The 55,522-nt window shown below is 61.4% G+C and carries 55 protein-coding genes (2 of these 55 running past the window's edge); 25 read left to right on the forward strand and 30 right to left on the reverse strand.

What is annotated here, in order from left to right; all coding sequences use genetic code 11:
• The 4 genes from GFU70_RS12525 to GFU70_RS12540 form a co-directional block, all read right to left on the reverse strand.
• Window positions 1-234: the 5' portion of an SDR family NAD(P)-dependent oxidoreductase gene (locus tag GFU70_RS12525; RefSeq protein WP_058544433.1), read on the reverse strand. 522 nt of this gene lie to the left of the window's left edge; only the first 234 of its 756 coding nucleotides appear in the window; it begins with the start codon at window positions 232-234; its stop codon lies beyond the left edge, outside the window.
• Entirely contained in the window at window positions 231-653 is a 423-nt protein-coding gene (locus GFU70_RS12530) for a nuclear transport factor 2 family protein (protein WP_153388132.1), read from the reverse strand. Before GFU70_RS12530 ends, GFU70_RS12525 begins: the two co-directional genes overlap by 4 nt.
• A 147-nt stretch (window positions 654-800) precedes the next feature.
• Window positions 801-1,877, reverse strand: coding sequence for an alkene reductase (locus GFU70_RS12535; RefSeq protein ID WP_153388133.1), 1,077 nt, complete (start codon window positions 1,875-1,877; stop codon window positions 801-803).
• 49 nt (window positions 1,878-1,926) lie between these two features.
• Window positions 1,927-2,766 (reverse strand): pirin family protein, encoded by an 840-nt coding sequence (locus GFU70_RS12540; protein ID WP_153388134.1) that lies wholly within the window; start codon window positions 2,764-2,766, stop codon window positions 1,927-1,929.
• 122 nt (window positions 2,767-2,888) lie between these two features.
• Between GFU70_RS12540 and GFU70_RS12545 the strand changes: the two genes are divergently transcribed.
• From GFU70_RS12545 to GFU70_RS12570, 6 genes are all read left to right on the forward strand, one after another.
• Complete coding sequence (locus GFU70_RS12545; protein ID WP_153388135.1) at window positions 2,889-3,803, forward strand: LysR family transcriptional regulator; 915 nt, start codon at window positions 2,889-2,891, stop codon at window positions 3,801-3,803.
• A gap of 283 nt (window positions 3,804-4,086) precedes the next feature.
• Complete coding sequence (locus GFU70_RS12550; protein WP_153388136.1) at window positions 4,087-5,412, forward strand: flavin-containing monooxygenase; 1,326 nt, start codon at window positions 4,087-4,089, stop codon at window positions 5,410-5,412.
• Window positions 5,412-5,822, forward strand: a complete 411-nt coding sequence (locus GFU70_RS12555; RefSeq protein WP_003201555.1) for a RidA family protein — start codon at window positions 5,412-5,414, stop codon at window positions 5,820-5,822. Before GFU70_RS12550 ends, GFU70_RS12555 begins: the two co-directional genes overlap by 1 nt.
• A 10-nt stretch (window positions 5,823-5,832) precedes the next feature.
• A complete protein-coding gene (locus tag GFU70_RS12560) occupies window positions 5,833-6,507 on the forward strand; it encodes a DUF1028 domain-containing protein (protein ID WP_116642351.1) in 675 nt (224 codons plus the stop codon).
• Window positions 6,500-7,669 carry an acetylornithine deacetylase gene (gene argE / locus GFU70_RS12565; RefSeq protein WP_153388137.1) on the forward strand — a complete coding sequence of 390 codons (1,170 nt, stop codon included), beginning with the start codon at window positions 6,500-6,502 and terminating at the stop codon, window positions 7,667-7,669. Before GFU70_RS12560 ends, argE begins: the two co-directional genes overlap by 8 nt.
• A gap of 244 nt (window positions 7,670-7,913) precedes the next feature.
• Window positions 7,914-8,894 carry an ABC transporter substrate-binding protein gene (locus tag GFU70_RS12570; protein WP_413468856.1) on the forward strand — a complete coding sequence of 327 codons (981 nt, stop codon included), beginning with the start codon at window positions 7,914-7,916 and terminating at the stop codon, window positions 8,892-8,894.
• Here the strand turns inward: GFU70_RS12570 and GFU70_RS12575 are convergent.
• The 6 genes from GFU70_RS12575 to GFU70_RS12600 form a co-directional block, all read right to left on the reverse strand.
• On the reverse strand, window positions 8,872-9,141 hold the full coding sequence (locus GFU70_RS12575) for a hypothetical protein (RefSeq protein ID WP_193034291.1): 270 nt from the start codon (window positions 9,139-9,141) through the stop codon (window positions 8,872-8,874). The two genes, GFU70_RS12570 and GFU70_RS12575, sit on opposite strands and share 23 nt — an antisense overlap.
• Before the next feature lie 165 nt (window positions 9,142-9,306).
• Window positions 9,307-10,218 (reverse strand): LysR substrate-binding domain-containing protein, encoded by a 912-nt coding sequence (locus tag GFU70_RS12580; protein WP_003201562.1) that lies wholly within the window; start codon window positions 10,216-10,218, stop codon window positions 9,307-9,309.
• Between the two features lie 214 nt (window positions 10,219-10,432).
• Window positions 10,433-11,635, reverse strand: coding sequence for an NAD(P)/FAD-dependent oxidoreductase (locus GFU70_RS12585; RefSeq protein WP_116642348.1), 1,203 nt, complete (start codon window positions 11,633-11,635; stop codon window positions 10,433-10,435).
• Window positions 11,636-11,871: 236 nt separating this feature from the next.
• Window positions 11,872-12,246 (reverse strand): response regulator transcription factor, encoded by a 375-nt coding sequence (locus tag GFU70_RS12590; protein ID WP_153388139.1) that lies wholly within the window; start codon window positions 12,244-12,246, stop codon window positions 11,872-11,874.
• Window positions 12,247-12,348: 102 nt separating this feature from the next.
• Entirely contained in the window at window positions 12,349-12,999 is a 651-nt protein-coding gene (locus GFU70_RS12595) for a response regulator transcription factor (RefSeq protein ID WP_153388140.1), read from the reverse strand.
• A complete protein-coding gene (locus GFU70_RS12600; RefSeq protein WP_153389165.1) occupies window positions 12,996-14,447 on the reverse strand; it encodes a sensor histidine kinase in 1,452 nt (483 codons plus the stop codon). The genes GFU70_RS12595 and GFU70_RS12600 overlap by 4 nt, the downstream gene beginning before the upstream one ends.
• 415 nt (window positions 14,448-14,862) lie before the next feature.
• Between GFU70_RS12600 and GFU70_RS12605 the strand changes: the two genes are divergently transcribed.
• Window positions 14,863-15,804 (forward strand): LysR family transcriptional regulator, encoded by a 942-nt coding sequence (locus tag GFU70_RS12605; RefSeq protein ID WP_058544424.1) that lies wholly within the window; start codon window positions 14,863-14,865, stop codon window positions 15,802-15,804.
• 27 nt (window positions 15,805-15,831) lie between these two features.
• On the opposite strand, the gene GFU70_RS12610 is transcribed toward GFU70_RS12605, so the two are convergent.
• Complete coding sequence (locus GFU70_RS12610; RefSeq protein ID WP_116642347.1) at window positions 15,832-16,842, reverse strand: GlxA family transcriptional regulator; 1,011 nt, start codon at window positions 16,840-16,842, stop codon at window positions 15,832-15,834.
• A 148-nt stretch (window positions 16,843-16,990) separates the two neighbouring features.
• On the opposite strand from GFU70_RS12610, the gene GFU70_RS12615 reads away from it, so the two are divergent.
• From GFU70_RS12615 to GFU70_RS12630, 4 genes are all read left to right on the forward strand, one after another.
• Window positions 16,991-17,983, forward strand: a complete 993-nt coding sequence (locus tag GFU70_RS12615) for a helix-turn-helix domain-containing protein (protein ID WP_058544422.1) — start codon at window positions 16,991-16,993, stop codon at window positions 17,981-17,983.
• A gap of 69 nt (window positions 17,984-18,052) precedes the next feature.
• A complete protein-coding gene (locus GFU70_RS12620) occupies window positions 18,053-18,985 on the forward strand; it encodes a transporter (protein WP_058544421.1) in 933 nt (310 codons plus the stop codon).
• Window positions 18,986-18,997: 12 nt separating this feature from the next.
• Complete coding sequence (locus GFU70_RS12625) at window positions 18,998-20,254, forward strand: MFS transporter (protein ID WP_153388141.1); 1,257 nt, start codon at window positions 18,998-19,000, stop codon at window positions 20,252-20,254.
• A gap of 17 nt (window positions 20,255-20,271) precedes the next feature.
• On the forward strand, window positions 20,272-21,729 hold the full coding sequence (locus GFU70_RS12630) for an amidase (RefSeq protein WP_153388142.1): 1,458 nt from the start codon (window positions 20,272-20,274) through the stop codon (window positions 21,727-21,729).
• A gap of 106 nt (window positions 21,730-21,835) precedes the next feature.
• On the opposite strand, the gene mhpT is transcribed toward GFU70_RS12630, so the two are convergent.
• Window positions 21,836-23,062 (reverse strand): 3-(3-hydroxy-phenyl)propionate transporter MhpT, encoded by a 1,227-nt coding sequence (gene mhpT, locus GFU70_RS12635; protein ID WP_116642344.1) that lies wholly within the window; start codon window positions 23,060-23,062, stop codon window positions 21,836-21,838.
• Window positions 23,063-23,374: 312 nt separating this feature from the next.
• Between mhpT and GFU70_RS12640 the strand changes: the two genes are divergently transcribed.
• Window positions 23,375-24,682: an OprD family porin gene (locus GFU70_RS12640; protein WP_058544418.1), complete on the forward strand. Its 1,308-nt coding sequence runs from the start codon at window positions 23,375-23,377 to the stop codon at window positions 24,680-24,682.
• Window positions 24,683-24,806: 124 nt separating this feature from the next.
• Here the strand turns inward: GFU70_RS12640 and GFU70_RS12645 are convergent, their stop codons facing one another.
• Window positions 24,807-25,292, reverse strand: a complete 486-nt coding sequence (locus GFU70_RS12645; RefSeq protein ID WP_058544417.1) for a MarR family winged helix-turn-helix transcriptional regulator — start codon at window positions 25,290-25,292, stop codon at window positions 24,807-24,809.
• A gap of 213 nt (window positions 25,293-25,505) precedes the next feature.
• On the opposite strand from GFU70_RS12645, the gene GFU70_RS12650 reads away from it, so the two are divergent.
• The 3 genes from GFU70_RS12650 (at window position 25,506) to GFU70_RS12660 (ending at window position 29,912) form a co-directional block, all read left to right on the forward strand.
• Window positions 25,506-26,336 (forward strand): p-hydroxycinnamoyl CoA hydratase/lyase, encoded by an 831-nt coding sequence (locus GFU70_RS12650; protein ID WP_003202420.1) that lies wholly within the window; start codon window positions 25,506-25,508, stop codon window positions 26,334-26,336.
• A 108-nt stretch (window positions 26,337-26,444) separates the two neighbouring features.
• Window positions 26,445-27,893, forward strand: coding sequence for an aldehyde dehydrogenase (locus GFU70_RS12655; protein WP_116642342.1), 1,449 nt, complete (start codon window positions 26,445-26,447; stop codon window positions 27,891-27,893).
• Window positions 27,894-28,034: 141 nt separating this feature from the next.
• Entirely contained in the window at window positions 28,035-29,912 is a 1,878-nt protein-coding gene (locus GFU70_RS12660; protein ID WP_058544456.1) for a feruloyl-CoA synthase, read from the forward strand.
• Between the two features lie 127 nt (window positions 29,913-30,039).
• On the opposite strand, the gene GFU70_RS12665 is transcribed toward GFU70_RS12660, so the two are convergent.
• Entirely contained in the window at window positions 30,040-30,357 is a 318-nt protein-coding gene (locus GFU70_RS12665) for a DUF883 family protein (protein ID WP_014338130.1), read from the reverse strand.
• A 160-nt stretch (window positions 30,358-30,517) separates the two neighbouring features.
• Here GFU70_RS12665 and GFU70_RS12670 point away from each other — a divergent pair, with 160 nt between their 5' ends.
• Window positions 30,518-30,772, forward strand: a complete 255-nt coding sequence (locus GFU70_RS12670; RefSeq protein WP_003181187.1) for a hypothetical protein — start codon at window positions 30,518-30,520, stop codon at window positions 30,770-30,772.
• A gap of 3 nt (window positions 30,773-30,775) precedes the next feature.
• Here GFU70_RS12670 and GFU70_RS12675 read toward each other — a convergent pair whose 3' ends face one another.
• A complete protein-coding gene (locus GFU70_RS12675) occupies window positions 30,776-31,684 on the reverse strand; it encodes a LysR substrate-binding domain-containing protein (protein WP_116642341.1) in 909 nt (302 codons plus the stop codon).
• Window positions 31,685-31,769: 85 nt separating this feature from the next.
• Between GFU70_RS12675 and GFU70_RS12680 the strand changes: the two genes are divergently transcribed.
• Entirely contained in the window at window positions 31,770-32,693 is a 924-nt protein-coding gene (locus tag GFU70_RS12680; protein ID WP_116643771.1) for a carbon-nitrogen hydrolase family protein, read from the forward strand.
• On the opposite strand, the gene GFU70_RS12685 is transcribed toward GFU70_RS12680, so the two are convergent.
• The gene (locus GFU70_RS12685) at window positions 32,694-33,164 is read right to left on the reverse strand and encodes an LEA type 2 family protein (RefSeq protein WP_058544414.1); all 471 of its coding nucleotides are present in this window, start codon (window positions 33,162-33,164) and stop codon (window positions 32,694-32,696) included.
• Window positions 33,165-33,450: 286 nt separating this feature from the next.
• Between GFU70_RS12685 and GFU70_RS12690 the strand changes: the two genes are divergently transcribed.
• The 4 genes from GFU70_RS12690 (at window position 33,451) to GFU70_RS12705 (ending at window position 36,585) form a co-directional block, all read left to right on the forward strand.
• Window positions 33,451-34,167: a helix-turn-helix transcriptional regulator gene (locus GFU70_RS12690; RefSeq protein ID WP_058544413.1), complete on the forward strand. Its 717-nt coding sequence runs from the start codon at window positions 33,451-33,453 to the stop codon at window positions 34,165-34,167.
• Between the two features lie 51 nt (window positions 34,168-34,218).
• Entirely contained in the window at window positions 34,219-34,560 is a 342-nt protein-coding gene (locus tag GFU70_RS12695) for a nuclear transport factor 2 family protein (protein WP_058544412.1), read from the forward strand.
• 351 nt (window positions 34,561-34,911) lie between these two features.
• Complete coding sequence (gene zapE / locus GFU70_RS12700) at window positions 34,912-36,027, forward strand: cell division protein ZapE (RefSeq protein WP_116642340.1); 1,116 nt, start codon at window positions 34,912-34,914, stop codon at window positions 36,025-36,027.
• 63 nt (window positions 36,028-36,090) lie between these two features.
• Entirely contained in the window at window positions 36,091-36,585 is a 495-nt protein-coding gene (locus tag GFU70_RS12705) for a GNAT family N-acetyltransferase (protein WP_116642339.1), read from the forward strand.
• A 22-nt stretch (window positions 36,586-36,607) separates the two neighbouring features.
• On the opposite strand, the gene GFU70_RS12710 is transcribed toward GFU70_RS12705, so the two are convergent.
• Both GFU70_RS12710 and GFU70_RS12715 read right to left on the reverse strand, forming a co-directional pair.
• Window positions 36,608-38,347 carry a phosphoethanolamine transferase CptA gene (locus GFU70_RS12710; RefSeq protein WP_058544409.1) on the reverse strand — a complete coding sequence of 580 codons (1,740 nt, stop codon included), beginning with the start codon at window positions 38,345-38,347 and terminating at the stop codon, window positions 36,608-36,610.
• 366 nt (window positions 38,348-38,713) lie between these two features.
• Window positions 38,714-38,887, reverse strand: a complete 174-nt coding sequence (locus tag GFU70_RS12715; protein WP_165826028.1) for a DUF6026 family protein — start codon at window positions 38,885-38,887, stop codon at window positions 38,714-38,716.
• A 251-nt stretch (window positions 38,888-39,138) separates the two neighbouring features.
• Here GFU70_RS12715 and gnd point away from each other — a divergent pair, with 251 nt between their 5' ends.
• The 3 genes from gnd to GFU70_RS12730 are packed head-to-tail and all read left to right on the forward strand — an operon-like array spanning window position 39,139 to window position 42,478.
• Window positions 39,139-40,143 (forward strand): phosphogluconate dehydrogenase (NAD(+)-dependent, decarboxylating), encoded by a 1,005-nt coding sequence (gnd, locus tag GFU70_RS12720; RefSeq protein ID WP_226921166.1) that lies wholly within the window; start codon window positions 39,139-39,141, stop codon window positions 40,141-40,143.
• Complete coding sequence (gene zwf, locus GFU70_RS12725; protein ID WP_058544407.1) at window positions 40,140-41,660, forward strand: glucose-6-phosphate dehydrogenase; 1,521 nt, start codon at window positions 40,140-40,142, stop codon at window positions 41,658-41,660. Before gnd ends, zwf begins: the two co-directional genes overlap by 4 nt.
• Window positions 41,657-42,478: an HAD family hydrolase gene (locus GFU70_RS12730; RefSeq protein WP_116642337.1), complete on the forward strand. Its 822-nt coding sequence runs from the start codon at window positions 41,657-41,659 to the stop codon at window positions 42,476-42,478. The genes zwf and GFU70_RS12730 overlap by 4 nt, the downstream gene beginning before the upstream one ends.
• Window positions 42,479-42,695: 217 nt before the next feature.
• Here GFU70_RS12730 and nhaB read toward each other — a convergent pair whose 3' ends face one another.
• From nhaB to GFU70_RS12745, 3 genes are all read right to left on the reverse strand, one after another.
• Window positions 42,696-44,198, reverse strand: a complete 1,503-nt coding sequence (nhaB, locus tag GFU70_RS12735) for a sodium/proton antiporter NhaB (protein ID WP_058544405.1) — start codon at window positions 44,196-44,198, stop codon at window positions 42,696-42,698.
• A gap of 95 nt (window positions 44,199-44,293) precedes the next feature.
• Window positions 44,294-45,583: a hypothetical protein gene (locus GFU70_RS12740; protein ID WP_058544404.1), complete on the reverse strand. Its 1,290-nt coding sequence runs from the start codon at window positions 45,581-45,583 to the stop codon at window positions 44,294-44,296.
• 183 nt (window positions 45,584-45,766) lie between these two features.
• On the reverse strand, window positions 45,767-46,033 hold the full coding sequence (locus GFU70_RS12745; RefSeq protein WP_058544403.1) for a hypothetical protein: 267 nt from the start codon (window positions 46,031-46,033) through the stop codon (window positions 45,767-45,769).
• 341 nt (window positions 46,034-46,374) lie between these two features.
• On the opposite strand from GFU70_RS12745, the gene GFU70_RS12750 reads away from it, so the two are divergent.
• The gene (locus GFU70_RS12750) at window positions 46,375-47,700 is read left to right on the forward strand and encodes a sigma-54 dependent transcriptional regulator (RefSeq protein WP_058544402.1); all 1,326 of its coding nucleotides are present in this window, start codon (window positions 46,375-46,377) and stop codon (window positions 47,698-47,700) included.
• 145 nt (window positions 47,701-47,845) lie between these two features.
• Here the strand turns inward: GFU70_RS12750 and GFU70_RS12755 are convergent, their stop codons facing one another.
• The 9 genes from GFU70_RS12755 to GFU70_RS12795 all read right to left on the reverse strand — a co-directional run.
• Window positions 47,846-49,129, reverse strand: coding sequence for a transporter (locus tag GFU70_RS12755; RefSeq protein WP_058544401.1), 1,284 nt, complete (start codon window positions 49,127-49,129; stop codon window positions 47,846-47,848).
• Between the two features lie 46 nt (window positions 49,130-49,175).
• Entirely contained in the window at window positions 49,176-49,922 is a 747-nt protein-coding gene (locus GFU70_RS12760; protein WP_153388143.1) for a hypothetical protein, read from the reverse strand.
• A gap of 58 nt (window positions 49,923-49,980) precedes the next feature.
• The gene (locus GFU70_RS12765) at window positions 49,981-50,661 is read right to left on the reverse strand and encodes a C39 family peptidase (protein WP_116642334.1); all 681 of its coding nucleotides are present in this window, start codon (window positions 50,659-50,661) and stop codon (window positions 49,981-49,983) included.
• A 172-nt stretch (window positions 50,662-50,833) separates the two neighbouring features.
• Window positions 50,834-51,805 carry a hypothetical protein gene (locus tag GFU70_RS12770; RefSeq protein ID WP_058544398.1) on the reverse strand — a complete coding sequence of 324 codons (972 nt, stop codon included), beginning with the start codon at window positions 51,803-51,805 and terminating at the stop codon, window positions 50,834-50,836.
• Window positions 51,806-51,864: 59 nt separating this feature from the next.
• The gene (locus tag GFU70_RS12775) at window positions 51,865-52,458 is read right to left on the reverse strand and encodes a hypothetical protein (RefSeq protein ID WP_058544397.1); all 594 of its coding nucleotides are present in this window, start codon (window positions 52,456-52,458) and stop codon (window positions 51,865-51,867) included.
• A gap of 1 nt (window position 52,459) precedes the next feature.
• Window positions 52,460-52,906, reverse strand: a complete 447-nt coding sequence (locus tag GFU70_RS12780) for a hypothetical protein (protein WP_058544396.1) — start codon at window positions 52,904-52,906, stop codon at window positions 52,460-52,462.
• 310 nt (window positions 52,907-53,216) lie between these two features.
• Entirely contained in the window at window positions 53,217-53,753 is a 537-nt protein-coding gene (locus GFU70_RS12785) for an AAA family ATPase (protein ID WP_116643770.1), read from the reverse strand.
• A complete protein-coding gene (pnuC, locus tag GFU70_RS12790) occupies window positions 53,750-54,313 on the reverse strand; it encodes a nicotinamide riboside transporter PnuC (RefSeq protein WP_058544395.1) in 564 nt (187 codons plus the stop codon). The genes GFU70_RS12785 and pnuC overlap by 4 nt, the downstream gene beginning before the upstream one ends.
• 200 nt (window positions 54,314-54,513) lie before the next feature.
• Window positions 54,514-55,522 carry the 3' portion of a methyl-accepting chemotaxis protein gene (locus GFU70_RS12795; protein ID WP_153388144.1) on the reverse strand. Its footprint extends 626 nt past the window's final position, so 1,009 of the gene's 1,635 nt are visible here — the last part of the coding sequence; the start codon falls outside the window, past its right edge; its stop codon occupies window positions 54,514-54,516.

Raw genomic sequence — 55,522 nt, forward strand, 5'->3', positions numbered from 1 at the left:
CAGGTCGAGTGCCCCCCAATGAAGGTCAATCTGTTGGCAGATCGTGGCGACCTGATGCGGGTCGGTCAGGTCGCCCGGTAGCACCAATATCTGGTCTGGATAGCGCGTGGCCAATGTCTCCAGGGGTTGGCTGCGGCGCGCACTCACAGCCAGGCGATGCCCTTGTTCCAGAAGGACTGCCGCCAATGCTGCGCCAATGCCACTGCTGGCGCCGGTCAGCCAGACACGGCTCATGCCAACCTCCGCTTGAGCCAGCGAATCACCGATCCAAACAGCGGCAGATGTTCGTAGAGCAGGGCGCCGGCGTCGAAAAAATCTTGATGCAGGTAGATTCGATCATTCCAACGCAGATAACTGCAGCCTTGCAGCGCGATGGGCGCTCCTTGCGCCAGGCGAGGATGGCTGAAATGCAGGGTCCAGCGCAGGTAGCCCTCTCCGGGGCCGACCTCATCGAAGGCGTGGAAGTCATAGCGCAGGTTGCTGACGTTGGCGTACAACTGCGCAAAGTAAGTGCGCAGGGCCGGCAGGCCTTCGATCCGGTGCAAAGGGTCTTGGAACTGTATGTCGGCGCTGTAGAGCTCATCGAGCTCAGCCAGGCGACTGGCGTCCAGCTCGGCGAAAGCCTGGGCGAAACGCTGGAGGTAGACGGACATGCATAGGCTCCGATTGTTGTACAGGAAATGATTCCTGTACAAGTTTTCAGAAGCCTACTGCACGCCTTGTACAATTTAAAGAGTTTTGTACAAGTAATTTCACTATTTTGTACGACCCCAAGCGAAGCACGCGCTGGACACTGGGCGTCAAGCCCCGGCCAAGGTCGGATAATCCGTATAACCGCGCTCGTCGCCCTGGTAGAACGTCGATGCGTCAGGGGTGTTCAGCGCCTGGCCTCGTTTGAAACGCTCCACCAGGTCCGGGTTTGCCAAAAACGGCGTGCCGAATGCCACCAGGTCTGCTTCTCCACGGCTGATGGCAATGGCGGCGCGTTCGGCGCCGTAGCCGCCATTGGCAATGTACGTTCCGCCGAAGCGACGCTTGAGTTCCAGGAAGTCGAACGGGCCTTCGCCCAATTCCACGATGTGCAGGTAAGCCAAGCCATAGCGGCTGAGCATTCTGGCCGTGTAGTCGAATGTTGCTTGCGAGTTGCTGTCGCTCATCGAGAAGTAGCTGAAGATCGGCGACAGGCGAACGCCGACACGGCTGGCGCCGAAGACTTCGATCACTGACTCGACCACTTCCTTGAGCAAACGTGCACGGTTCTCGATCGAGCCGCCGTAGGCATCGGTACGTTGGTTGGTGCCGTCACGCAGGAACTGGTCGATCAAGTAGCCGTTGGCGCCATGAATCTCCACGCCGTCGAAGCCGGCCAGCTTCGCGTTGGCCGCGGCCTGGCGGAAGTCGGCCACCACACCGGGGATTTCATCGAGCTCCAGGGCCCGTGGCAGTTCATAGGGCTTGAGGCCTTCGGGGGTGTAGATCTCGCCATCGGCCTTGATTGCCGAGGGGGCTACGGGTTGGGCGCCGTTGACCTGCACCAAAGGATGGGAAAGACGGCCTACGTGCCAGAGCTGCAAGAATATCTGCCCGCCCTCGGCATGGACCGCGTCGGTCACCTGTTTCCAGCCGGTGATCTGCTCAGGGGTAAAGATCCCTGGCGTTCTCAGGTAACCCTTGCCCTGGGCCGACACCTGGGAGCCTTCGCTGATGATCAGGCCGGCGCTGGCGCGTTGGCTGTAGTACTCGGCCATCAAGGGCGTGGCGGCATCGCCAGCGCCTGCGCGGCTGCGGGTCATGGGCGCCATGATCATGCGGTTGTTCAGGGACAGCTTGCCGACCTGAGCATGGGACAGCAGAAGATCGAGACCAATGTCGGTCATGATTCACCTCTATGGGATTGGGTATGGATGGGATTGAGTCGAGGGTCGGCTAAGCCAACCGGCCCTCTTGTTGCAACAGGGCGCCGATGCGCTGGATTTCTTTCTCGCCTTTTTCCAGGGCGGCCTTGCTGGTGTGCACCGAGTAGTAGCCCATCACCAGGTCATGGGGATGCTTGATCGCCGAGCCGAGCACGAAGGAGGTCGCGTCCCGGGCAACGATGTCGATGGCCTCGCCGGACGCTTCGAATACCACCATTTCTCCGGCACTGACGTTGCCGCCGGCATCGAGGCTACCGTCGTTGACCGCCAGCCAGGCAACCGTGTGCCCGGCCGGTGGCGTGTAGCGCCAGTGCTCGTTGTCCTGCAACTGCACGGCGAGATAATTCATGCCCGCCGGGGAGGCGACGCTGCTGCGGGCTGCGCCGTATTGGCCGAGCAACACCAGCGCCGGACCTTCACGGGGGATTTCGGAGGGCGCCAGGTAGAGGCTGTGGGCCGGGGCATTTTCTTCTGCCGCCGGCAGTGCAACCCAGAGCTGGAAGCCTTGGATCGGCGAACCTGCGACCGGTCGGGCGGTGTGCCATACGCCGTTACCGGCTTGCATCCACTCCATGCCGCCGCTGGGCAGCGTGCCTGACTGGCCCGTGGTGTCTTCGTAGATCACCTGGCCCTCGATCATGTAGGTCAGCGTGGCGATCCCGGAATGCGGGTGCATACCGAAACCTCTTTGCATGCCATCGGCGTTGAAGGCGAAGTGATCGAGAAACACGAATGGCTTGCAGAGCTGGCCCAGGTCACCGGGGCTCATGAGCCGCGCAATCGGCCCATGACTGCTGCCCCAGGTGCGATGGACGATGGCGCGCGGCGGTGCTGCGACGATGCTGTTCATGGGGTTGCCTCCAAGTCTTGGGCGTTGAGCCTCGATGCGAGAAGGATAGGTGCCTGCCAATAGATTGATTAGCCGATACAATCGGATTGAACTCATCCATAAAACGAAGGAATGTCGGCGCCATGCTCGATCTCAACGATGTTGCGCTGTTTGTCCAGGTGGTCCGTAGCGGCAGCTTCGCCGAAGCCGCCAGGCGCTTGGGCATGCCTTCCAACACTGTCAGCCGACGGGTTCAGCAGTTGGAGGCGCAACTGGAATCGCGACTTTTGCAGCGCTCGACCCGCAAACTCACGCTGACCCATGCGGGCCAGGGGTTTTATGAGCGCTGCGTGGATGCAGTGGACGGCCTGATGGACGCCGGACAGGAACTGATGATGGGCAGCGAGGAGCCCAGCGGCCTGGTGCGCATCGCGGCGATGGCGGACTTTTTCGATTTCTTCCCGATGGAATGGGTGGCCGACTTTTTAGCCGCGCATCCGCGAGTGCAACTTGATTTCGTGCTCAGCGATGCCCGGGTCGATCTGATTGCCGACCGCATTGACGTTGCCTTTCGCGGCGGTCCCCTGCAGGACTCGGGGTATGTCGGTCGCCAACTGCTCAAGAACGACGGTGACGGCATGGTTGCCAGCCCCGCGTACATTGCCGCGCGCGGCGCACCGCTTTCGTTGCAGGATCTGGCCCACCACGACGGCGTGAGTTTCGCTCATCCCGGCGGCATGACCCATTGGCGATTCGTCGGCCCGGACGGCATCGAGGAACAGGTGCAGATCGCCAGCCGATTCCACGCCAACACCGCCCAGGCGTTGCGCAGGGCGACTGTCGCCGGCTTGGGCATCGCCGTGTTGCCGGGGGCGCTGAGCAGCCTCGATCTGGAAGCCGGGAGGCTGGTGCGCGTGCTGCCGCAATACCAACGCACCGGCTTTGGCCTGAATGTGCTCTATCCGAGCCGGCGGCAGTTGCCTCTGGCGGTTTCGGTGTTCATCGGGTTGGTGATGGAGAAGCTGGAACTCAAGGCGTTTCCGGCGCGGATGCAGTGAGTGATCCATTCAGGCCGGTGTCGTGGCGGGATAAGCATTGTGTGCCGCACTTCCCTTTGTGGCGAGAGGATGTGCCTTGCTCCCGTGATCATCACATCCGCGCAGTAGCCCATTTTTTTCCTTCCCTGCAACGATAAAAACCCTCGTTTCGCAAATCTCCCCCCGCCAACACAATCGCCTCGACACCTGATCTCGATAGCTGCAAGCGCCGAACAACAAAAAACCGAACCCGAGGCGGCGCCATGTCCGCCTGAACCAAACCTACTGCCGGAAGTGCACAGACATGCCCGTTGAAACCCTACGCATCGATACGCTTGTTATAGGCGCCGGCCAGGCCGGCGTGGCCATGAGTGAGCACTTGAGCAGGCAAGGCGTGCCGCATCTGGTGGTGGAGCGAAGCCGCATCGCCGAAGCCTGGCGCACCTCACGTTGGGATTCGCTGGTGGCCAACGGGCCGGCCTGGCATGACCGTTTTCCGGGGCTGGAATTCGAAGGGCTCGACCCGGATGCCTTCGCGACAAAGGACCAGGTGGCCGATTATTTCGAAGCCTACGCCAGCAAGTTCAACGCACCGATCCGTACCGGCGTGGACGTCAGGCGCGTCGAGCGCAATGTCGGCCGTCCGGGTTTCACCGTGGACACCTCTGAAGGCCTGATCGAGGCGATCCATGTCGTCGTCGCCACCGGGCCTTTCCAGCGGCCGGTGATTCCACCGATTGCGCCGCAGAGGGCGACGGTCACCCAGCTGCACTCGGCCCAGTACCGCAATCCCCCGCAATTGCCCGAGGGGGCGGTGCTGGTGGTGGGCGCCGGGTCGTCGGGGGTGCAGATCGCCGATGAACTGCGGCGCGCCGGCAAGCAGGTCTATCTCTCGGTGGGGGCCCACGATCGTCCGCCACGGGCCTATCGCAACCGCGATTTCTGCTGGTGGCTGGGCGTGCTGGGCGAGTGGGATGCGGAGGCGGTCCAGCCTGGCAAGGAGCACGTCACCATCGCGGTGAGCGGTGCCCGTGGCGGCCATACCGTGGATTTCCGCAGGCTCGCCCACGAGGGCATCACCCTGGTGGGGCTGACGAAATCGTTCAACGGCGGCGTGGTGACCTTTGAACCGAATCTTGCCGAAAACATCGCCCGTGGCGACGAGAACTACCTGGCGCTGCTGGATGCCGCCGATGCCTACATTGCCCGCAATGGCCTGGACCTGCCGCTCGAACCTCAAGCCCGCGACCTGCTGCCCGACCCGCAATGCCTGACCCAGCCGATCCTGGAGCTGGACCTGGTCGCCGCCGGTGTGACCAGCGTCATCTGGGCCACCGGCTATTCGGTGGATTACAGCTGGCTGAAGGTCGACGCCCTCGGTGCCAACGGCAAGCCTCGGCATCAGCGTGGCGTATCGAGCGAACCGGGCCTGTACTTCGTCGGCTTGCCCTGGTTGTCGCGACGAGGCTCGGCGTTCATCTGGGGCGTGTGGCATGACGCCCGGCATATTGCCGACCACATCGTGAAGCAACGCATTTACCTCGCCTACCAAGATGCCGACCAGCGCCAGGCCCTTGCACTCGACAGCGATTCGTATCGTTCGAAAACCAGTCTCACGGGAGTCCGTTGATGCCTACTCACACACGTATTCGCATGTTCAACACCAAGGACACCTACCCGAACCAGACCCTGGACAACGATCTGTGCCAGGCCGTGCGCGCCGGCAACACGGTCTATGTGCGCGGCCAGGTCGGCACTGATTTCAACGGTCAACTGGTGGGCCTGGGCGATCCTCGCGCCCAGGCCGAGCAGGCCATGCGCAACGTCAAGCAACTGCTGGAAGAGGCCGGCAGCGACCTGAGCCATATCGTCAAGACCACGACTTACTTGATCGACCCGCGTTACCGCGAGCCGGTGTACCAGGAGGTCGGCAAGTGGCTCAAGGGTGTGTTTCCGATCTCCACCGGGTTGGTGGTCAGTGCCCTGGGCCAGCCGCAGTGGCTGATGGAAATCGACGTGATCGCGGTGATCCCTGAATAAGGAGCAGAGCATGACTTTTTCCATCGTTGGGCGCTGCGCCGAAACCGGCCAGTTGGGCATCGCCATCAGTTCCTCGAGCATTGCCGTCGGCGCCCGTTGCCCCTGGTTGCGCGCGGGTGTCGGCGCGGTGTCGAGCCAGAACATTACCCTGCCGGCCCTGGGGCCGCAGATTCTTGATGAACTGGCCGGCGGCCTGGCGGCGCAAGCGGCGCTGGAGCGGACCCTGGCGCGCAATGGCTACAGCCAGTATCGCCAGGTGGCGGTGATCGATGCCGAGGGGCGCACGGCGATTTTCAGTGGCGAGCATACCCTGGGCACCCACAACGCCGTGGCCGGTGAGCAATGTGTGGCGGCCGGCAATCTGTTGGCCGACCGTGCGGTGATCGAGGCGATGGTCGCGGCCTTCGAGCATAGCGGCGGTTGCCTTGCAGCCCGCTTGATGAGCGCGTTGCAGGCCGGGCAGGCGGCAGGCGGGGAGGCCGGCGCGGTGCACTCGGCGGCGCTGTCGGTGGTCGATGACCTGACCTGGCCCATCGTCGATTTGCGGGTGGACTGGGCTGAGGAAAACCCCATCGGCGAACTGGACAAGCTTTGGCTCGCCTATCAGCCGCAATTGCAGGATTACCTGACCCGCGCGCTCAACCCGACCCTGGCGCCCAGTTATGGAGTGCCGGGCGATGAGTGAGCCGCGCAGCCGCGCCCTGCTTGAGCGGTTGGTGGGCTTTGCCACGGTCAGTCGCGAGTCGAACCTGGCCCTGATCGAGTTCGTGCGCGATTACTTGCAAGGGTTGGGCGTGGATAGCGAGCTGATCTACAACGCCGAGCGAACCAAGGCCAACCTGCTGGCGAGCATGGGCCCATCGGTGCCCGGTGGCGTGGTGTTGTCCGGGCACACCGATGTGGTGCCGGTGGATGGGCAGGCCTGGACGGTCGAGCCGTTCTGCCTGACCGAGAGGGACGGCAAATGGTTCGGGCGTGGTACGGCGGACATGAAGGGGTATCTGGCATCGGTGTTGGCAGCGGTGCCGACGTTCCTCGCCAGCGGGCTTTGTCGACCGCTGCACCTGGCGTTTTCCTATGACGAAGAGGTGGGCTGCCTGGGCGTTCACAGCCTGTTGGACGTGATGGTTCGGCGAATTCCCCAACCAGCCCTGTGCCTGATTGGCGAACCCACCCAACTCCAACCGGTGCTGGGACACAAAGGCAAGCTGGCGATGCGTTGTCATGTGCGAGGGGCGGCCTGTCATTCGGCCTATGCACCTTACGGGGTCAACGCCATCGAGCAGGCGGCGCGCCTGATGGGGCGCTTGGGCGAGATCGGTGCACAGCTGGCCGAACCATCGCGGCATGACTCGCGCTTCGATCCGCCGTTTTCCACGGTACAGGTCGGGCTGATCCACGGCGGCACGGCGCTGAACATTGTCCCGGCCGATTGCCATTTCGATTTCGAAGTACGCGCCTTGCCGGATTTCAATCCCCAGGGGGTGGCCGAGCAATTGCAGGACTTTGCCGAACAGGCACTGCTGCCGGCGATGCAGGCGGTGGCGGGGGATACGGCGATCCGTTTTGAACCACTGTCCGCCTACCCGGGCCTGGCCACTTCGCCCGACAGCGCTGCTGCACAACTGGTTGCGCACCTGTGCGGCAGTGACGCGTTCAGCACCGTCGCTTTCGGCACCGAAGGCGGCCTGTTTCACCAGGCCGGCGTGCCAACGGTGGTCTGTGGCCCAGGCAGCATGGACCAGGGGCACAAGCCCGACGAATACGTGAGCGTTGAACAAATGGCCGCCTGCGATCGCTTGATGGATCGGTTGGCGAGCTATCTCGCTGAACCCACTGGCCTGTGACCACGAGGTGTCCAAGGTGAACGATTTCAATATCAGGAAAATCCTGGCGGCCAGTCATGCCGACATCAACGAATGGGCCGACAAGAGCCTTATTGCTGTAGACCACACCGCCCGCGCTTACGGCCACCCTTGAGTCCCGTCGCCGGCTCGTGCGGGCGAGCCGGCATTTTCGAGGAACCGCTTCATGTCCAGATCCTTGCGTTGCAATATTGCGTGTGCGTTGGCGTTGTTGAGTTCCAGCGTCATGGCCGCGCCCCAGAGCTTGACCGTGATTTCCTTTGGCGGCGCCACCAAACAGGCCCAGGACAAGGCCTACTTTCAACCCTTCAACGCCAGCGGTGCAGGAAGCATCGTGGCCGGCGAATACAACGGGGAACTGTCGAAGATCAAGGCCATGGTCGCGGCCGGTCACACCAGTTGGGACGTGGTCGAAGTGGAAAGCCCCGAGTTGCTGCGAGGCTGTGAGGAAGGCTTGTTCGAAAAGCTTGACCTGGCAGGCCTTGGCGACCCGGCCAACTACGTGCCCGGCGCATTCAATGAGTGTGGCGTCGCCACTTACGTCTGGTCGATGGTCCTGGCCTATGACCAGAGCAAACTCGCCAAGGCGCCCAGCTCCTGGGCGGACTTCTGGAACGTTGCCCAGTACCCGGGCAAGCGCGGGCTGCGCAAAGGGGCCAAGTACACCTTGGAAATTGCCTTGCTGGCCGATGGGGTCAAGTCGCAGGACTTGTACAAGGTGTTGAATACACCGGAGGGCGTGTCCCGGGCCTTCGCCAAACTGGATCAGATCAAGCCGAATATCCAATGGTGGGAAGCCGGCGCCCAACCGGCGCAATGGCTGGTGGCGGGGGATGTGGCGATGAGTGCCGCCTATAACGGGCGCATCGCGTCGGCGCAAAAAGAAGGCATGAAGCTGAGCATTGTCTGGCCGCAGAGCCTGTACGACCCGGAGTACTGGGCCGTGGTCAAGGGCACGCCGAACAAGGCCCTGGCCGAGCAGTTCATTGCATTCGCCAGCCAGCCGCAGACCCAGAAGGTGTTTTCAGAAAACATCCCCTATGGGCCGGTGCACCGCAAGGCACTCGCCTTGTTGCCGACGGCGGTACAGGAACAATTGCCCACCGCCGAGGCCAACCTGGCTGAAGCGCAAGCCGTGGATGCGGAGTTCTGGGTTGACCATGGCGAGGAACTGGAGCAACGCTTCAACGCCTGGGCGGCTCGCTAGCCACCGAACCGCTCTTGTGGCGCGGGAGCCCGCTCGCGCCGGGGGCGCAGAAGCTGTGTAGCTGTGTAGGAGCTGGCGAAGCCTGCGATCTTTTGATCTTGATCTTGATCTTGATCTTGATCTTGATCTTGATCTTGATCTTGATCTTGATCTTGATCTTGATCTTGATCTTGATCTTGATCTTGATCTTGATCTTGATCTTGATCTTGATCTTGATCTTGATCTTGATCTTTCGCTTGGGATTCAAGTGTTAGGGGAAAGATCGCAGCCTCGTTGCACTCGACAGCTCCTACACGGCTCCTACACAGCTCCTACACAGCTTCACATAGTTCCTACATAGCTCCTACATAGCTCCTACAGGGCGCGGCGCGAGCTGGCTCCTTCGCCGCAGGGTTTGGTGTTTGAGTGGGCGTCAGGCCAGCCATTGCCTGAACTGCTCCTTGCAGTAATCCACGAACAACTGGGCCGGTTTGGTCAGGTGCGTGCGTTTGAGCCAACCCGCCACGAGGGCCGAACCGGTCACGTCCTCGGCGATGTCGACGCACACCAGGTGTTGCCCATCGTAGGTGCAGGTGGAGTGCGGTCGGGTTACCAGCACGGCAAAACCGAAAGACTGGCCGACCATGCCACGGACCATCTCGATGGACGGCGAGCTGAAGACAATGTTGGGCGTCAGGCCCAGCTCCTCGAAGATGCTCACGAAATAGGTGCGGCTGGGCTGCACGTCCAGCAGGATCATCGGTTCCAGCGCCAGGTCGCGCAGCGACACCTGGGCTTGATCGGCGAAGCGATGCCCCGCCGGCAATAACGCATAGGGCCGTTGTGGCGCCGTCAGCGCCTCGGTCTCGATGGTGCTGTCGAGGTCGTGCTCATAGAAAATCGCCAGGTCGAAACGCCCCCCCGTCAAACCTTGCACCAGCTCTTGTTGCTCGCCATCCTGCACGCGGATCTCCACCCCCGGGAAGCGTTGGCGAAAGCCCGCGATCAGGCGTGGCAGGTAGAGCGGGGCGACGGTTTCGAAGCAACCGATGTCGATCTGTCCGCTCACCACATCGTTATCGGCCAGGGCGTTCTGCTCGAACTCCCGGGCCATGCGCAACAGCTCCTGGGCCTTGCGATAGAAGCGCGCGCCGCCGGGCGTCAACGATACGCCCTGGGCATGATGACGGATGAGCAATTGCACGCCGAAGCTGTCCTCCAGCCCTTTGATGGCGGTGGCAATCGATGGCTGGGCGATGTACAGCTTGCGGGATGCCTCGGCGACGCTGCCACATTCGACGGTGGTGACGAAGTATTTCAGCTGACGCAGGGAATAGGACGCCACGGCACACCTCGATCCGGATGGTTTCTACCTACCATACCTTGTGCACGTGGAGGCAGGGGGCGGGTATTGATACGGATTTTGCTGGGCAGTGACGATATTCAGACTGGCTTGGGTGGACGCCTGGGCAAAAAAGACGCCCGCCCAAGGAACACTGGCAGGCGTCTGGGAAAACCGGCGCAGAAAGGAGGGGGCTGGCCGGGGTAGGGAACGGGAGTCAGGCCACCGGAATCAACGGGTCGGCTGCGGCGAGGGCGGTCGCGCGATCAGCGACCGGCGGGTAGATCCACACCGTGTTGATCTGGGTCTTGAGTTCCTTGGCTTCTTGCCCGACCAGCTTGAGCTGGCGATCCCACCCTTCGGTATACACCGCGCCCCAGGCGCCCAGGTCCAGGCAGGTCACGTACTTGGGTTGGCTGTAGGGCATCGGCGCCACGCCCAGCAAGTCGGCCGCGACGTTGTTGCCGGCATAGCGACCCAGGGCGATGGCGTGTTGGCAGGACATCGCTGCGTAATTGCCCAAGGTATCGGTGGCGGCATAGGCCACGTCGCCGGCGGCGAATATGTCGTTTTGTCCCAACACTTTCAAATGACCGTCGACGTGCAGGCGACCCTGGCGATCACGCGTGCCCGGCACATGCTGGGTCAACGGGCTGGCACAGAAGCCCACGGTCCAGATCACGGTATGGGACTCGATACGCTGGCCGCCCGACAGGGTGACGCCACCGGCATCGACCGATTCGACCGAGGCGTTGAGGATCCACTCGATACCCAGGTGCTCGGACGCTTCGACAATGGAGGGACGAATGCCGTCGCCCAACGCTGCGCCGATCTGTGGCCCGCGATCCACGACGATGACCCGGATGTTCGCGTCATCGCCGAGGACAGCGCGCAGGCGTGCGGGCATCTCGGTAGCGGTTTCGATCCCGGTAAAGCCTCCACCGGCCACCACCACGGTGTTGCGGGCCGGGCTGTCCGGCAGCTTCTCCAGGGACCTGATATGGGCTTCGAGGCGGGCTGCCTGTTCGATTTCATCAACGTCGAAGGCATGCTCGATCATGCCTTCAAGGTCGGGGCGAACCAGTTGGCTGCCTGCCGCGAGTACCAGGCGGTCGTAGCCCAGGGTGCCCTGGGTACCGGATACGTCCACATAGCCAACCTGCTTACTGTTGACGTCGATGCTGTTCGCCGAGCCTTGTACGAATTGCACGCCCACCGCATCGAACAGGCCACCCAGCGGCGCGGCCATGGTGTGGACGTCCGGCTCATAGAAACGAGGTCGGATACGCAGCTCGGCCTGGGGGGCCAGGACGCTGATCTGCACGTCATTGCGATCGTGTTGGTCCAACAGCCGGGCCGCGCTCAATGCGCTCCAGACCCCGCCGAAACCTGCGCCAACAACCAGAATATGTTGTTTCATGATGAGCTCCCGAAGACAAAATCGATACGTTGAATTGTTTAACTGCTTCAGCGTGACCGTATCGCGAAGTACTCCAAAAGCGCCTGGCTTCAATGAATTGACATTGAGCACATTCAGTTTCGGTTCGCTGAAATAAATCTTATTGGTTGGGCCCGTGTTTAACACTTCTACATAAGGTCATCGGACCTATGCCTGGGTAGGGGTGTTCTATACGAAGGTATGAGGGGACGACGCAGTCAAGCAGCCCCGGCCATTACCGATTCAATACAGGCAATCAATTCAGCGCAGTCGAACGGTTTCGGAAAAAATGCCACCGGCTCGGGCGTAGCAGCGCTGACACGGGGCGGCACGCCTGGGTATCCGGTAATGAATATGATCGGGATATGAACACCCTGGGTCGACAGGTGATCGTACATCTGAATACCCGTCATGCCCGGCATTTGTATATCCGAGATCAGGCATGCTGTGTTTTGAAGTTCGCAGGAAGATAAAAAGTCCAAGGCGCTGGCGTATGTTCTAACCCGATATCCGTGGGCGCGTAACAAGCCATCGAGGGCAATTCGAACGGATTCATCGTCATCAATAATTGAAATAATTGCGGTATTGGACATGTCGATACCTGGAGGTGATATCGGATAGCCATAAAGGCGCCCGTTATCAGTGCAAGATACGCCCTCCAATGGTCCCGCCAAGTATACGTGTGTATGAACTTTCTACTGTTCGCCAAGCAATTCCAGCACTTGGGCCATGCGCACCAGATCAGCAAACGAACGCGCGCACATTTTGCGCATGGCTTGGCCGCGGTGAATCTTGACCGTGATTTCACTCAGGCCTATTTCCCCGGCGATCTGCTTGTTCATCAGGCCCGACACCGCCAGCGCCATGACCTGCTGCTCCCGAGGCGTCAATGTGGCGTAGCGACCGATCAGTTGCTGATGGCTGCGTTCGGACTCGCGCCGCAGCCGATCCAGGTGATGGGCAGCGGCGACGGCATCGATCAGGTCCTGCTCGCGGAACGGTTTGGCGAGGAAATCCACGGCACCGGCCTTCATTGCCCGCACGGTCATGGCGATGTCCCCATGACCGGTCATGAACACGATCGGCAAGTGGACGTTGGCCGCGGTCAGTTCGCGTTGGCAATCCAGGCCGCTGGTGCCTTGCAGCCGTACATCCAATACCAGGCAACTGGGCAGGTCGAGCCTTGGATGGTTCATGAACTGCGCAACCGAACCGAACAGATGGACTTGCAGGCCGATGGAACGTAGCAGGCTGCCGAGGGATTGGCGCAGCGGTGCGTCATCGTCGACGATGTAGACAACGGGCTCGGTGCCGATGACCGGGTTGCTGGTGTGTTTGGGGTTCATTGGACGTTCCCCGCCAGGGCGGTGCAAGCGAGCAGCGGCAGGGCGAACCTGAATGAGGTGCCCTGGCCGGCCTCGCTGGTCGCCCAGATCCTGCCTTCATGGAAGTCGATGATCGACCGGCAGATGGAAAGGCCCATGCCCAGGCCGTTCTCCTTGGTGGTAAAAAACGCATTGAACAAGGACGGCAGGATCTCGGGTGCAATGCCGGTTCCATGGTCAGTCACCTCCAGCAACGCTTGATCATCCTCCGTCCAGGTGCGTATGTGCAGGATTCGTTCGTGTACCTTGACCTCGTCCATGGCGTGGCAGGCATTGATGATCAGGTTGATGATCACTTGCTGCAATTGCACCCGGTCTGCGTTGACCGGGCCGCCGGCCGCTGCCAGGTCCACCTTCGCCCGCACTTTATGATGAGTCATTTGTTGCTGGACCAGGCTCAGGGTCTCACTGACGATATCGTCCAGTCGCTCGGGTTGGCGCAATGGATCGCACTTGCGCGACAGCGCCCTGATACCGCTGATGACCTCGCTGGCACGACAGCCGTTGGTGACGATCCGGTCAAGGCAATCCAGCGCTTCCCCGAGATCGGGCTCCGGACGCTTGAGCCACCGGCGGCAGGCCTCGCCGCTGCTGGTGATGGCCGTCAGCGGCTGGTTGACCTCGTGGGCAATGGACGCGGCCATTTCCCCTAGGGAGGTCAAGCGAGTGACATGGGCCAGTTGGCTCTGGGCGCGGAACAACGCTTCTTCGGCCTGCTTGCTGGCGGTAATGTCCATGAGTGCGCCCAGGTACTGGAAACGGCCATGCTGCAGGAGCAGGGGACTGGCGATCATGTGGATATGCTTGATACGCCCATCAGGCATCAGCAGGCGCAGCTTGACCTCGATCTGCGGTTCGCCGACGGCGGCCTGCTGGAAAACTTGGCGTGCCGACTCCAGGTCTTCGGGGTGGATGCGCTCCAGCATCATCGACACCGTCGGTGGTTTGTTGGGCGGGTATTCGAAGATCCGTGCCGACTCCTCCGACCAGGACATTTGCTGCCGATCACCGTGAAAGCCCACGCTGCCGGTCTGGCTCAGGCGCTGGGCACCGATCAGATAGGCCTCGTTTTGCCGCAGGCTGTCGGAGGCCTGCTTACTGCGCAGCGCCAGGAAGGCGATGGCCGACAATGCGGTCAGGCAGCGGAAGAACCCGGTGGTCGTGTCCCAGCGGTAATAGCCACCGTTGTACAAGAATGTCGCGGTGAGCAAGAGCATGCACATCAGCGCGACGGTGATCACCAGGTTGATCGAAAACAGGTTGGCTGCCATCAACAACAAGGTGATGTACAGCAGGGTCGGGGCCAGGTCGGAATGGGTTTCGGAATTGATGATGAGAATGCCGCAGGCCACCACCAATCCCACCGCCCAGCCCAAGACGTTGACCAGCGGGTTGGCGCTGATGCCCATGGACGGTCGGCCCCCCCGCTGGCTTGGGGTGTATCGCAGGCTGTCATAGACATTCTTGAGCATCGCGGAGGGTAGGGGCACGCTGGCAGACCTTTTGTTTTTACTGGGTCTCGCTCTGGGATGTCGGGGAAACAGAGCATCGGTTCGTATCTTAGAAGCGCACCTTTGCCTGAGGTAGGACATAAAACCCTGAAATCGCGCCAAGTCGCACCGACACATCCTTTGTGGCGAGGGTATATACCGAAGTATCGATGACGCCGCCCAAAGGGTGAGTCAAGTGTCCCCACGTACGACAGACATGGGGCCGCCTCGGGGATTACGCTTTCAACACCTCGTCGCCGTGGCCTTGATGAAGGGCGCAGGCGATGATTTTGTTCACCCCTGACTCAATGGCCTGGCGCCTGAGGCGATGACTATGATGAACAGAAATGACCTGCGTCGTGCTGACATCAATTTGCTGGTGGTCTTCGAAACCATGATGCACGAGCAAAACGTTACCCGCGTCAGCGAAAAGCTGTTTCTCGGCCAGCCCACGATCAGCAGTGCCCTGGCGCGCTTGCGGTTGATGTTCGACGATCCGTTGTTCATCCGTTCGGGGCGGCTGATGGAACCGACCTCCCGGGCCCAGGAAATCTTTTCCAATCTGTCTCCGGCACTGGACGGCATCGCCGCCGCCTTGAGCCAGTGCCAGGCGTTCGAGCCGGCCACCAGCGAGGCGACCTTCCATATCGGGCTGTGCGATGACGTCGAGTACGCGCTGCTGCCGCAACTGCTGCGACGCCTGCGGGTCGAGGCCCCTGGCACCACATTGGTGGTGCGCCGGGCCGATCAATGGCAGTTGTCCCAGCTGTTGGGCAGCGGGGAGATTTCCCTGGGAATCAGCCCGACCTTGGAACTGCCGGCCAATGCCCGGCGCAAGACACTGCGGCCGATTCGACCGATGCTGTTGCGCGCCGATTCGCAGCCCGGTGAACTGACCCTGGACGAATTCTGCCGTCGGCCCCATGCAATGGTGTCGTCCATGGGCAATGTCATCGATGACTCGGACCGCGCGTTATGCCTGATGGGCCGACAGCGCCGGGTGGTGTTGAGCGTGCCGCAGTTCAGCGCCTTGCCTGTGCTCTTGGCCCAGAGCGATATGATCGCCATCGTGCCGGATTACGTCGCCCAGGCCATGTCGGTGGCGACAGGCATGAGGGCGCAAGCGGCACCGATCTGCTTGCCCGAGCACGAGCTTTCCATGGCCTGGCGCGGCGCCTCGCACAATGATCCCGGGGAGCGGTGGCTGCGTTCGCGTTGCAGCGCGTTCCTGGCCGAGCAGGCCGACCCGCAGGAGCGTTCCAGGCGAGTGGCCTGACGGGGCTGTATCGCAAGGGTTTTGCGCTCAGCGGGAAAACCGCTTGCGATACTCCCGGGGGGAAATCGAAAGATGGCGCTGGAAGGTGTGGCGCATTCGTTCCTCGTCACCGAAGCCGCAGGACCGGGCGATCTGGTCGATGTTGCGCTGCGAGTCTTCCAGCATTCGACGCGCGGCTTCAAGGCGGAACATCTCGACGGCTTTGGCCGGGGTTCGGCCGGTCTGGCATTTGTAGACCCGGGCAAAATTGCGCGGGCTCATCCTGGCCTGGCGGGCCAGCCGTTCGACCGTGAGGTTATTGTCATCCAGGTGTTCGCTCATCCAGGCGTGTAGTTCGTCGAACCCGGCGCTGTCCTGCATCTGCACCTGCAACAGTTGGCTGAACTGCGCCTGTCCGCCGGGGCGCTTGAGAAACACCACCAGCTCACGGGCTACCTGCAGGGCCACGTCGCGACCACAATCGGCTTCGACCAGTGCCAGGGCCATGTCGATGCCGGCGCTGACACCGGCCGAGGTCCACACGGTGTCCTGCTGTATGAAGATCGCGTCGAGGTCCACTTCAATCGACGGGAAGCCGCTCTTGAGCATGTCGCACATGGCCCAGTGGGTCGCGGCCCGACGCCCGTCAAGCAAGCCGGCCTGGGCCATGAGGAACGTGCCGCTGCATACCGATGCGGTGCGCCGGGCCTTGGCCGAGGCATCGCGTAGCCACTGGACCAGGTCGACACAGTCAATCATTGCCTGTCGTATGTCCGGTGCGCCAGGCACGATCAACGTGTCGATGGCCGTTGCGTCGAGCTCGCGCAGGGCACGGGTGTCCACGACCAAGCCTTCGGCGGTCTGCATCAACCCGCCTTCCAGGCTCGCGGTGTGCAGGGTGTAGCCGGGCAGGCCGCGTTCGGTCATCGCTTTGGTGGCGGCCCAGAACACGGTCTGGGCACCGGTCAGGTCCAACAGGCCCATCTGCGGGTAGGCCAGGAATACCAATGTGCGCGGTTGGGAAATGGACTCGGTGGTGGTGCCGACATCCAGGGTCATCTCGTTCATGGTCGTTTCGCGCTGGGTTCTTCAGGGACGATCAGGGAGTCTATCCGTTTTCGGCACGATTGAACGACTGGCCCACGGGGCGGAATGGAACTTGCCTGAGCTTTGACCATAAGCCCTGGAATCATCAAAGGTTGGGTCAATGAACAATTCCAACATGGTGCAGCCGGCGGTCTCGTCGGACCTGTTGCCGACGCTGCCGATCAATCGGTTCCGCACCGCAGACATCGACGAACACGCCCGGAACATGGGCGGCTGGCAGGTTTGCTATGACCAATTGACCCCCGGACGCTTCGACGGCGAGTTGATCGAGTTTCGCTCGGACTGGATGCAACTGGTGCGCGACCGCTCTAACCAGGCACTGACCAAGCAAGGCATGGCCTGGGAGGGCGCTATCACCTTCAGCGTGCCGCTGAGTGCCGATGGGCCGGTCTTTTGCTCCGGGCACCCGATCATCGAGCCCAGCCTGATGGTTGCCCGTGGCCGTAACCTGCCCGAGCTGCGCACACCCCAGCATCTCGATCTGCTCGGTGTCGCCATCGAAGAGCAGGCGTTGGAACATGTGCTGGAACGACAGGGCAGTCGCTTTCGAATTACCGATCTTCCCAAGTGTTACCGTCTCGGCAATTCGACACTGCCGGCCGAGCTTGCGGCGTTGTTCGATGAGCTTGAGGGCGGCGAGCAGGGACGTGACTCGTTGCTGGGCTACGAGTCGATCCGCCGTGGCCTGCGTGACACGGTGATGCTGCACATGTTGGAACTGGTGGCACCGGATGAGGCGCCGCCGCTCAACCCCACGGCGCGCAAGCGCATGGTCGACCGCGCCCGGGAATACGCCTTGGCTCATGTCGATGAGCCGCTGTCGATCCTCGACCTGTGCAACCACATCGGTGCCAGCCGGCGAAAACTGCAGTATTGCTTCCAGGAGACGCTGGGCATCAACCCCGTGGCCTATTTGCGGGCGTTGCGCCTCAATGCCGTGCGTCGTGAACTGCGCAGCGGCAGCCCCGCCCAAGGTGTACAGGAGGCGGCGGCACGCTGGGGCTTCTGGCATTTGAGCCGGTTTTCCAGCGACTATCGGGTGCTGTTCGGCGAGACCCCTTCACAAACCCTGCGGCGCTCGCATCTGTGCTGAAAACGGATAACGGCTGACCGGCCAGCTCCCTAGGATGACCCCAACACCACTTGGTTGGAGGGGCATTCGATGTATCAAAATAATAAAACCAACGTCTTGCGCTGTACCTGGTTAAGCCTTGGGTTGATCGCTGTCTGTACCGCTGCCCATGGCACCGAAAATGGCGCGCCGACCACGGCGGTCGGGGTCTACGATTTCGGTGCGGGCATGATGCCGCCGGCCACGCCCTTTGGCACCGTCGGCCTGCGAACCGCGTTCTATTCGGCCAACGTGCAGAAAGATCGCCACGGCAAGTCTGCGGACAACAATTTTTCCCTGGATGTCTTGTCCATCGGCGTCGCCTACATGCGCATGACCGATTACACCGTGCTGGGCGCCAAGTATGGCTTCGGCACCGTCGTGCCGTTTTTCCAGATGGACGCCTCGGTACAGGTGCAGACGCCTGTCGGCCCGCTGGACCTGGAAGCCGATCCGTTTCGCATGGCCGATATCCAGGTGTTGCCGGTGATCCTGCAGTGGACCCTTTCACCGAATTTGTTCGTCAATGCCCAGTTCCAGATCCAGGCCCCCACCGGCGACTACGACAAGGATCGCTTGATCTCGCCGGGCCTCAATCACTGGACCTTCTCGCCGATCCTCAACGCCACCTACATCTCCGACAGCGGCTTCGAGGTGTCTTCCAGCTTTGAGGCCGATATCAACACCCGCAACCACGCCACCGACTACAAGAACGGCGTCGAGTACCGTCACGAATTCGCCGTGGGTCAACACGTCGGCCCGTGGACGGTGGGTGTGGGCGGCTATTACTACCGGCAATTCACCGATGACGATGCGCCGGGCCTGGAAGCGGGCAATCGCGCTCGGGTGTTGGCGGTCGGGCCGGCAGTGAGCTACTTCAAGCCCGGCATCCCCCCGGTGTGGCTGCATGTCTACAAGGAGCTCGATGCGCGAAACCGCGCCGAGGGCTACACCGCGGCGCTGCGTATTTCTCACAGTTTCTAAAAGGGGCTCGCCATGAACCAATCAAGTTCTGTTTCAGCGGCGGCCAGCCCGTCGCGCCAAGCCAGTTGGCGTGAAGGGCTGGTGCTGATGCTGGGCAGCAGTCTGACGATCATGGGCTCGGTGATGGTCGCACCCATCCTGCCCAGGTTGGGTGCCGAATTCGGGCCCATGGAGCCTCGCGCCGATCTGCTGGTGCCGTTGGCGGTCACGGGACCTGCCCTGACGATTGCCTTGTGTGCGCCTTTGGCCGGCTGGTTGGCCGATCGAGTCGGGCGCAAGGCCCTGCTGGTGATCGCCACGGTGCTCTATGCCTTGCTCGGCGCACTGCCGGCGCTGCTCGACGGCCTGCCCTCGATTGTCGGTGCGCGGCTGTTGTTCGGTTGCACGGAGGCGGCGGTGATGACCTGCTGCGCAACCTTGATCGCCGACTATTGGCAGGGCGAGGAGCGGTTGCGCTACGTCAACCGGCAGGTGGTGACCATTGGCCTGGTGGGGGCGCTGTTTTTCGTGGTGGGCGGTGCACTCGGCGAGCACTCGTGGCGCGCGCCGTTCCTCCTGTACTTACTGCCCTTGCTGCTGGTGCCGGCCATGATGAAGGTGCTCTGGGAACCACCGGTGGCGAAGCTACAGAGGGTCGAGCAGCGCGTCGATGAGCCGGGTCCGGCCAAGGTCGCCTTGCTGCAATTGCTGGTCGGCTACCTGATGATCCTGGGCGGCATGGTCTTGACGTTCGTCATGCCGATCCAGGCGCCGACGCTGTTGGTCAGCCTGGGTATCACCTCCAGCACGATGATCGGCCTGGCCGCGGGGTTGAGCCTGTTGGCGACCTTGGGCGGTTCGCTGATGTGGCCGTTGCTGCGTCGCCGTTTCGGTATCGCTGGTTGCAACGCGCTGCTGCTCGGGCTGATGGGCCTGGGGCTGTGGCTGCTGATGCGCGGACAAAGCTACAACGCCGTGCTGGTGGCGGTATTCATCCAGGGCCTGGGGGCCGGCTTGCTGGTGCCGAACGTGATGGCGCCGGTGATGAATGCCTTGACCGCCAGCACCCGCGGCCGAGGCTTGGGTGGGTTTACCTCGTGCCTGTATATCGGCCAGTTCGTCAGTCCGCTGGTGGTGGCCTTGGTGATTGTCTTCGCCGGTGACCTGCGTCACGCCATCCAATGGCTGGCCCTGGCCAGTTTTGCCCTGGCGCTGCTCTGGGTCGTTGCCGGCCTGCGGGCACGGGGCCAGAGGCAGGCGAATACCGTCGGATCACATCAATCGTCATGACATAAGGAGTCTGAAACATGGGTATGCAAGACATCCACCACTTGATGGACAGTGAAGATGCCACGGCGTTGGCCGAGTGGGTCAGGCGTGGCGAGGTTCAGCCCGGCGAACTGCTGGAGACTGCCATCGAGCGCCTCGAACAGGTCGAGCCGCAGCTCAATGCGGTGGCCGAACGCTTGTACGATTCGGCCCGGCAGGCGGCGCGCACGCCGGAGGTTGGCCGGGGCTTGCTGGCCGGTGTGCCGACCTTGATCAAAGACCTGTTTTCACCGGTCCACGGCGCGGCGATGACTAACGGTTCGCGGGCGCTGGGCGACTGTCGTGCGGATTTTGAATCGGAAGTCGTGGCGCGTTTGCGGCGTGCCGGATGCCAGGTGATGGGCACCAGCACCTCGCCGGAGTTCGGCACCTCGTACACCACCGAATCCGCGCGTTTCGGCGCCACCCGCAACCCCTGGAGTATCGATCATAGCGCCGGTGGTTCCAGTGGCGGCGCGGCGGCCCTGGTGGCGGCTCGCGTGGTGCCGTTCGCCCACGGCAACGATGGCGGCGGCTCATTGCGCGTGCCGGCGTCTTGCTGTGGCGTGTTCGGGTTCAAGCCCAGCCGTGGCCTGCTGCCGTCGGGCCCGATAGTGGGCGAGGGCTGGGCCGGGATGGGCACGCCGCATGCCATCACCTTGTCGGTGCGCGACAGTGCGGCGCTGCTGGATGCCACCGCCGGGATGGACTTGGGCGCGCCGTATGCCGCACCGGTCCAGGCGCTGCCTTATGTGCTGGCGCTGCAAGCTGATCCGAAGCCATTGCGCATTGCCCTGGTCGAGCAACTCGAGCCTTGGCCTACGTCGCCACAAAGCCTTCAAGCGGTGGGCGAGGCCGCGCGGTTGTGCGAGTCGTTGGGGCACCGTGTCGAACCGGTGACCTTGCCGGTGGGGTTGCTGGAGTTTCTCGACCACGTGTTCACCATCATTGGCGCCAGCTCTCGGCACTATGTCGACCTGCTGGGCCAGATGCGTGGGGTCGCCGTGCAGGCGGAAGAACTGGAGGTGCGTACCCGGATCATCTTGCGGGACAAGGGCAACGTCAGCGGCGCCCAATATGCTGCGGCGGTGGAGTGGATTCATGCCCTCGGCCGGCAGTTGGCGATGTTCATGCAGGATTATGACGTGATCCTGACCCCGGTCCTGACCCGTGAACCGGTGCCGATTGGCGAACTGGATCTGCAGGATGTGTGCATGAGCCTTGATCAACTGATCGAGCGTTTCCACAGCTATTCGCCGTTCACCGCGCTGTTCAACGCCAGCGGCCAGCCGGCGATGTCAGTGCCATTGTCCTGGAGCGCCAATGGCCTGCCGATGGGGGCGCATTTTGCCGGTCGCTTTGGCGAGGAAAGCACCTTGCTGGCCCTGGCCGCCCAACTGGAACGCGCCCAACCCTGGCGCGGCCGAGTACCCCCGGTCAACGCCTGCCGGCGTTAAAACTGTGGGAGCGGGCTTGCTCGCGAAGGCGTTGGGTCAGTCGGCATCATCGTTGACTGATAGTCCGCTTTCGCGAGCAAGCCCGCTCTCACAGGAGAAACGCGATTCAGGAGTTCCCAGCGACCGGCTCAGAAGCACCCAACCGCGGCCCGGCCGAATAACGAACCACACTGAGAATAGCCAGCGTCGCAACCACCAACCCAGGCGAAGTCGCCAACAATACGGCAGTGGTCCCACCCCCGGCCGCCAGGATCTGTCCAGCGGCCAGAGGCCCGGCCACTGACCCCAAACGTCCGATGGCCACCGCTGCACCAACACCCGTCGCACGTACGGCCGTAGGGTAGGAGGGCGGTGCCAAGGCATAGAGGACCAATTGCGCAGCCATGACAAACAGCCCAGCGGCGAATCCGGCCATGGCCATCGGCACGATACCGACGGACAGCCCGACCCCGGCCAGGGCGCTCAGCAGACCGGCATAGACGAACAGCACCACCTTGATGCCGTTGCAACGGTCCAGCAGCAGGCCTCCGAGCAACGAACCGAGGGCGCCGCCGATGTTGAACAGCATTTGCACCAGGCCGGCCTGGGGTTTGCTGAAACCCTGCTCCAGCAGCAACGACGGCAGCCAGTTGAGCAACATGTACATCACCGTCAAGGTGAAGAAATAACTCAGCCACAGCGCCAAGGTGGTACGGCCGCGACCTTCACCGAACAGCGCCTGGGCGGTGGAGCCGCGCGATGAGCCGTCGCCATCTCGCGCCTGGCGAAAGGCGCTGGACTCGGGGAGCCACAGGAGCATCAACGGGACCACCAGCAAGGGCGCCAACCCACCGATGAAAAACGTCATCTGCCAGTGTTCGCCAAACAACATGGCGACCACTGCCGCCAACGCACCACCCAACGGCACTCCCGCATACATCACGCTGATGGCCGTGCCGCGGCGCTGCTCGCCCACGGCTTCGGCGCACAGGGCAATGAGGTTGGGCAGGGCGGCGCCCAGGCCCAGGCCGGTCATGAAGCGCACCAGCAACAGGCTTGAGAAGTGTTCGACATAAGCGGTGCTGAGGGAAAACACGCCGAACAGCAAGACCGCGGCAACGAGGATTTTCTTGCGACCGATGCGATCAGCGATCCAGCCACCGAAGAACGCACCTGGCAACAACCCGATGATCCCGGCGCTGAACACCCAACCCATCATTTTCGGATCGAGGGCAAACGTCTGTCGCAGCCCTGCAGCTGCGGTACCGGCTGACTGAAGGTCGAAACCCTCGATCAACGCGACGATGAAACACAAGGCGATGGTCAGCGTCGCACGACGCGCCGGACGGTTCATGGCAAATCCTCTTATTGTTTTTGTGAGGGACACCGGCTCGGAGGACTACCGGTCGGTGCATTTAAGATTAACAAAGCTAACTAAAAAATGAAGGGTGCCAAGAGGGAGCCCATAACGGGTGAGATCATTATGAAAATCAGGGGGTTGGAAAGAATCCACGAGTAAATTGGTAAATTAGTTAATGATATTAACGTTCGATTATCGGTCATTGTTGATTGACGAAGCGCCCGTACCGTTTCCATTCTTGGTGCGCACGGCCCCCATCACCAAGGCTGGGCCGATCAAAACAACAACAATAACTGGATATCGAACATGCCAAACCTTGCCCGGGCCGCCCTGACGGTGCGCCCTGTTTTATCGCTCGTCCATCTACTGGCCTGCCTCGGGCTGAGCCTGGGATCTGCCGCCTTACGGGCGCAGGGTTTCATCGACGACAGCCACGGCACGCTGACCCTGCGCAATTACTACATCGATCGCGACTACAAGGACGACGGCGCCAAAACCGCAGCCAGGGAGTGGGCCCAAGGCCTGATCATGAACGTGGAGTCGGGGTTTACCCCCGGCATGGTTGGGTTCGGCCTGGACGCTCGGGGGTTGGTGGGGATCAAGCTCGATTCTTCGCCGGATCGCAGCGGCACGGAGTTGTTGCCAGTGTCCAGCAGCGACAAGCGCGCCGCGGACGAGTATTCACGCCTGGCACTGACTGGCAAACTGCGCGTGGGCCAGACCACGGTGAAGACCGGCGATGTGTCGATCTTCCTGCCCTTTGCCTTTGCCAGCCCGTCTCGGCTGCTGCCGCAGACCTTTCGTGGGACGACCCTCAGTTCCAAGGACATCGACGGGCTGACGTTGAACACAGGTTACATCGACCGCATCAACCGGCGTGACTCCACCGACTACCAGGCGATGAGCATCGCTTCGCCCAACCGTCGTTTCAACGGCGCGGCGACGTCTTCCCATATGGCGTATGTGGGCGGCGACTACCAGGTCAACAAAGACCTCAGCTTGCGGGTTTACCATGCCGAAGTGGCAGACTTGTACCAACAGGACACCCTGGCGCTGTTGCATAACCTGCCTTTGGGCGATGGCGTCCTGACCACCGACCTGCGCAGTTTTTTCAGCGACGAAGACGGCGCGGCCAAGGCCGGAAAGGTGGATAACCGCAATGTCTCGGCGCTGGTCGGCTATCGCCTGGGCGGACATCGCGTGAGCCTGGGCTACATGCACGCCAGTGGCGATACAGCCACGCCTTATGTGTCCGGCACCGAGCTGATGGGCTTGAGTGAAATGACCATGAGCTCGGACTTCCTCAATGCCAAGGAACGCACCTGGCAGGTGATCCATGACTATGATTTTGCCGCCGTGGGCGTGCCGGGCCTGCGGAGTCGGCTGCGGTATGTGCGTGGCGATCACATCGAACTGGCGGCCCTCAATGCCGAGGATCGCAAGGAGCGCGAGTTCCAGATGGAGCTGGGGTACGTGATCCAGAGTGGTCCGCTGAAGAACGTCGGGCTGCTGGCACGCAAATCGATCTATCGCAACGACTTCCCGGGCACGGCGGCGTTTCGCGACGAGAACCAGACCCGGTTCCTGGTAACGTACAGCGTGCCGATCTGGTGATACGCCGAGGCGCAGCTCAGGTCTGCGTAGGAGCTGGCGAAGCCTGCGATCTTTTGATCTGGATCTTTCGCTTTCGATTCAATGGACAATGGAAAGATCGCAGCCTCGCTTCGCTCGGCAGCTCCTACAGGTAAACCTTCTTCAACAACCGCAGCAACTCCTCACGCTCGGCCCCGGAGAGGGTAGCCGTGGAGTCAAGGTCGCTCTGGGCGGCGATCTGCTTGAGTTCCTTGAGCAGGGTTTCGCCGGTCTTGCTCAGGAAAATCCCGTAGGAGCGCTTGTCCGGCTTGCAGCGCACGCGCACAGCCAGGGCCCGGCTTTCCAACTTGTTCAGCAGCGGCACCACTTGCGGCGGTTCGATCGTCAGGGCCTTGGCCAGGTCAGCCTGCATCAGGCCGGGATTCTGGTCGATGATCGCCAGGGCAGAGAACTGGGCAGGGCGCAGATCGTGGACGGCGAGCCGGCCAATCAGGTTCTGGAACAGTTTCAACTGAGCGCGGCGCAGGGCGTAACCGATCAGGTCGTCCAGTGCAGAGTCCAGCGGCGCTTGCGCATCGGTACCGGCGGCCAGGGGCTCGGCGGGTTCGGCAAGCTTGGAAGACTTGGCCATCGAAGTGAGCTTCCTCAAGGTAAGTGATTAACAAGGCTATCCAGTTTGCCGGGGTTGTGGCGCCCTGGCTATGGCCTCGCGCATATTCGAAATTTTTAACCTTCGATCCAGGGTCGGGGAAATACAGATAAATCGATTAATAGTTAATTGACATAACTAATTTTCCGGTTTAGTTTTTGATCATCTTCAGCCAAGAACAAGAGAGCACGCATCATGAGCAATTACGAAGGTCGCTGGAAAACGGTCAAGGTTGATATCGAGGAGGGCATCGCCTGGGTCACCCTCAATCGCCCGGAAAAACGCAACGCCATGAGCCCGACCCTCAACCGCGAGATGATCGACGTGCTCGAGACGCTGGAGCAGGATCCGGCCGCTGGCGTATTGGTGCTGACCGGGGCCGGTGATGCCTGGACCGCCGGCATGGACCTCAAGGAGTATTTCCGCGAAGTGGATGCCGGGCCGGAAATCCTTCAGGAAAAAATCCGTCGCGAAGCGTCGCAATGGCAATGGAAGTTGCTGCGCATGTATGCCAAGCCAACCATCGCCATGGTCAACGGCTGGTGCTTTGGTGGCGGTTTCAGCCCGCTGGTGGCGTGCGACCTGGCGATCTGCGCCGACGAAGCAACCTTCGGGCTCTCGGAAATCAACTGGGGCATCCCACCGGGCAACCTCGTCAGCAAGGCCATGGCCGATACCGTGGGCCATCGCCAATCGTTGTACTACATCATGACCGGCAAGACGTTCGGCGGGCAGAAAGCCGCCGAAATGGGCCTGGTCAACGAAAGCGTGCCCCTGGCGCAGCTGCGTGAAGTCACGGTGGAGCTGGCGCGCAACCTGCTGGAGAAGAACCCGGTGGTGCTGCGGGCCGCCAAGCATGGTTTCAAACGCTGCCGTGAACTGACCTGGGAGCAGAACGAGGATTACCTGTACGCCAAGCTCGACCAGTCGCGTCTGCTCGACACCGAAGGTGGCCGCGAGCAGGGTATGAAGCAGTTCCTGGACGACAAGAGCATCAAGCCAGGCTTGCAAACCTATAAGCGCTGAATCGACCGGTGAATGGCGGGCCGCATCCCGCTGTTCGCTGCGTCGCCCTGGCGCTACTGTTACACCGCTGCGCTGTATTCCCGATAAAGACAATAAAGAGGAATCACCATGCTGGACGTGCCCCTGTTGATTGGCGGCCAGTCGTGCCCGGCCCGTGACGGCCGGACCTTCGAACGCTGCAACCCGGTGACGGGTGAGGTGGTGTCTCGCGTGGCCGCCGCCACCCTGGAAGATGCCGACGCCGCGGTGGCCGCAGCCCAAGCGGCGTTTCCCGCCTGGGCCGCGTTGGCGCCCAACGAACGCCGCACGCGGTTGTTGCGTGCGGCCGAGCAGTTGCAGGCCCGCAGCAGTGAATTCGTCGCTGCTGCCGGCGAGACCGGTGCCATGGCCAATTGGTACGGTTTCAACGTGCACCTGGCGGCGAACATGCTGCGCGAAGCCGCTTCCATGACGACCCAGATCAATGGCGAAATCATTCCTTCGGACGTGCCTGGCAGTTTCGCCATGGCCCTGCGTCAGCCTTGCGGCGTGGTGCTGGGCATCGCGCCCTGGAACGCCCCGGTGATTCTCGCCACCCGGGCCATCGCCATGCCGCTGGCCTGCGGTAACACCGTGGTGCTCAAGGCTTCTGAAATAAGCCCGGCGGTGCACCGGCTGATCGGCCAGGTGTTGCAGGACGCAGGGCTGGGTGACGGCGTGGTCAATGTGATCTGTAACGCACCCGCGGATGCGCCGGCCATTGTCGAGCGGTTGATCGCCAACCCGGCGGTGCGCCGGGTCAATTTCACCGGTTCGACCCACGTCGGGCGCATCGTCGGCGAACTGTCGGCGCGCCACCTCAAGCCGGCCTTGCTGGAACTGGGTGGCAAGGCGCCGCTGCTGGTGCTGGACGACGCCGACCTTGACGCCGCAGTGCAAGCGGCAGCCTTCGGCGCGTACTTCAACCAGGGCCAGATCTGCATGTCCACCGAGCGACTGATCGTTGATGCCCGCGTGGCGGATGAGTTCATTGCCCGGCTGACCGCCAAGATCGCCACCCTGCGCGCCGGCGATCCGGCGGCCGCTGATTCGGTGCTGGGCTCGTTGGTCGATGCCAGTGCCGGTCAACGGATCAAGGGGCTGATCGACGATGCCCTGGCCAAGGGCGCAACGCTGGTCACGGGTGGGCAGTTGGAAGGCAGCATCCTGCAGCCGACTTTGCTCGACGGCGTCACTGCGCAGATGCGCCTGTACCGCGAAGAGTCCTTCGGGCCGGTGGCGGTGCTGCTGCGCGGCGACGGCGATGAAGAACTGCTGCGCCTGGCCAACGATTCCGAGTTCGGCCTCTCGGCCGCCATTTTCAGCCGTGACACGAGCCGTGCTCTAGCCTTGGCCCAGCGGGTCGAGTCAGGCATTTGCCACATCAACGGGCCGACCGTGCACGACGAGGCACAGATGCCCTTCGGTGGGGTCAAGTCCAGCGGTTACGGCAGCTTTGGCGGCAAGGCGTCCATCGAGCATTTCACCCAGTTGCGCTGGGTGACCTTGCAGAACGGTCCCCGGCACTACCCGATCTGAAACCCGTTGCATCGCGGGCGGTCGCGCCTTGAACGCCGTCGCCCCGATGCAGGCCAGAATAATAATGACAAGGCCGCAGCCCAGTGCTGCCACGCTCCGCTCGCACCGCGACCCGAGCGTGCCTTGGTGGAGGAAATGTACGTGAGTTCCGAGTCCAGATCGTCCTCCCGACCCGAGGCCGGGCGGTATCGCCAGGTGTCGATTGGTCATCCTGCCGTCGAAGTCCGGGAAGAGCGTGGCATCTTGCACATGCGCTCGCTGGAACCCCTGGCCCCGCTGCCGGCACGTTTGCTCGAGCGTCTGGTGCACTGGGCCGAGGTGCGCCCACAGCAGACGTTTATCGCGGCCCGTGAAGCGGGCGGTGACTGGCGTCGAGTCAGCTACGGGCAGATGCTCGACAGTGTCCGGGCCATCGCCCAAAGCCTGCTTGGTTACGGTTTGTCGGCGGAAAAACCCTTGGCGCTGCTCTCCGGCAACGACATCGAGCACCTGCAAATGGCCCTCGGCGCGATGTACGCCGGCATTCCCTATTGCCCGGTGTCACCGGCCTATTCATTGCTGTCCCAGGATTTCGCCAAGCTGCGTCACGTCTGCGATCTGTTGCAGCCGGGGCTGGTATTTGTCAGCGAAGCTGCACCGTTCGAGCGGGCGATCAGCACCGTATTGCCGGCGGACGTGCCCTTGATCACGGTGCGTGGCGAAATGGCGGGCCGGTCGAGGACAAGCTTCGCCAGCCTGCTGGCCCAACCCGGCGGCGTCGAGGCCGAGCAGGCGTTCGCCGCCACCGGCCCGGACAGCATCGCCAAGTTCCTGTTTACCTCGGGCTCCACCAGGCTGCCCAAGGCGGTGATTACCACCCAGCGTATGCTGTGCGCCAATCAACAGATGCTGCTGCAGACCTTTCCGGTATTCGGCGAGGCGCCGCCGGTGCTGGTGGACTGGCTGCCGTGGAACCACACGTTCGGTGGCAGCCACAACGTCGGCATCGTGCTGTACAACGGCGGCACGTTCTATCTGGACGACGGCAAACCCACTGCCCAGGGCTTCGCCGAAACCCTGCGCAACCTCAAGGAGATTTCGCCGACTGCCTACCTGACCGTGCCCAAGGGCTGGGAGGAACTGGTCAACGCCCTGGAGCAGGACGGTGAGTTGCGCGAGCGCTTTTTCAAGCGCATCAGCCTGTTTTTCTTTGCCGCGGCGGGCCTGTCCCAAAGTACCTGGGACCGGCTGGACAAGGTCGCCGAGCAGCACTGCGGCGAACGTATCCGCATGATGGCGGGCCTGGGCATGACCGAGGCGGCGCCGTCTTGCACCTTCACCACTGGGCCGTTGTCCATGGCCGGCTACATTGGCCTTCCGGCCCCCGGCTGCGAAGTGCGCCTGGTGCCGGTGGACGGCAAGTTCGAAGGGCGTTTTCGCGGGCCGCACATCATGCCCGGCTACTGGCGCTCGCCGCAGCAAACTGCCGAGGTGTTCGACGAGGACGGTTTCTACTGCTCGGGAGATGCGATCAAGCTGGCCGATGCCCGCCATCCGCAACTGGGGCTGATGTTCGATGGGCGCATCGCCGAGGATTTCAAATTATCTTCCGGTGTATTCGTCAGCGTCGGGCCGTTGCGCAACCGGGCGGTGCTGGAGGGCACGCCCTACGTCCAGGACCTGGTGATCACCGCCCCGGATCGAGAGTGCCTGGGAGCGCTGGTGTTCCCGCGGCTTGCTGAATGCCGACGCCTGTCAGGCCTGGGCGCGGACGCCAGCGACGCCCAGGTCCTTGCCAGTGCGGCGGTGCGTCAATGGTTCGCCGACTGGTTGCAACGCCTGAACCGCGAAGCCAGTGGCAACGCCAGTCGCGTGGAATGGATAGCCTTGCTCGATGAACCGGCTTCCATCGACCGCGGTGAAATCACCGACAAGGGCTCGATCAACCAGCGGGCAGTGTTGCAGTGGCGGGCGGTGAAGGTCGAGGCGCTGTATCGCGGGGAGGATGCGTCGATCCTGCGGGCGGGAGCCTTAGGCTAGGCACAAAACTGTGTGGGAGCGAGCTTGCTCGCGATAGCGGTGGTTCAGCAGCAAAGATGTTGCCTGACACACCGTCATCGCGAGCAAGCTCGCTCCCACATCAGGTCCAGGGGCTGGTGTGTGTTATTTAACGCCGCCCCAGCAGCAAACCCACCACCAACCCGAACCCCGCGGAAATTGCTACGGTCTGCCAAGGGTGGCCGCCAATGTAGACCTCAGTGGCGTCGACCATGGGACGTGTGCGCTCCCGTGCGCTGGCGACCGAATCAAGCGCTTGCTGCAGTTTCTGGGAGATCTGGCCGCGCAGGTCGTCAGCTTCTTCACCCACCAGCGAGGCACTGCTCTTGAGCAGCTTCTCCGACTCCTCGATCAATGCCTTCAGTTCGCTGAAGGCTTGATCCTTGATTTGCTCTCCATTCGCTTGCACGGTGCTTTTACGGGCCATTGAAGTACTCCTTGCTGATGATGGCATTGAACAATGGAGTGCTGCGCTTGTACAAAAGTTGCAACGTTCGCCTTGGCAGCGCAGCCCCATCACAAATCGTGGTTAAGACGTTTCCCTTCAAGGTGTAAGATGGCGCCTATTTACGCAACAGGTAATTCCCATGAGCTTCAATCTGGCTGACAAGCCCCTGGCCGAGCGCGCCGCGCTGGAAGACGAAAAATCCCGACTTTTTGAACTGTGGCAAAACAACCTGGGCAAAGCCAAGGGCGATGCTGCCCGCTTGTTCGGCGAGCGCTCCAAACGCAAGGGCAAGTGGGCCGAGTGGGTGCGTGCCGAACTGGACGGCATGTCGCCCCCGGAGTACGCCAACATGGTGCGCAGTGAAGTCAATCGACTGATGGCTGCCAACAAGTAAGCCTTAGGCGAATGTTGCCGCAATGGCCTCGCGAACCTTGAGCATTGTCGGTTCCATTTGCGTGTGGGTTCGCCATCCCAGTTCGATGGGGTAGCGGGGCAAGGCCAGGGGGCAGGGCAGCAAGGCCAGGCCGCTGAGGTCGGCGACGGCCCGGGCGGCGTGAGCCGGGATGGTCGCCACGGCCTGGCTGCCCTTGAGCAGGAACGGCAATGCGGCAAAGTGGGTGGTCGAGGCGCACACCCGTCGGCTCAGGCCAAGCCCGGCCAGCCCTTCGTCGGTGATGCCGATGAAACCACCCGAAGACACCAGCAGATGTTCACGGGCCACGAACGCCTCCAAACTGAGGGACTGTTGGCCTTGCGTCAGGCTCGCCGGGTCCAGGAGGCAGGCGTAATCACCTTCGCCCAACACCTGGCGGCTGAGCAACCGCTGGGCGAAACCGCCCGCCGTGATCGCCAGGTCAAGGTCGCGCTCCATCAGCGCCCGGCCGACGATCTGACTGTGGGTCTGGCGGAAAATCAAGCGCAGGCCCGGCGCGCGTCGGGCCACTTCGTCAATCAGGCGCCGCCCATGGGCAATCTCGAAATCGTCCGACAGGCCGACGATGACCGAGCGGCCTTCGTAATGGCTGGCGTCCGGGTCGACCATCGCCAGGCTCTGGCGGCATTTATCCAGTGCTTCGCTGATCACCGGCTTCAGCTGGTTGGCTCGCAGCGTCGGCGCCAGGCCCCGGCCCGTGCGCACGAATAATTGATCGTCATACAAACCGCGGAGCCTGCGCAGCGCAGCGCTGATGGCCGACTGGGTCACGCCCAGGCGCACGGCAGCGCGGCTGGCGCTGGATTCGTCGTGCAGGGCTTCGAAGGTCTTGAGCAGATTGAGGTCGATGTCGGCGATATTCATAAGGCTCATATCATTTAGCAGCATTCGGGGCTTTATTCATGATCGGCCGCTGCTTGAGAATCAGCAACACCTGATGATCAAGGAGTTGAAAACCATGCCCAAATCCATTGTGGCTGCCCTGCAGATCGGCTCGTTGCCTGGCGGCAAGGGCGAGACCCTGGCACAGATTCTTTCCTACGAAGAGGCCATTCGCCAGGCCGGCGCGCGCCTGGTGGTGATGCCTGAAGCACTGCTGGGTGGCTATCCCAAGGGCGAGGGGTTCGGGACTCAACTGGGTTACCGGCTGCCGGAGGGGCGCGAGGCGTTTGCCCGCTATTTTGCCAATGCCATTGACGTGCCCGGCGTGGAAACCGAAGCGTTGGCCGGGCTGTCGGCGCGTACGGGGGCGAGCCTGGTGCTGGGCGTCATCGAGCGTGTCGGCAGCACCCTGTACTGCACGGCGCTGTATTTCGAGCCCGATGCGGGCCTGGTGGCCCGGCACCGCAAGTTGATGCCCACCGGCACCGAACGGCTGATCTGGGGCACGGGCGATGGTTCGACCTTGCCAGTGATCGACAGCCAGGTCGGCCGGGTCGGCGCGGCGGTGTGCTGGGAAAACATGATGCCGCTGCTGCGCACCGCGATGTACGCCAAAGGTGTGCAAGTCTGGTGTGCGCCAACCGTCGATGAGCGGGACATGTGGCAGGTGACCATGCGCCATATCGCTCACGAAGGTCGCTGCTTTGTGGTCAGTGCCTGTCAGGTCCAGGCTTCGCCGCAGGCCCTGGGTATCGACGTTGCTAACTGGCCGGCCGAGCGGCCGTTGATTGCCGGTGGCAGTGTGATTGTGGGGCCCATGGGCGACGTGCTGGCCGGGCCGCTGAAAGACACGGCGGGGTTACTGACCGCCGAAATCGATACCGATGAACTGGTGCGGGCGCGCTACGACTATGACGTGGTCGGGCATTACGCCAGGCCGGATGTGTTCGAACTGGTGGTGGACGAGCGCGCCAAGCCCGGCGTGCGCTTCACCGCCTGATTACCAGTTGGCGGCGGAGCCCGGCAAGTCGAGGGTTCCGCGGTCAACGAAGCGCAGGGTGCCGAATACGCCACCGGCGAGCTTGCCCTTGAGCACATAGGGCAGGTTGTCCAGGCTTTGGGTCTGGCTCAGGCCCAGGGTCTGGCGCAACACCGAAAACGCCGAAATGCTCACCGGGACGCTGAGAATTGCCTCGGAAAAGCGCGGGATCGAGCCGGTCTGGTCACTGACCCCTGTCGCCAGCGTACGGCCGTTGACCTCCAGGTCCAGCGCCACGCCGTTGTAGTCGATGGCCGTTTCGTTGGGGTTCTGCACGCGCAGCTTCACGGCGAAACGCACCTCCAAGCCCTGGTTGGGCAAGGGTTCGATGCCGACCACGTTGATGTTCAGCGGGTCACGGTGCGGGAAGAGGGCGCAGGCGCTCAGGCTGAGCAGTATCAGGAAGACGAAAAGGCCGAGGATTCTGCGCATGGATAGGCTCTCAATGAATGAAAAAACGCAAGCGATCAAGCACGATACCCCACAGCGGCCCCATGACAACGGCAAACCACCCAGTGGGAGCAAGGCTTGCCCGCGATGAAGGCGATGCGCTCTTTCAGGAACCGAGGTGTCTGTTTCGCGAGCAAGCTTTGCTCCCACGGCCTTGTGGGCAAAGTCCGCCCTGCTTTGGGTCCAGAACAAGGTTCATGGCTCCTGACAGTTTCTGACACCAGCCTCTGCTAATCTGCGTCAACTTTTTCCCTCTGGATAGTCCATCGTGTCGCGTACCTCTCGGCTGCTCACTTTGCTGCAAGTCTTGCGTGGCAAGCGTTGCCCGGTCACCGCTGCGACATTGGCGGGCGAACTGAACGTCTCCGAGCGCACCTTGTACCGCGACATCGCCGAACTCACCGCCCTCGGCGCGCCGATCCAGGGTGAGGCGGGTATCGGTTATGTCTTGCGCAGCGGCCTGTTCCTGCCGCCCCTGATGTTCACCGCCGATGAAATCGAGGCCATTGTGCTGGGCTTGCGCTACGTTGATCAGCGTGCCGACGAGGTACTGGGCAAAGCGGCCGCCGACGCCCTGGCGAAGGTCGCCGCAGTGCTGGCTCCCGATGTGCGAGACGCCTTGCGCAACCCCACGGTACTGCCCGGCCCACCGGGTTATGGCTATCCGCAGAACGCGGTGGAACTGAATGTGTACCGCCAGGCCATTCGCGCCCAGGCCAAGCTGCACATCGATTACGCCGACGTAAACAAGACCCCGAGCCAACGCTTGATCTGGCCGCTGGCCCTGGGCTTTTTCAATGAGGCGCGGGTTGTGGTGGCCTGGTGCGAATTGCGCGGCGCCTATCGGACTTTTCGCACCGACCGGATTGCCTCTGCCATCGAGCAGGGCGAGCGGTATCCGGGCCGACGCAGCGACTTGCTGCGGGACTGGTTTGCGCTGATGAAGCTGGACGAAACCGGGCGTTTCACTCCTGACAAAAACTGACACAGTGCTGTTCTAGCATGGTGCCAGATCGATAAAACAAGGAGCCGTACCATGTCCAATCCCGTCTCTTCCCTGGCCCCGGCCATCGCCGGCTACATTGCGGCCGCCAATGCCCGTGACAGTTCGGCGGTGACGCGTTTCTTCGCCGAGGATGCCAACGTGTTCGATGAAGGCCAGCACCGTGTCGGCACCCAGGCCATCGCCCAATGGATGGAAGACACTGCCCGGCGCTTCCAGCCGCGGGTGGAGGTCCTCAATGTGCAGCAGCGCACCGGTAAGGTATTGGTGCACAACCTGATTTCCGGGACTTTCCCCGGCAGCCCGCTGGAGTTGCGTTATACCTTCCGGCTCAATGAGCAGGGCAAGATCAGTCGGTTGGATATCTCGATCTAAGTTCTGCGCCTGGCGCTGTTGTGCCAGGAGAACGCTATTGTGGCAAGGGAGCTTGCTCCCGCTGGGCTCTGTAGGAGCTGGCGAAGCCTGCGATCTTTTGATTTTGATCTTTTGATTTTGATCTTTTGATTTTGATCTTTCGCTTGGGATTCAAGTGGCTCGGGAAAGATCGCAGCCTCGTTGCACTCGACAGCTCCTACACAGCTCCTGCACAGCTCCTACACAGCTCCTACACAGGCACCTACACAGGCACCTACACAGCTCCTACGGACGCAGCCCAGCAGGAGCAAGCTCCATCCGCCATCGCTGTCATGGCATACTCCCCACCTTCGTTTTTCGGACCCGGGCCGTATGACTTTCGACTCCCCCTTGAGTGCCTGGCAGCATGCCATCGAACACCACGGCTTCGTCCAGGACGAGGCCCAGGAATTGGCCATCATGACACTGGAGCAATGCCACGAGGCGTTGCACGAAGGTCGCAAGTCGATCAAGGGCGTTTATCTCTGGGGCCCTGTGGGGCGTGGCAAGACCTGGTTGATGGACCGTTTTTACGAAAGCCTCAAGGTGCCGGCCCGTCGTCAACACTTCCATCATTTCATGGCGTGGGTGCATCAGCGTTCGTTCCAGCTCACCGGCACGCCGGATCCTTTGCAGGCCCTGGCCCGGGAGTTGAGCGCTGAAGTACGGGTGCTGTGTTTCGACGAACTGTTCGTCAACGACATTGGCGATGCAATCATTCTCGGGCGTCTGTTCCAGGTGATGTTCGAGCTGGGCATGGTGATGGTCAGCACCTCCAACCTGCCGCCGGAAGAACTCTATGCCAACGGCCATAACCGTGAGCGTTTCCTGCCGACCATCACCGCGATCAATCGATATATGCAGGTCGTGCCGGTGAACGGTTGGCAGGATCATCGCCAGCACCCAGGCCAATTACAGCAGCGTTATTGGCTGCGCGATCCCGGGCAACCTGATCCGCTGGGCAATGTCTTCAACCAGTTGACCGCCGGGCAGGCGTCGAGCAGTGCACCGATCGAGGTCGGTCATCGCCTGCTTGAACCGCTCCAGGCCAGCGATACCGTGCTCTGGAGCCGTTATCCCGACCTGTGCGAGCAACCGTTCTCGGCGTTGGATTTCATGGCGCTGTGCGACCGTTTCAGCGTGATCCTGCTCAGTGACGTGCCGTGCCTGAGCGCCGAACAGCGCGAAGGGCGCATTGCCCGCGGCACCGAAGACGGCGTTGAGCGGGTCGTGGCCGGTGATCGAGAATTGCCGCAGTTGTCGATCCATGACGACGGCGTAAGGCGCTTCATCGCCCTGGTCGACGAATGCTATGACCGCAAGGTGCCGCTGTGCCTTTCGGCCCAGGTGCCGATGGATGAGTTGTATACCGAGGGTTATCTGCAATTCCCGTTTCGCCGTACCCTCAGCCGTCTCCAGGAAATGCAAATGCAACGTTTTGGTCAGTAGGCCTGACCTGTATCCCGCCGCTGGCCTTGAGTCACCGGTACTATCGAAGTGAGATGGAAGATCATGGAAGAAGCCAAGGACATCCTTGTACTGCAAGCCAGCTACACCAACCCGGTCCACGCTGAAGCGATCCGTCACGTACTCAATGGCTATGCGCTGGACCCAATGGGCGGCGGTCATCCATTGTCGGCCGAGGTGCTGCTGCATCTGCCCGAGGAACTGGCCAAGCGCCCTCATGCCTTCAGCGTGCTGGCTTTCGTCAACGGCGAACCGGCGGGACTGGTCAATTGCTTCGAAGGTTTTTCAACCTTTGTCTGCCGGCCACTGGTGAACATCCACGACGTGGCAGTCATGAAGGATTTTCGCGGCCTCGGGTTGAGCCAGAAGATGCTGCAGAAGGTCGAGGACATCGCCCGCCAGCGTGGTTGCTGCAAGATTACCCTGGAAGTGCTCGAGGGCAATGCCGTGGCCCAGGCCAGTTACGCCAAGTTCGGTTTTGCCGCTGGCATGTTCGACCCGGCCCACGGGCCTATGGCGTTCTGGATCAAGCCCCTGTAAAGCGGGGCTTGATGGGTTTCAGTTATTTCTGCACGACTGTCGCCACCGGTGCCTTGGGTTGCATCAGGCTGAAGTCGATCAGGGCCTTGCGTGGGGTTTGATAAGGATCGCCGATCAACAGCGGGCGAGCCTTGAAGTCCGCGCTGACCAGGCTCTTGCTGTGGTCCAGCTCATCAAAACTCAAGCCAGCCATGTCCGCCCAGGTGTGAATCAGGTGCGAGCTGCTGTAGGGCCGTGACAGGTCCCCGGCAAAGTTCCAGTCATGGCTTTCGCGCCACTTGGGCGAGGCCCAGGCCATGAAGGGGATGGTGTACATCGGCGCGGTCGGCTTGCCTTCGTTACGGCCCAGGGTGCTGTGGCCCGCAGAGTCGAACACGTCTTCACCATGGTCCGACAGGTACAGCAGGAAACCGTTGGGGTCGGTCTTGGCGTAGTCCTTGATCAGGCTGGACACGACGAAGTCGTTGTACAGCACCGCGTTATCGTAGCTGTTGTAGGTCGGGACCTGATCGTCTCGAACGCCCGCCGGTACGCCCTGGCGGTCGGTGAACTTGTTGAAGGTCGGCGGATACCGGTACTGATAGCTCATGTGGGTGCCGAGCAGATGCACCACGATCAGCTTGCGCGGGGCGCTGTCGGCCAGGGCCTTGTTGAATGGCTCGATCACGTCGCCATCGTACTGCGCGGCATTCTGGTTGCGGTTGTTGTTCAGGTACACCGGCTCGTCGGCCTGTTGGGAAAAGGTCGTAAGCATAGTGTTGCGTTTGGTCATGGTCTGCTGGTTGGTGATCCAGAAGGTCTTGTAGCCGGCCTGCTTCATCATGCTCACCAGCGACGGGGTGCTCAGGTACAGCTCCGGGTTCTGTTCGTCGGCGAACGTCAGCACCTGCTGCAACGCTTCGATGGTGTAGGGGCGCGGGGTGATGACGTTGTCGAACACCGACAGTTGGCTCTTGAGCTTGTCCAGCTCCGGCGTGGTTTCCCTTGGGTAACCGTAGAGGCTCATGCGCTGGCGGTTTGTGGATTCGCCGATCACCAGCACCAGGGTTGCCGGCTCGTTGGCCATGGCATCCTTGAGGTTGCGCAACGGCGCGATCTTGCTGGCGCTGTGGAGCATGCCTTGCATGTTCTCCAGTTGTTCACCGTAGCGACGATAGGCCACCAGCATCTGCCACGGCACCGCAGGCTCGATGCGATCCTCGAATTTTTCCAGGCCACCGGCAAAGCTGCCGGTACGCTGGGTCTGCTTGATCAGCGGATAACCGACCACCGCCAAGACAATGGCGACTGCTGCGACCATGGCCTGGCCCCGGGGCAGGTACACCGGACGCAGGCGGGTCCAGAGCCAATAACCGACGGCGGTGTGGGCCAGGAACGCCGCCACCATCCACCAGGCAAAATATTGTGTCAGGTACTCGCCGGCTTCAGACACGTTCGATTCGAACATGATGAAGATGACGCTCTGGGAAAATTCCTGCTGGTAAATGAAGAAGTAGCCCAGGCTGGCCATGGAACAGGCCCACAGCACCACGCCGATCAAGGCGGCGAGCAAACGCGTGCGGGCGGGGAAGAGCAGCAGGGGCGCCAGCCATATTGCGCTCATCACGAACGCTTGGCGAAAGCCGGTGAAGCCGGAGGTGTTACTCAACAAAATGAGCAGTTGGGTGATGCCCGAGAAGTACCAGAAGAACAGAAACAGCCAGCCGAACCCGGCCCAATCGAAACCTTTCGCAGTCGTTTTGCTGCGTTTGAACAAGCTCATCAAGCGCTCCAGACCTTGTCGACGAAGCTGTCGGCACCGGATTGGTGACCGCAGGCATACGCCGAGCACCTTAAAGGCGGGGAGTATCGCGAGCCGGTTGTGAAAAGTTTGTGAGTTTTTCGGATACAAATCGCAGGGAAGGGAATAAGCCGTTAGCAACACAGGCGAAGAGGCTCCCATCCTGTGGCCAGGGAGCTTGCTTCCGCGGGTCTTCGCCTGCAGGAGCTATGTAGGAGCTATGTAGGAGCTGTCGAGTGCAACGAGGCTGCGATCTTTCCCCAGACACTTGAATCTCAAGCGAAAGATCAAGATCAAGATCAAGATCAAAAGATCGCAGGCTTCGCCAGCTCCTACCCTCTGGGGCGGTTACCGAGCCAGGGACTGGCTCTGGTAGGGCAGTTGTGCGTGTTGCAACTGCATGCGCAATTGCGTCACTTCATCGAGCAGCAGATCGCGTTCTTCCTTGAGCAGGCGCAATTCATCGCGACGAATGGTCACATAAAGGGTTTGGGGAGGACGTGCGGTAACGACAGGGTCCATTGCTCACCTCGCAAATGGCGTACATCAACTAGAGAGATGTCGCCAGTTTTTTGGTCGACACCTCTTTATCGGCGCCGATTCTGAATACTTTTGCTCGTGAATGGAACTTTTTTATTTTTCATGGTCATCGTGTCTTCGGCCGGTTTTTGAACGTTATCCTTTGTGATCGGGCGATTTACCCGGAAACTATGCAGCAATGCTCTGGACTAACCTCCACAAGTCACTTTGAGCTAAACCTTTGACACACCTTTATTTGTAGTAGGGAGCATCAGCACATGCAACTCGGGATCATTGGACTGGGCCGCATGGGCGGCAATATTGCGCGGCGCCTGATGCTCAATGGGCACACCACTGTCGTCTATGACCGCAATGCCGCTTTTGTCGAAAACCTGCGCCAGGAAGGCGCGACGGGCGTCGCGGACCTGCCTGCGCTGGTCGCGGGCCTGGAGAAACCACGGGCGGTCTGGGTCATGCTGCCGGCCGGCGCCCCTACCGAAGACACCATCAACGACCTGAGCGAACTGCTTGAGCCGGGCGATGTGATCATTGACGGCGGTAACACGTACTACAAGGACGACATCCGTCGGGCCCAGGCCCTGTCGGAAAAAGGCCTGAGCTACATCGACGTCGGCACCTCCGGTGGCGTTTGGGGCCTGGAGCGCGGTTACTGCATGATGATTGGCGGTGATGCCGACGTGGTGAAACGCCTGGACCCATTGTTCGACAGCCTGGCCCCTGGCATGGGCGACATCCCGCGCACCCGTGACCGTAAATCCGACGATGACCGCGCCGAACGTGGCTACATCCACGCGGGCCCGGCCGGTTCGGGGCATTTCGTGAAGATGATCCACAACGGCATCGAATACGGAATGATGCAAGCCTTCGCCGAGGGCTTTGACATCCTCAAGACCAAATCCAGCGAAAGCCTGCCACCGGAGCAGCGCTTCGACCTGAACGTGGCGGATATCGCCGAAGTCTGGCGTCGCGGCAGTGTGGTGTCGTCCTGGTTGCTGGACTTGACCGCCGACGCGCTGGCCAGCGATCCGAAACTGGACGGTTTTTCCGGCGAAGTCGCCGACAGCGGTGAAGGGCGCTGGACCATCGAGGCTGCCATCGAACAAGCGGTGCCGGTTCCAGTGCTGTCCAGTTCGTTGTTTGCCCGTTTCCGCTCGCGTCAGCAAAGCACGTACGGTGACAAAATGCTCTCAGCCATGCGCTTCGGCTTTGGCGGGCACGTGGAGACGCCGAAAAAATGACCTCGATCAGCAGCAAATCCAAGGCAGAACCCGCGCCGCCGACCACGTTGTTTCTGTTCGGCGCCCATGGCGATCTGGTCAAGCGTCTGCTGATGCCGGCGCTTTACCACCTCAGTCGTGACGGTCTGCTGGGTGATGGGCTGCGCATCATCGGGGTTGACCACAACGCCATCAGCGATGTGGATTTTGCCAAGAAACTCGAGGACTTCATCCGTAACGAAGCGGCGAGCAAGGGAGGCGATGCCGACCGGGCGCTCGACCCAGCGCTGTGGGCCAAGCTGGCCCGTGGCATCAGCTACGTCCAGGGTGATTTCCTCGATGAGGGCACCTACCAGGCGCTGGCGGCGAAAATCGCTGCCAGCGGCACTGGCAACGCGGTGTTCTACCTGGCGACCGCGCCGCGCTTTTTCAGTGAAGTGGTCAGCCGCCTCGGTGCGGCCGGGCTGCTTCAGGAGCAGGAGGGGGCCTTCCGGCGGGTGGTGATCGAAAAACCGTTCGGCTCCGACCTGCACACCGCCGAAGCGTTGAACGCCTGCCTGCTCAAGGTCATGAGCGAGAAACAGATCTATCGCATCGACCATTACCTGGGCAAGGAAACGGTGCAGAACATTCTGGTCAGCCGTTTCTCCAACAGCCTGTTCGAGGCGTTCTGGAACAACCACTACATCGACCACGTACAAATCACCGCCGCCGAAACCGTCGGTGTGGAAACCCGTGGCAGTTTTTATGAACACACCGGTGCCCTGCGGGACATGGTGCCCAATCATCTTTTCCAACTGCTGGCGATGGTGGCCATGGAGCCGCCAGCGGCGTTTGGCGCCGACGCCGTGCGCGGGGAAAAGGCCAAGGTCGTCGGGGCGATCCGGCCCTGGTCGGTAGAGCAGGCCCGGGCCAACTCGGTCCGAGGCCAGTACACGGCCGGTGAAGTCGGTGGCAAGGCGGTAAGCGGTTATCGCCAGGAGGCCAACGTGGCGCCCGACAGCAGCACCGAGACCTACGTTGCCCTCAAGGTCATGATCGACAACTGGCGTTGGGTCGGCGTGCCGTTTTACCTGCGCACTGGCAAACGCATGAGCGTGCGGGACACGGAGATCGTCATCTGCTTCAAGCCAGCACCTTACGCGCAGTTTCGCGACACCGACGTCGACGAATTGCAACCTACGCACTTGAGAATCCAGATTCAGCCCAATGAAGGCATGTGGTTCGACCTGCTGGCCAAGCGGCCGGGGCCGGCACTCGACATGGCCAATATCGAGTTGGGCTTCGCCTATAAGGATTTCTTCGTAATGCAGCCCTCCACAGGTTACGAAACCCTGATCTACGATTGCCTGACCGGCGACCAGACGCTGTTCCAGCGTGCCGACAATATCGAAAACGGCTGGCGCGCCGTGCAACCGTTCCTCGATGCCTGGCAGCAGGACGCAGCGGTCCAGCCCTACAAGGCCGGCGAAGATGGCCCGGCAGCCGCCGATGACTTGCTTGGCCGCGACAGTCGCGTCTGGCACGACCTCGGATGAGTGATCTGATGAAGCATCCCATCCGTTTCCTGCTCAGCGACATGGACGGCACATTGCTGTTGCCCGACCACAGCCTGAACCAGCGCACCATTGAAGCGGTTCGCTCATTGCGTGAGGCCGGTGTGTTGTTCAGTCTCGCCACCGGGCGCCCGCCGCGGGCCATGTTGCAGCAGATCGAGGCCCTGGGCGTCGACCTGCCCACGGCGGCATTCAATGGCGGCACGCTGGTTCATCCTGACGGCAGCTTTCTGGCGGTCCATTACCTGCCACCCGAAGCGGCATTGGCGACGCTGGCCCTGTATGCCGATCAGCCCGGCATCGAAGTCTGGGTATTTGCCGATGGCGACTGGCTGGTGCGCGACGCCAACGGTCCGATGGTGCCGGTGGAGACGCGTGGCTTGGGCTACCCACCCGTAGAGGTAGGAAGCTTCGAGCCTTACCTGGAGCGGATCGATAAGATCGTCGCCACCAGTGCCAACACGGACTTGCTGGTGGAGCTGGAGGCGCGGTTGCATCCGCTGCTCAAGGGCCAGGCCCAAGTGTCGCGTTCGCAACCGATCTACCTGGATGTGACGGCCATGAAGGCGAACAAAGGAGAAGCGCTGTCGACCCTGGCAGCCTTCCTCGATGTGCCGCTGGAACAGACGGCGGCCATGGGCGACGGAGGCAACGATCCGGCGATGTTCCACCGCGCGGGATTGTCCATTGCGATGGGGCAGGCGGAGGAAGCGATCCGGCGTCAAGCGGATGTCATTACCGCTGCCGTTATTGATGACGGTGCAGCGCTGGCGATCGAGCGCTACATCTTGTCGCGGTAGGATGTACTGGCCTTTGTGGCGAGGGACATGGTCCCGCTGGGCTGTAGGAGCTGGCGGAGGCTGCGATCTTTTGATCTTTTGATCTTTCGCTTGGGATTCAAGCGTCTGGGGAAAGATCGCAGCCTCGTTGCACTCGACAGCTCCTACACAGCTCCTACACAGCTCCTGCGCGGCTCCTGCAGGCCAGCGGGAGCAAGGTTTCCTACTAGGAACTTGCTTACAGCCAGTAAGTCACCGCGTACCAGCCCAAGCCACCCATCACCGCGGTGTAGGGCACAGCCATCCAGACCATCCGGCCATAGGACAGGCGAATCAGCGGGGCGATTGCCGAGGTCAGCAGGAACAGGAACGCAGCCTGGCCGTTGGGTGTGGCGACGCTCGGCAGGTTGGTGCCGGTGTTGATGGCCACCGCCAGGGTCTCCAAATGCTCACGACTCATTTGGCCGGAGACGAAGGCCTGCTTCACCTCGGTAATGTAGACGGTTGCCACGAATACGTTGTCGCTGATGGCCGACAGCAGGCCGTTGGCAATGAACAGCATGCCGGGCTGTTGATCGGCGGGCAGGGCCAGGACCCATTGGATCAGCGGCGTGAACAGATGCTGGTCGTGAATGACCGCCACCACTGCGAAGAACACCACCAGCAGGGCGGTGAAGGGCAAGGCCTCCTTGAATGCGTTGCCGAGCCGGTGCTCGTCAGTGATCCCAGTGAAGGCGGTAATCAACACGATGACCATCAGGCCAATCAGGCCGACTTCGGCAAGGTGCAGCGCCAGGCTCACGATCAGAATCAGCGCGGCGATACCCTGGACGATCAACGCCGCTCGTTGCCGTGCGGTGCGTTCGCGGTTGTCCTGCTCGGCATAGTCGGCCAGGATGGTGCGTACACTTTCTGGCAACAGCGTGCCGTAACCAAACCAGCGCAGCTTTTCCAGCGCCAGGCAGGTCAGCAGCCCGGCTATCAGTACGGGCACCGAAACGGGCGCGACCTTCAAAAAGAACTCTACAAAGTGCCAGTCCAACTCATGGCCAATCAACAGGTTCTGTGGTTCGCCAACCAGGGTGCATACACCGCCCAGCGCCGTGCCTACGGCGCCATGCATGAGCAGGCTGCGTAGAAAGGCACGAAACTGATTGAGATCTTCATGATGACGCGACGGCAGATCGTGGTCTTCATCGACATTGCTGTCCTTGCGCGGATCGTTGCCCGAAGCCACGCGGTGATACACCGCATAGAAGCCCACCGCGGCGCTGATGATCACCGCGGTGACGGTCAATGCGTCAAGGAACGCGGACAGGAACGCCGAGAGAAAGCAGAACATCAAGGACAGCATCGCCTTGGAGCGCACCCCCAAAAGCAGGCGCGAGAACAGGAACAGCAGCAGATCCTTCATGAAATAGATCCCCGCCACCATGAACATCAGCAGCAGGATCACCGGAAAGTTGTGAAGCAGTTCATCGTAGAGCATCTTGGGCGTGGTCAAACCCAGCGCAAGCGCCTCGATCACCAGCAGCCCACCCGGCATCAGCGGGTAGCATTTAAGGGCCATGGCAAGGGTGAAGATGAACTCCAACACCAGCATCCAGCCGGTAATGACCGGGCCCAGGGTCCATAACACCACGGCATTGAGGATCAGGAAGGTGATGATGCACGCCTTGTACCAGCGAGGTGAGTGCCCAAGAAAGTTGTGCGCGAACGCTTGAGCCATTGAACCGGACATCGGCCGCTCCTTTTAATTAGAAGCGCGCAACTTGCCGTAAGAAATGAGGAATATCAAGCGTAAGAATAAATACCGTTCGCCCATGACAATCCGACTCAGCCCCAATACCGCGAAACCACCGCTCGATAATGCCCCTGGAGCGAATAACCGCCCACCAGGATTCTTCCATCAGCCTGCATAGCCAGGGTGGTGGCGGTGTCCAGGCTGTAGCCGAGTCGAGTGCGAACCCAGCCTTTGCCCTGGCCGAAATCCGGGTCGAGGCTGGCATCTGGCAAATGTCGGGCAAGTACGAAATCGGCCTCGATACCGCCAATGGTGGCGCCGGCGGTCACCAGTTTTCCGTCTGATTGAAGCTGGGCGGCGGTCCACTGGCTGGCGTTGTGCCCAATTGTCATGAGCCGGCACTGGCCCTGGTTGCAATGACGGTCCGGCTTGCCGTCGGGGCGAACTTTCAGCGACAGGCTATGCATTGGATCACGGCTGCTGCCGAACACCTGCAGATCACCGTTCGCATCCTGAACGACCTGGCTGACCATCACGCTGTGACCCTGCGCCAGGATGGACAGGAAGCCGTTTTCGCCGAAGCTGTCATCGAGTTGGCCGCTGCTGTCGTAACGGGCAATCAAGCCATGCTGGGGCAAGTCGATGGCGCCGCCGACGACAATATGGCCGTCAGCCTGGAGCACCAGGCAGCCGAGCCAGGTGTTTTTCAACAAGCGCCGGACCATTACGAAACCACGACCGTTGAACGAGGTATCCAATGCCCCGTCCGGCAAGAGCCGGATCAGTACGCCGACATGGTCGGACAATTGATAGTGGTGGTTGGCGAGCACAAGGATCCGGCCATCGGCCTGCACTTGCATGTCGCAAGCCTCGAGCCCCGGCACGCCGGGCGGCAGCCAGGGGTCGCGCAGGCCTTGGGAGAGATTGCCGCAAAGCCTGATGATGTGCCGACCGGCATTGCCGAAGCCTTGAACGGCGCGGCCCTGCTGGTCGAACAGCGCCAGGGCGGGAAGGGTGTGGTCGTTGCTTTCGTAATGCAGGCCGGACAGCAGGATATGCCCGTCGGGCAACACGATCACCTTGCTCGCCGTCGCTTCGAAACCGTGTTCGAACGCGCCGATCACGCAGCCGCGAGTGCCGAAGCCCGGGTCGGCCAAACCGTCATGATTGAGTCGCGCCAGCCCAAACCGGCTGCCGTGGGCCGTCTCGATTCTGGCTGCCACCAGGATTCGTCCGGCGTGATCGAGGGTCAACCCGGTGGTGAGGCTCGAGGTGCTGTCTTCGAAATGAACCCAGGCTTTGCCGTTGGCGGCAAAGCCTGGGTCAAGTTGCCCGGCGTGGGCCATGGCCCTGGGGGGCACAAATGCGAACTGATCGAGCATGCCTGCCTCTCCTTGCGTGTCGAGCGGCCCGAAAGGGCGACGACTGCATGAGGGCAACATTCAATCCCTGAATGTGACAATGCACAACTGTCATGTTCTACAGAAACAGCAGCGATTCGTGCCATAACGATGGCTTTACAACCCAGAGCCAAGCCTGCAATCGATAACAGGCTTTATCAGTGGTTATTCAGGCATCGACCACGATTGCAATGTGTAGCCTTCCTGGCTCAGTTCGGCACGGGCCTGTTTCAACAGGTCGGCCAGTTTGATCGGGTCGGTATAGGCACTGCTTGGAATCTTGGTGCGGCCAATATGTGCATTGGTGCGGTCGATGACGGTCAGGCTAAGTTCACCGTTACCGTCTTGTGGAGCCCAGGCCACGCATTGGAAAGGACGGAATGCGCGGTCGGCAATCAAAAGAGCTTCGTTGATACGGAGCGGGGCGTTCATGGCGTTTTCTCTTAAGTGTGCCCAAACAAATGATGTGCCGTCGGTTGGGCGTACCGTGCGGCTGGTTACTTGTACTGATGTCCCGAACCTGCAGGCGGGTCACACATTATTTAAATAAATTTCGATTTTCTTTCAGACCAGGCTTTTTGGCTTTTGTTTGAAAGCTGCCTGAAAGAAACAAACCTGCAATAACTAACGGGGTGCTTGCTTATAACCAGTTTGATGCACTCTCGATAATCAATTGATACAAGGGTGCGTCAACTTCTTGCTACTGTTACATGCAGGTTTGCCAAACGCCTGTTTCTACTCATATTTCCTTATTTTGGCGCCAAGGATCAGTCATGATCGAAGCCAGTGCGTCACGTCGTCTGCTCGTGGTTGATCCCTGCGATGATTGTCATCGCTTATTGCCAGGTCTGCGCACCATCGGCTGGGATGTGGACAGTTGCTCCCTCGAACACGCCAGCGATAGGACGTGTGACGTCGGCCTTTTGCGGCTGCAGCCTTTTCACCTGGAGCGCCCGGAAGCGGTCAAGGAGTTGATCAGCCGTAGTGGCACCGAATGGATCGCCGTGCTCAACCAGGAAGTGTTGCGCCTGCAAAACGTTGGTGATTTTGTCTGCGAATGGTTTTTCGACTTCCATACCTTGCCGTTCGACGTGTCCAGGGTCCAAGTGACACTGGGCCGGGCGTTTGGCATGGCGCGCCTGCGGGGTCAGGGTTCGATCCATATTGACCAGCCAGAACATGAACTGCTGGGCGACAGCAAGCCGATTCGCGAACTGCGCAAATTGTTGAGCAAGCTGGCGCCCGCCGAGTCGCCGGTATTGATTCGGGGTGAGAGCGGTACTGGCAAGGAATTGGTGGCGCGCACCCTGCATTATCAGTCTCACCGTCGTAATAAGCCGTTCATCGCCATCAACTGCGGCGCCATCCCGGAGCACCTGATCCAGTCCGAATTGTTCGGGCATGAGAAAGGCGCGTTCACCGGGGCCCACCAACGCAAGGTCGGGCGCATCGAGGCGGCCCACGGTGGCACGCTGTTTCTCGATGAAATCGGCGACCTGCCGTTGGAGCTACAAGCCAATCTGCTGCGTTTCCTGCAAGAGAAACACATTGAGCGGGTCGGTGGCAGCCAGCCGATTGCGGTTGATGTGCGGGTCTTGGCCGCCACCCATGTGGACCTTGAGGCGGCCATCGAGCACAAGCGGTTTCGCGAGGACCTGTATTACCGCTTGAACGTGTTGCAGGTGGTGATGGCGCCGCTGCGCGAACGCCATGGTGACCTGGCGATGCTGGCCAACCACTTCTCCCATTTCTACAGCCAGGAAACCGGCCGCCGTCCCCGTAGCTTCAGTGAGGATGCCTTGGTGGCGATGGGTATGCATAAATGGCCTGGCAATGTGCGGGAGCTGGCCAACCGCGTCCGTCGCGGTTTGGTATTGGCCGAAGGGCGCCAAATCGAAGCCAGGGACCTGGGCCTGGCCAGCTACCATGGCGTCGTGGCGCCGATGGGCACGCTGGAGGACTACAAGACCCGCGCCGAGCGCCAGGCCCTGAGCGATGTGCTCAACCGTCACAGTGACAACCTGAGCGTGGCCGCCAGGGTGCTGGGCGTGTCCCGGCCGACGTTCTATCGTCTGCTGCACAAGCATCAGATCCGATGACTCAAGCCGGTACAAACACCCTTGCTCGCGATGGCGGTCTTTCATTCACATCCATGCTGATTGAAAGGGCCCTATCGCGAGCAAGTTCGCTCCCACAGGGGGGCAGTGTCCTTGGATATGTGTCCTTCACATACCCCAGAGGGCATCAGAAGTAGTACGGAAACTTCAGGCTAAAGGTGAAATCCGGCGCATCGTCGGTCAGCCCGATGGACAGGTTGGGCACGATGGTCAGGTTGTCGGACGCGGCGACGGTCATGCCGATGTTGAAGTAGCCGGCGTTGGCGTCGCTGGACGTCACCGATTCCCAATCGCCGCCGTCCTGTTTGAGCTTGCTTTTCTTTTGGATCAGGTCAGAGACCGAGAATGACATGCTCATCTTCTCGTTCAAGGCAAAGGCGATGCCCGCGCCGATCTGGAAGCTGTCACCGATTCGCACCTTGCCCGGGACCTTCTGGTTGACCGTGGAACTGATGTCGTCGAACGATTCTTCGAAGTTATGGGTGTAGGAAAGGCTGCCGAACAGCACGGCCGGGTCGAAGGTCTTGACCAGCGAAAGCCCGGGCGTGATCGACCACACGCCGTTGCCGGTAGGCAGGTCCTCTGGCACGAACAGGTTGGTGTTGGCCTGGGATTGGCGCAGCTTGATGCCGAACGGGTCCTTGCCGGTGGGGGCCTTGATCCGCAGGGTAGCCACCGCATCCGGGGCGTTGATCGACTCATCCATGAACTTGTAGGCGATACCGAAGTTGACGTCACCGATGGTGGGGTCCTGGGTCACGGTTTCTTCGCTGGTGACACCGGCTGCGCCGTTGTTCGCGCCGCCTGACTGATAGGTGGATTCGCGGTAGATCACCGGGACGTTGAGGTCGAACTGCCAGCGGTTGTCAAAGTTATAGCGACCGGTGAGGTCCAGCGTCCAGGTGTCGGCCTTGATCCGGTCGAGGTTGATGTTGCCCAGGAAAATCGAGTCCAGGGCCAGGAAACCGTTGAGGATCAGTTGTCGCGTGTCGTATCGCGAATACGTCACGCCGGTCTCGAAACTGAATTTGCCGCCGCCGAAGAAGCCGCTGGCCTCGTCATAGAGGTTGGAGACGCTCTGGGCCGGCTGGGAATCATCGGCCAGGGACTGCCCATAACCGCTGCCGCCAGCCGTTGCCGCACCGCCGCCGGCCACGGTCTGGTTGCCTTTCATGTCGGCCGGGGATTTGGCCAGGCGCTTGGGCGGTGGAGCGGCGGGTTGATCCTCCACCTGACGAACTCTCTGTTCAAGCACCGCCAAGGCCTTCTGCTGGACCTCGTATCTTTGCTTGAGCTCGAGAAGTTCCTGTTTCAGGGCCTCGATGTCCGCATCCGGGGCCGCTTGCAACACGGTCGCCGGGAACAACGTGCTTAAACACATCACAGCGCGCAACGATACGGATCGATACATGAAATATGCCGCCCCTATTTACCCAATGGTCGCAAATCAGCGTAGTTCAATAACCGAGGTTACGCAGGCCGCGTAGTTGGGTCAGGTTACAGTCCAACGCGCCGGCACTGGGGCCGTTACTGTTCAGCACCACGTTGAGCTGCGTCATGTTGTTGACCAGGTTGCTGTTGCCCAGCAGGCGAGTGTTTTGCAGCAAGCCGCCCTGGGCCACTTGTTGCAGGGTGCTGCCCTGGTTGTGGTTGGCCTGGATCGCCATCTGCACGCCGCTGCCGGTGGCGGTGACCGCGATGCTGCCGGCGGAATTGCTGCCGCTGATGGTTTGGCCCTTGGTCAGCAACTGGCCTTGGGAAGGCATGAGCGCCGGCGCTTGGCTGCTCTCTTTTACGTTGATGTTGACGTTGTTGTAGGCCGTGTTGCCGTCGCCGGCGGCGCGTACGCTCTGGGTCACCCCCTGGCTCGTGCCAAGGCCGGCGCCACCGGTAATGTTGCCGCTGCCCTGTTGCGGGGCGCTGCCATTGCCGGTCTGCTTGATGGTGGAGACATAAAACTGGGGTTTGACGGTGGCAGCCTGGATCTGCATGGTGCTGGTGGCGCCGATCAAGTCGCCGCTGGCGTTGCGCCAGGTACTGCTCATGACGATGCCGAAGCTGATGACTCTGCCGGGCATGACATAACGACCGCGCAGCTCGGCAAGCTCCTGGTCCTTGACTTCGATGGGTTTGAAGCCGGCATGGGCATAGCCCGAGGCGGTCGCGAGCAGGCAGGCCAGCGACAGCCAGTGTGAGGTTTTCATGTGCTGCTCCCGGAGCATCCTGCTCCTCTGATACTTATGTTGGCAGTTAAGTCGGCGATTAAAAGAAGTCGCTCTGTATGAAGCCGAAATCCATCAGTTCCGCATCCCTGACCGGGTTGAAACCGTCCAGCTTGTTACGGGCTGTCAGGGGTTGAGGAGGGCTGCGTAGTGCATTGGTCTTGTCGTAGCCCGGGCCGACGATCGCGAAGACGATGCCGTTCCAGCCTTTGACGAAATCATCATGGGCGTAGCGCTTGTGGCCCAGCACCGGGTCGCCGATGTAGACCCATTGCTTGTCGGCCCGCTGCAACACCACGAAGTGTTTGTAGCCACGTATTTCCATCAGGACCACCACCGGGATCGTCACCGCTTCGAGTTTCTCTGGCGGTATCCGGTAGCCTCGGGCGCGCATGCCGATGGCTTCCACGTAGCGCTTCATGTCCAGCATGGAAAAACCCTGGGTACGTACCAGGTTCTGATCGGCATTGACCAGCATGCCTTTGATGACGTGCTCTTCATCGACGTCAAGCCAATAGGCCTGGCGCAACACCGTTGCCAGCGCGGCGGCGCCGCAACTGAAATCGGTTTTCTGTTCGACGATGTCGCTGAATTTGCGCTCGCGTATGCTTTGCACCGGTTTGTAGACCAGCATGCCGCCTGGTAGGGCAGCGACCGGTATCTGCGCGGCCTCGGCCGTGCAGGCCAGGCAGAGCAGCAGGGAAACGGCAGTGACACGCATGATCAATCCGCCTAGTGGGCATCCAGGAAAAGCTCCCTGTGGAAACGAGCCTGTGGGAGCAAAGCTTGCTCGCGATAGCGGTTTTAAAGCCAGCAGAGGGGCCGTATGTGACGACCTCAATCGCGTGCAAGCGATGCTCCTACAGAGCTACTACCCCCACAGGGGGACTTTTTTACATGCAAGCCTTGCAGCCGGCCGCGATGGACAGCGAGTTGCTCTGCTGGTTGCCCACGCCTGCCGACACGTTGGCGCCGCCGTTACCGGAGAAGCCGTTCATGGAGTTGGTCATGGTGGCGTTGTTGATCACAGGGTTTTTCCAACCGTCGCGGGTCAGCACCTGCTGGGTGTTGCTGCCGGCCAGTTCAAAGGTTCCCACAGCGGAGAACTTGAACTTGTCGTCATCGTGACCGCCGCCGTAACCGCCTTTGTTGCCCCAGCCGCCGTCGTCTTCGACGGTGCCGGTGCCTTTGGCCTTGAATGTGCCGGACGCGCTTGAGGTGCTGGTGAGGGTGTCGGTCTTGTAGGTCCGCACGCCTTTGTTGTCGACCACCAGGCCAGTGGAGGACTGATTGGCCTCGGCAGAGGCCTGTGCGACACGGCCACCCGACACTGCGATGGCCAGGTTGTTTTTCTGTTGGTTGAAGTTCCCGGCGGTCACGTTGATGCCGATGTTGCCGGAGCCATTGTTGCCCGCGTTGGTGAGCGAGGCGTTGTTGTGGGTCGAGTTGTTTTTTACATAGTTGTTGGTATTGGTTTGCGTGGCACTTGAGGCGGCGACAGCCGAGCCGAAGATGAAGCTTTCGTCAGCGGTAGCCAGCGCTGCGGCGTTGTCTTGTTGGTTACCGTCGCCAGCGGCGATGTTCGCCCCCATGTTACCGTTGCTGCCATTGAGGGAATCGGTAGCTTCGGCGGTGTTCTTAGTGCCCTGGTTGAGCACCTCGTTGCCGTCGCTGTTCTGCTCATCCATCACGGTAGCCATCGCGCTGGCGTTGATGGAAAGCTGTTCTTCCCATGTTGGGCCTTTGGGACCATGGTGGCCATGATCATTGCCGTACCCGTTGCCGTTTCCTTGAGCTTGTGCAGCCATTGCCATGACAGCGGCGAGAGCGAAAACCAATGGTTTGAGTGCCATTGTAGGTTTCATGGTGTTTCTCCTTGCGTGTCGTTGGTTAAGTGTCAGTACTTTCTTATGTAGCCTACGGGTCAATCAGCAACCCGGATGCTCAGGGTGTTAGCCATACGGTTTCCCACCCCGGCGCTCTGGTTCACCTGGATTACCCCTCGGCTGCCGGTGAAGGCCTGGTCGCTGGTAACGACCTGGCGACTGCCGGTTGGGGCGCCAGTTGCTCCTGAGTTCGGTAGCAACGCCACGTTCTGTTGAGACAGGGCGCTGTCGTCAATGCTCTGCGGATGGGCACTGATGCCCACCCGCATGACATTGGCCATCTGGTTGTTGGCCCCGGCGGACTGGTTGACGCCCAGCACACCGTTGCCATTGGTAAAGGAGTGGCCGCCGATTCGAGCGGTGGCATTCATGGAGGGGTTGGCCGGCGTGTCGACGCGTTGCTGCACGCTCGTGCTGGCCTGGGCGTGGCTGCCGATGGCGATGGCCCGCGCGTTGGTTTGCTGGGTCTGGTCGCCGGCCGCCTGGTTGACGTTGAAGTTGCCGGTGTAATGGCTGCCGGAATCCTGCAGGTTGGCGCTGCTGACCGCTGCAACACCCGAATCGGCAAATACGTTGAAAGAGCTGAGCAGGGAAAGCATGAACAGGGCGAGAAGAAACAAGGCTGGCTTCATCTCACTGGCCTCCCGCCAGCCGACCCAGCGGAGCCAGGCCAGAACTCAACGAGCGGTTGATGGTGCCGGAGATCGCGCCGCCGCTACCGCCACCGTGACCGGCACTCATGCCTGGCATACCGTTGGGGTTGGTCACGACGTTCAGGCCTTGCACACTGGTATTGGGATTGATGGTGTTGCGGATCGACGAGCCGCTGGCCACGGCGGCGAATTCGCCATCGCTCAGTTCGGTGCTGGCGGTCGCCTGGTTGATTCGTTCGGAGGGGTTGGCATTGACGGTGGTCGGGTAGGGGTCTTTGCCACCGTTGCGACCAATTGCGATGGGCTGCACGTCACGGTTGAGCACAATGACGCCGTTGCCCTCAGCCTGCACTGGCAGACTGAGCGTTGCGCTGGCGGCGCAGCCGATCAACAGCAGACAGGTCAAACTTCTCTCGAAAGTCCCCACGGCATCAATTCCTTCTTCGGTGGGCTGGCCCTGGTCCAGCGTGCGAAGAGGGGCAGAGCAGGTGTCGTGCCGAGTTTCTAAAATCCTTTTAATTCAATGAGTTGTATTTGTGGGTGGCGTGCCGTGGGACGAATCTGTTTCAGCGTTGAGACAAGGGGGAGGGTGACCAATCGGTCACATACTGTTCCAGGGCTCTGGATCCAGGCTTTTGGGCAGGTGTTTCAGAAGCTTGACAGTCTTGATGGCAATCCGGTGAAGCGGCGTTGGATCCGGCTCTGGAGTGACTGCGTTGTTTCAAGAATGAAACAGATCATCCTTGTGGTCCGGCATCAAGCAGGCGGCAAATGGCTGTGAACACCTGTTGTTGGCGTTGTACCCAATCACCTTCAATAATCTGGAAGGGTTGTCGATGGTGACTGAGCCAAGCCTCGATCGCTTCAAAAAACGCCAGCCGTTCTGCCAGTTCGGGCTGGCAACGCAAACCGTCGCCGGTCCATTCGACCTGCTCGGGGCTCAGCAGCAGGTGCAGGTCATAATGGCGGGCCAGCAGGGCCGGCTCGAGCCAGTCCGGGCAGTCGCCGAACAGGGTCTGGCTCCAGAGGATGTTGCTCAGCAGGTGAGTGTCGAGGATCAACAGCGCGGGCCGGCGGGCCCGTGCTTCATCTTCCCAGGCCAGTTGGCCGGCGGCGATGTCGGTGATGTCGGCCAGGCAGGTGTCGCGCTGGGTCTGCTCCATGAAATGGCGCACGTATTCATCCACCCGCACGCCACCAAAGTGCTCCTGCAATTGCGTCGCCAGCCAACTCTTGCCGCTCGATTCCGGGCCGGTCAGCACCACCACCTTCATGCGCGCAGGGCCGGGTCGGCGCGCCATTGCCGCCAGCCTTGCACGGCCAGCAGGGTGAACAGGGCATAGAGTGCGGCGGTCAGGTGCAAGCCCTTGTAGATGAACAGGCCGACGAAAATCACGTCCAGGGCAATCCACAGCGGCCAGCATTGCACGCGTTTTTGCGCCATCCACCACTGGGCCACGAGGCTGAAACCGGTGAGCGCGGCATCGAGCCAGGGCTGGGCGGCATCGGTCCAGTGGGCCATGGCGGCGCCCAACAGCAGGCTGCCTGCCGCACCAATGGCCAGGCCGAGCAGCACTGACGAGCCGCCGAGGTGGCTGACCTGGCGTCCATCATGATTGTGCCCGGCGCGGGTCCATTGCCACCAACCGTAGAGTTGCAGCACCGCGTAGACAACTTGCAGCAGCATGTCCGAGTACAACTTCACCTCGAAAAAAATCCAGCTGTACAGCAACACCATGACCAGGCCGATCGGCCAGCACCAGGGGTTCTGCTTGACGGTCAACCAGACAGCGATTACGCCGAGGGCTGCGGCAAACAGTTCAAGCCCGGACATGGCGGTTCCTTGGGGAAATAGAAGAGGGCGGCGATTGTAAACGCTATGGCGTGGGCAGCTCCAATACCAATGTTGAATGGGCCGCTGTTGTCGCGAGCGGCTCGCTCCACATTGGTTTTGGGTTGGTCTCAGGTTTGGTGTCCACCGCGAATCCCTTGTGGGAGGGAGCAAGCCCGCTCCCACAAAGGGTCCATCAATCCTTAGACCCGGAACTGCGTGAGCAACCCGTTCAACTGTTCACTCAATGCCTTGAGGCGGGTGCTTGCCTGGCTGGACTGCTCGGCGGCCATGGCGGTGCTGTGGGACAGGCCGGCGGCCTGGGTGACGTTCTGGTTGATGTCTTCCACCACATGGGCCTGTTGCAGGGTGGCACTGGCGATGGAGGCGTTCAGGCTGTTGAGGTTGCGCAGGGCCTGGCCGATGGCGTTGAGGCTGGCACCGGCCAGGCCGGCTTGTTCAATGGTCAGTTGCGAAGCACGGCTGCTGTCGCCGATGACTTTCACGGCGGCTTCGGAGTGGGTTTGCAGGCGCTCGATCATCGCCTGGATCTCTGCAGTGGACTTCTGTGTACGCTGGGCCAGCAGCCGCACTTCATCGGCGACCACCGCAAAGCCCCGGCCTTGTTCGCCGGCGCGGGCGGCCTCGATCGCGGCGTTGAGGGCCAGCAGGTTGGTCTGTTCGGCAATGGAGCGAATCACTTCCAGCACGCTGCCAATCTGGGTGCTTTCACTCGCCAGCGTGCGGATCACTTCCACCGCCTGGTCGATGGTCTGGGACAGGTGGTCGATCTGCTGCAGGCTGCCATCGATGTTGACTTGGCCTTGCTGGGCCTGGGATTCGGCGTCGCGCATCTCACTGGCCGCGTGCTCGGCATTCTTGGCCACGTCCTGCACGCCATAGGTCACTTCATTGATCGCGGTAGCCACCAGCTCCATTTGTTGCGACTGCTGCTGGCTGCGTTCCTGCGCCTGCGCTGCGTCGTTGCCCAATTCGCTGGAGGATTGCCCCAGTGCACTGGCCGAAGCTTGCAATTGGGTCACCACGTGCCGCAACTTGGCGGTAAAGGCGTTGAAATGCCGAGCCAGTTGCGTGACTTCGTCCTGGCCGTGGGTGTCGAGGGTGCGGGTCAGGTCACTTTCGCCACTGGCGATGTTGGCCATGGCGTTCACCGTTTCCTGCAGGGGGCCGACGATGCTGCGCACGATCAGG

This window comes from Pseudomonas brassicacearum, assembly GCF_009601685.2.
Taxonomy (GTDB): Bacteria; Pseudomonadota; Gammaproteobacteria; order Pseudomonadales; family Pseudomonadaceae; genus Aquipseudomonas; species Aquipseudomonas kilonensis_B.

What these genes read in the sequence shown, in the direction of transcription:
- GFU70_RS12760 (WP_153388143.1), bottom strand. Translation starts at nt 49,922, where the DNA reads ATGAAAACCTCACACTGGCTGTCGCTGGCCTGCCTGCTCGCGACCGCC.
- GFU70_RS12785 (WP_116643770.1), bottom strand. Translation starts at nt 53,753, where the DNA reads ATGAAGGTGGTGGTGCTGACCGGCCCGGAATCGAGCGGCAAGAGTTGG.
- GFU70_RS12600 (WP_153389165.1), bottom strand. Translation starts at nt 14,447, where the DNA reads ATGGGCATCAGCGCCAACCCGCTGGTCAACGTCTTGGGCTGGGCGGTG.
- GFU70_RS12590 (WP_153388139.1), bottom strand. Translation starts at nt 12,246, where the DNA reads ATGTCCAATACCGCAATTATTTCAATTATTGATGACGATGAATCCGTT.
- GFU70_RS12550 (WP_153388136.1), top strand. Translation starts at nt 4,087, where the DNA reads ATGCCCGTTGAAACCCTACGCATCGATACGCTTGTTATAGGCGCCGGC.
- GFU70_RS12620 (WP_058544421.1), top strand. Translation starts at nt 18,053, where the DNA reads ATGTATCAAAATAATAAAACCAACGTCTTGCGCTGTACCTGGTTAAGC.
- GFU70_RS12555 (WP_003201555.1), top strand. Translation starts at nt 5,412, where the DNA reads ATGCCTACTCACACACGTATTCGCATGTTCAACACCAAGGACACCTAC.
- GFU70_RS12670 (WP_003181187.1), top strand. Translation starts at nt 30,518, where the DNA reads ATGAGCTTCAATCTGGCTGACAAGCCCCTGGCCGAGCGCGCCGCGCTG.
- zapE (WP_116642340.1), top strand. Translation starts at nt 34,912, where the DNA reads ATGACTTTCGACTCCCCCTTGAGTGCCTGGCAGCATGCCATCGAACAC.
- GFU70_RS12540 (WP_153388134.1), bottom strand. Translation starts at nt 2,766, where the DNA reads ATGAACAGCATCGTCGCAGCACCGCCGCGCGCCATCGTCCATCGCACC.
- GFU70_RS12650 (WP_003202420.1), top strand. Translation starts at nt 25,506, where the DNA reads ATGAGCAATTACGAAGGTCGCTGGAAAACGGTCAAGGTTGATATCGAG.
- GFU70_RS12710 (WP_058544409.1), bottom strand. Translation starts at nt 38,347, where the DNA reads ATGAGCTTGTTCAAACGCAGCAAAACGACTGCGAAAGGTTTCGATTGG.
- GFU70_RS12585 (WP_116642348.1), bottom strand. Translation starts at nt 11,635, where the DNA reads ATGAAACAACATATTCTGGTTGTTGGCGCAGGTTTCGGCGGGGTCTGG.
- GFU70_RS12695 (WP_058544412.1), top strand. Translation starts at nt 34,219, where the DNA reads ATGTCCAATCCCGTCTCTTCCCTGGCCCCGGCCATCGCCGGCTACATT.
- pnuC (WP_058544395.1), bottom strand. Translation starts at nt 54,313, where the DNA reads ATGTCCGGGCTTGAACTGTTTGCCGCAGCCCTCGGCGTAATCGCTGTC.
- GFU70_RS12645 (WP_058544417.1), bottom strand. Translation starts at nt 25,292, where the DNA reads ATGGCCAAGTCTTCCAAGCTTGCCGAACCCGCCGAGCCCCTGGCCGCC.
- GFU70_RS12705 (WP_116642339.1), top strand. Translation starts at nt 36,091, where the DNA reads ATGGAAGAAGCCAAGGACATCCTTGTACTGCAAGCCAGCTACACCAAC.
- GFU70_RS12630 (WP_153388142.1), top strand. Translation starts at nt 20,272, where the DNA reads ATGGGTATGCAAGACATCCACCACTTGATGGACAGTGAAGATGCCACG.
- GFU70_RS12640 (WP_058544418.1), top strand. Translation starts at nt 23,375, where the DNA reads ATGCCAAACCTTGCCCGGGCCGCCCTGACGGTGCGCCCTGTTTTATCG.
- GFU70_RS12655 (WP_116642342.1), top strand. Translation starts at nt 26,445, where the DNA reads ATGCTGGACGTGCCCCTGTTGATTGGCGGCCAGTCGTGCCCGGCCCGT.
- GFU70_RS12615 (WP_058544422.1), top strand. Translation starts at nt 16,991, where the DNA reads ATGAACAATTCCAACATGGTGCAGCCGGCGGTCTCGTCGGACCTGTTG.
- GFU70_RS12740 (WP_058544404.1), bottom strand. Translation starts at nt 45,583, where the DNA reads ATGCTCGATCAGTTCGCATTTGTGCCCCCCAGGGCCATGGCCCACGCC.
- GFU70_RS12685 (WP_058544414.1), bottom strand. Translation starts at nt 33,164, where the DNA reads ATGCGCAGAATCCTCGGCCTTTTCGTCTTCCTGATACTGCTCAGCCTG.
- GFU70_RS12730 (WP_116642337.1), top strand. Translation starts at nt 41,657, where the DNA reads ATGAGTGATCTGATGAAGCATCCCATCCGTTTCCTGCTCAGCGACATG.
- GFU70_RS12775 (WP_058544397.1), bottom strand. Translation starts at nt 52,458, where the DNA reads ATGAAGCCAGCCTTGTTTCTTCTCGCCCTGTTCATGCTTTCCCTGCTC.
- GFU70_RS12665 (WP_014338130.1), bottom strand. Translation starts at nt 30,357, where the DNA reads ATGGCCCGTAAAAGCACCGTGCAAGCGAATGGAGAGCAAATCAAGGAT.
- GFU70_RS12625 (WP_153388141.1), top strand. Translation starts at nt 18,998, where the DNA reads ATGAACCAATCAAGTTCTGTTTCAGCGGCGGCCAGCCCGTCGCGCCAA.
- GFU70_RS12595 (WP_153388140.1), bottom strand. Translation starts at nt 12,999, where the DNA reads ATGAACCCCAAACACACCAGCAACCCGGTCATCGGCACCGAGCCCGTT.
- GFU70_RS12745 (WP_058544403.1), bottom strand. Translation starts at nt 46,033, where the DNA reads ATGAACGCCCCGCTCCGTATCAACGAAGCTCTTTTGATTGCCGACCGC.
- mhpT (WP_116642344.1), bottom strand. Translation starts at nt 23,062, where the DNA reads ATGAACCGTCCGGCGCGTCGTGCGACGCTGACCATCGCCTTGTGTTTC.
- nhaB (WP_058544405.1), bottom strand. Translation starts at nt 44,198, where the DNA reads ATGTCCGGTTCAATGGCTCAAGCGTTCGCGCACAACTTTCTTGGGCAC.
- GFU70_RS12570 (WP_413468856.1), top strand. Translation starts at nt 7,914, where the DNA reads ATGGCCGCGCCCCAGAGCTTGACCGTGATTTCCTTTGGCGGCGCCACC.
- GFU70_RS12610 (WP_116642347.1), bottom strand. Translation starts at nt 16,842, where the DNA reads ATGACCCTGGATGTCGGCACCACCACCGAGTCCATTTCCCAACCGCGC.
- GFU70_RS12545 (WP_153388135.1), top strand. Translation starts at nt 2,889, where the DNA reads ATGCTCGATCTCAACGATGTTGCGCTGTTTGTCCAGGTGGTCCGTAGC.
- GFU70_RS12535 (WP_153388133.1), bottom strand. Translation starts at nt 1,877, where the DNA reads ATGACCGACATTGGTCTCGATCTTCTGCTGTCCCATGCTCAGGTCGGC.
- GFU70_RS12755 (WP_058544401.1), bottom strand. Translation starts at nt 49,129, where the DNA reads ATGTATCGATCCGTATCGTTGCGCGCTGTGATGTGTTTAAGCACGTTG.
- GFU70_RS12770 (WP_058544398.1), bottom strand. Translation starts at nt 51,805, where the DNA reads ATGAAACCTACAATGGCACTCAAACCATTGGTTTTCGCTCTCGCCGCT.
- zwf (WP_058544407.1), top strand. Translation starts at nt 40,140, where the DNA reads ATGACCTCGATCAGCAGCAAATCCAAGGCAGAACCCGCGCCGCCGACC.
- GFU70_RS12560 (WP_116642351.1), top strand. Translation starts at nt 5,833, where the DNA reads ATGACTTTTTCCATCGTTGGGCGCTGCGCCGAAACCGGCCAGTTGGGC.
- GFU70_RS12530 (WP_153388132.1), bottom strand. Translation starts at nt 653, where the DNA reads ATGTCCGTCTACCTCCAGCGTTTCGCCCAGGCTTTCGCCGAGCTGGAC.
- GFU70_RS12680 (WP_116643771.1), top strand. Translation starts at nt 31,770, where the DNA reads ATGCCCAAATCCATTGTGGCTGCCCTGCAGATCGGCTCGTTGCCTGGC.
- argE (WP_153388137.1), top strand. Translation starts at nt 6,500, where the DNA reads ATGAGTGAGCCGCGCAGCCGCGCCCTGCTTGAGCGGTTGGTGGGCTTT.
- GFU70_RS12765 (WP_116642334.1), bottom strand. Translation starts at nt 50,661, where the DNA reads ATGCGTGTCACTGCCGTTTCCCTGCTGCTCTGCCTGGCCTGCACGGCC.
- GFU70_RS12605 (WP_058544424.1), top strand. Translation starts at nt 14,863, where the DNA reads ATGATGAACAGAAATGACCTGCGTCGTGCTGACATCAATTTGCTGGTG.
- GFU70_RS12715 (WP_165826028.1), bottom strand. Translation starts at nt 38,887, where the DNA reads ATGGACCCTGTCGTTACCGCACGTCCTCCCCAAACCCTTTATGTGACC.
- GFU70_RS12750 (WP_058544402.1), top strand. Translation starts at nt 46,375, where the DNA reads ATGATCGAAGCCAGTGCGTCACGTCGTCTGCTCGTGGTTGATCCCTGC.
- GFU70_RS12675 (WP_116642341.1), bottom strand. Translation starts at nt 31,684, where the DNA reads ATGAGCCTTATGAATATCGCCGACATCGACCTCAATCTGCTCAAGACC.